The following is a 56,037-nucleotide window of genomic DNA, read 5'->3' on the forward strand; positions in this document are numbered from 1 at the left end:
GAGAAGCAGTGCCGCGACGATCGTCGTGCGGCGCAGGTGCGGACGGACGCGGGCGCGTTCCAGCGCGAGTCCCACAGTGACCGCGGCGAGCAGTGCCTGCACGATCGTGGAGGCGCTCGAGCCGGCTGCGACGACGGGAACCATCACGAACGGAACGACGAGCCACCACCGCGGCGACAACCGTCGGTCGAACCGGTCGGAAGCGGCGTCGACGGCTATGTAAGCGAGCAATGTCGCGATCGGTATGTCGTGTGCGTAGGCCTGCCACGGCGGGTTCGGTCCGTGCGCTATGAGGGATCCGGCGCCGACCGCGATGACGAGGAGACCGTAGGTCACCGTCGGCGTGCCCTGCCGACGACGTGCGAGCACGGCCAGGCCGGCGATCACGAAGGCCAGGCTGGTGGCGGCAGCCGCTGGCTGCCCGAGAAAGCCTGCGTCTCGATAGAGCTCGCAGACGTTCGCCAGCATCATGGCTCGAGGCTATCCGTTACCGGTCCGCATCGGACATACACAACGGCAGCCGTCTCGACCTGGCTGTCGGGCCGAACGGTGCCGGGGTGGCCGGCGCCGGTTGCTCATCTCTTGGTTCGTCGACTGCCACCGTGCCAGTCCTGCTCCACTCCCACCTCGTCGGGAGCCACGCCGAGGCCGGGCAGCTGCGGCAGTTCGCGCAGGCTACGTTTGAGTTCGGCGAAGCCGGGGAAGCTCGCCAGCCCGACGACGTGGTCCCACAGGCGGAGGGCGTCCTCTTCGCCGGGTAGCCGGCTGATCACCGGCCCGAAGAAGGCCACGCCGTTCGGCGGCTGGAAGTGGATGATCGGCGTGCCGACGTCTCTGCCGGTCAGGCGCAGTGCCTCGTCGGTCTCCGCCTGGATGAGCGCATCGAGCGAGGGGTCGTCCAGCGCGTCCGCCACCTGCACGGGTAGGCCCGCCCGGGCCAGGATCGGCTCGAGGAAAGCCCGCGTTCCTTGCTGTTCCGGTCCGGCGGTGTTGTCGGCGTCCGGCGTGGTCTCGAATATCCACGCACCGAGCGCCCGGTACAGCGGATCCACCGCCTCGCGCCCGTGCTCGGCCCGCACTCGCGCCGCGACCCGGAGCAGCCGCAGCCCACTCGTGTGACCGGCTTCGTACTCGGGCGGGAAGTGAACGTCGTAGTCGACGTGCGCGTTGATCAGACGCAGCGAAATGAACCGCCAGTCGACTCGGAATTCGCGCTGGGCCGCCACCAGGCGCACCCACTTGCTGGTCATCCAGGCGAACGGGCACACCGGGTCGAAGTAGAAGTGGATATCTGCATCACTCATGCCTCGTCAGGCTACGGAGTGCTCGGGCGGTCGCCGGCACAGACACCCCTCTCGTCTGAGACGTCGTCGATCAGAGAAGATTCGGATCGCGGGGTCGACAGGCTGATCGCCTACGGCTTCACAAGTCCCGTTCGGTAGGCGATGACGACCAGTTGCGCGCGGTCGCGAGCACCGAGTTTCACCATGGCATGGCTGACGTGGGTGCGGGCGGTGGCCGGGCTGAGGCAGAGTTCGGCGCCGATCTCGTTGTTGCTCATGCCCATACCTACCAGCGTCAGGACCTCGCGTTCCCGGTCGGTGAGGACCTCGAGCCGATGATCGGCGGCCTTGTCGGCTGTGCGCTGGGTGGTGAACTGGGCGATGAGGCGGCGCGTGATGCGCGGTGCGAGCAGAGCTTCTCCGGCGGCGACCACGCGGATGCCGTGCAGGAGCTCGGCCGGGCCTGCGTCTTTGAGCAGGAAGCCACTGGCGCCGGCCTGGAGGCCTTCGAAGACGTAGGCGTCGGTGTCGTAGGTGGTCAGGATGAGGATGCGTACGTGTTGGAGCCCGTTGGTGGTGGCGATCTGCCGGGTGGCCTCGATGCCGTCCATCTTCGGCATACGGATATCCATGAGCACGACATCCGGGCGCAGGGCCCGGGCTTGCTCCACGGCTTCGGCGCCGGTTGCGGCTTCCCCGACCACCGTGATGCCGTCCTCGACCTCGAGGAGGATCTTGAAGCCGGACCGCACCAGATGCTCGTCGTCCACGAGTAGGACCTTGATCGGAGTGTCGCGGCCGGATGCGCCTGTCACCGGGTTCATACCTTCACCGTTGCGGCCGGGGCCAAGGGCAGCCGGGCGGTGACGGCAAAGCCGCCGCCCGGGAGCGGGCCGGCGTCGAAGTCGCCGCCCAAGAGTCGGCAACGCTCGCGCATCCCTACGATCCCGTGGCCGCGTGTGTCCGTGCCGGCGAACTCGGCGTCCGCACGGTCGGCGCCTCTGGCTGCTTTGTCGGTGTCCCCATCTACGCGCGGGCCGTCGTCTGTCACGCGGACTTCCACGGCGTCGGGGCCGTAGTTCAGGGCGACCGCGACCCTGGTCGGTCCGACATGGCGAATCACATTGGTGATCGACTCCTGCAGGATCCGGTACACGGCGCTGCCTACCGCGCTGGGTACGGGCGGTGGGGGTGATGTCGTCTCCAACTCGACGTCGAGCCCGGCTTCGCGTGCCCTGGCGGTGAGTTCGTCGACCTGCCCGAGCCCTGGGGGTGGGAGGCGGCCGTCGTTGTCGTCGCGAAGGACTCCGAGGATGGCCCGCATCTCCTGCAGTGCCCGGGAACTGGTCCGCTCGATGGCCTCGAGCGCCTGGCGTGCTTGTTCCGGTCGCTTGTCCAGCACGTGTGCGGTGACGCCGGCTTGGACGTTGATGATGGCGATGGCGTGCGCGACGGTGTCGTGGACCTCGCGCGCGATCCGGAGCCGTTCCTCGTCGACCCGGGCGCGTGCTTCGTCCTCACGAGAGCGTTCGGCCAATTCGGCGCGCTCGAGTGCTTCTTCCGCGATGACTCTCCTCGAGCGGACGCTCTCCCCGAGGGCGGCACTCATGCCCGCGGCGCCTATCCGGAAGTACACCCAGCCGACGGCGGCTGGGGGTTCGATGTCGGTCGCGGCGATCAGCCAGACCGCGGCCAGTGCTGCGATGCCCACAACGGCCATCACCAGCGAGCGACGTCCGTCGCCGCGGGCGGTGAGGGTGTAGAGGGCCACGAACAGGCCCAGCCATCCGGGGCCGTCCGGGAAGTCGAGGGTGTAGTACACCATGCTGGCGAGCGCGGTCACGGCGAACACTGCGACTGGCCAGCGGCGGCGCAGGACCAGGACCGCGCCACCGGCGATCAACAGCAGGTAGCCGAGGTTCCCGAGGTCGGACAGGGGGCGCAGCACTGCTTCGGGCTCCCCGCTGTTGCGGACGACGGTGCCCTGGACCTGCATGACAGTGATGAATACCGCCAGCAGCACATCCTGCGCCCAGGCGGGCGGGCGGAACAACGTGACGCGATCCGGCATGGCGCGATCATATGGTTCCGGGTGGGGAAAACAACTCCCGCGAACTGCGCGGCCGCCTACGTCGAGAAGCGTGGTTGCGCGCGAGCCACATACGTCGAACTTCGTATCCGCTGTCGCCCGCTGCCCGAGGACACCCCGTTGCCGAGACGCGACGATCGTATGCGTCCGCTCAACGACGGAGGCCTCCATGAGCGCGGCCGGAACCCGTCGTTCGACCGAAAGGATCCGCAATGCCTGTCCTCGATTTGCTTGCCGCACCGTCGATCACGCACGTCTCCGTTGTCGCTGCCGGTTACGAGCTCGGCGTCGGGCGAACCGTGCCCACCGCGGCAGCCGTGCTGGGGCTGATCAGCGCCGTCGCCGGTGGGCTGGCCCTGGCCCGATCCCGCCGCACCGGCACCGGACGAGCTCGGACGATCGTGGCCCTGGTGCTGGGACCGATCAGCGTCATCGCCGGCGGGGTGCACGGGGTCAACTCCGCCGGTGGACTCGGCACCGGCAACGGGCTCGCCGGCGCCGTCCTCGCCGTGGCGCTCGGGCTGATCGGCACGGTCCTCGGTGGGCTGGCTCTGGCCCGCTCTCGTCGCACCAGCCGATCCGGTCACGATTCCAGGCCGGTGCCCGCGTCGTGACCCCCGCCCACTCCGTGCACCGCCACCGAGTGCTGCGCGGGGCCTGGCGCCGGCTCGGCCCGGCGCAGCTGTCCGCCGCCACGGCCGCCGCCGGGCCCGGCGTTCCCCTGGTCGCAGACGGTGGCACGTGACGAATCGAGCGCGCTCGGGCCTGCGCCCACCTGGGCGCCCGCTGCTGACGCGGTGGGCCTTGTCGAGCCGGCGCGGCCCGCGTCGAGGTGGCTGCGGTGACGAGCAGGACGAGCCCTGCCGGTGACGGGCAGTGTGGGCTCGCGGTGCGGTGACGTCGAGCACCGCGAGCTGGCGGCCGGGTGCGTTCTCGGTCGTGAGCGGCGGGCCAGGTGGTGCGATGGTTACCCTCGACTGATGGCGGCATTCCCGGAGTCCACGGTAGGCACGAACTCGGCGGTGGCGCGCCTCGAGAGCACCTTTGCCGACGAGTTGGCCGCCCTGGCGGTGCCGTGGCAGGGCGCTCATGCCCCCGACCCGACGTTGCTGGTGCTCAACGAGCAGCTCGCGGTGTCGCTGCGATGGGACGTGGAGGTGCTGCGGAGCGAGGTCGGGATCGGGGTGCTGTCCGGATCGACGGCGCCGGCTGGGGCCACGCCGGTCGCGATGGCGTATGCGGGACATCAGTTCGGCGGGTACGCACCCCTGCTCGGGGACGGCCGGGCGTTGCTGCTCGGCGAAGTGGTGGGCAGTGACGGTCGGCGAGTGGATCTGCACCTGAAGGGCTCGGGGCCCACGCCGTTTTCTCGGGGCGGTGACGGCTTCGCGGTCCTCGGCCCGATGCTGCGCGAATACCTGGTCAGCGAGGCCATGTATGCCCTCGGTATTCCCACGACGCGTGCGCTGGCGGTGGTCGCGACGGGCCGCCGCGTTCGCCGAGGCGGCGCCGAGCCCGGTGCCGTGCTCGCCCGGGTCGCGGCCAGTCACCTGCGGGTGGGCACCTTCGAATTCGCGGCCCGACAGGAGGGAGTCCTGCAGCGGCTCGCCGACTACGCGATCACCCGCCACTACCCGGAGTTGACCGAGCTGCCGGCGACGGGTGAGGGCAGTCGCTACCTGGCATTCTTCGAGGCGGTGGTCGAGGCGCAGGCAGCACTGGTGGCGCAGTGGATGCTCACCGGGTTCGTGCACGGGGTGATGAACACCGACAACACGACCATTTCGGGGGAGACCATCGACTTCGGTCCGTGCGCCTTCCTCGATGCGTTCGATCCGGCGGCGGTGTTCAGTTCGATCGATCACGGCGGCCGTTATGCGTTCGGCAACCAGCCCGCTGTCCTGAAGTGGAATCTGGCGCGCTTGGCGGAAACGCTGCTGCCGCTGCTCGATTCGACGCCGGATGACGCGATTGCCGCGGTGTCGGCAGTCCTCGATACCTTCGACGCGCGTTACGAGGGCCACTACGCCGCCGGGATGGCGGCCAAGCTCGGGGTGGCCGGCCCGCTCCTCGATCGAGCGCTGGTCGACGACCTGCTGAGGTTGATGGCCGAACACGGCGCCGACTGGACGGGCAGCTTCCGGGCACTCGCGGACGAACTCCGTGGGCATTCGGCGCCGCTGCACGCCCTCGTCCCGCGCGAGCACATCGGGCCGTGGGTGGATCGCTGGCGCGGCGCCCTGAGCACACAGGGGCGTGGGACAGCGCAGACCGCGGACGCGATGGACGGCGTGAACCCGCTGTACATCCCGCGCAATCATCAGCTCGATGCGGCTCTGCGTGCCGCGGCCGACGGTGAGCTCGCTGCTTTCGAGAAGCTGCTCGAGGTCGTCACGCATCCGTTCGACCGCCGTGACGAGTGGTCCGACTACACCACACCCGCCCCCTCGTCGTTCAGTGCAACCTTCCGAACCTTCTGCGGCACATAACGCCCGAATACCCGCCGCTGGGCACTGCTGTGTTCGTGTCGGGGACTCCCTCGCCGGTGCTGCGCCGCCGGGAACGACGTCGGCAGACCTGGCGGAGGCACCCCCGAGGACACGGACCCAGCTGGTGCGGGGCGGGTTCAGCCGTCCCGCCCGGCGCCGCGGTCGGGGGCGCTCATGTCCCCGGTGCCGGGTATGCCTTGGGCCCGCGCGTAGCGCAGGTACACGGTGCCCGTCGGGCCGGCGACCGGCGGTGCGAGGAGGGTGAGGTTGGTGGGCACCGCGCCGGCGGCGAACACCTTCTTCCCGACGCCGAGCACGATCGGGTGCACCCACAGGTCGAGCCGGTCGAAGAGTTTCTCGCGCAGCAGGGTCTGGACCAGGTTCAGGCTCCCGACGACCTTGACGTGCTCGTGCCGGTCCCGGATTTCGCGCACCGCGCCGGCCAGATCCGGGCCGAGTTGCGTGGATCCGGCCCAGGAGAGGTCGGGCCGGCCGCGGGAGGCCACGTACTTGGGGACGCTGTTGAAGAGCGTGGCGATCTCGTGGTCCTCGCCGCCGTCCTGGTACGGCCAGTAGGCGGCGAAGATGTCGTAGGTCCGGCGGCCGAGCAGCAGGGCGTCGGTGCCTTCGTAGGCGGCCCCGATCTGCGCGCCGGTGACCTCGTCGAGCAGGGGTACCTGCCAGCCGCCGAACGGGAACCCTTCCGGGTCTTCGTCGGGGCCGCCGGGTGCCTGTCCGACGAGGTCGAGGGTGGTGAACAGTTCGATGTCGATCAGGCCCATGGCTCGGCTCCCGGTGAAGTGATGTGTCTCGGTTGCAAAGGTAGACCTGCGGGCGTCGGCGGACTCATCGCTGTGACGGCATCGAACTTCGTCCTCCTCGACCGGCCTCGCGGTGCATCGGTCGCCACCGGTTCTGCGGTGGGCGTCCGTGCGTTACCCGGCAGTCCGGGCTCGGCGGGCGGTGCACATCTCCTCACTCGCCTCGATCGGGGTGGGGTCGCGCAGGTCGTGCCGGAGAACGGCCGCCCATGCGGTCGGCGGCGTCGCGCGGGCACCGTTGGGGGCAGTGCCCCAGGGGTATGGTTTCCCGACCGGGTGGTGTCGGAGAAGGGCGCTGGACAGTTTCAGCTCTTGACGTGACCGAGCAGTGTGCGAGTGATGATGTGGTGAGCTTCGGTGAGGATCGACCCGACCGCTGTCTCGCAGCTGCCGATGCCGTGGATCAGGCTTGGACTTGGCCGGCCCACCAGAGGCCGCCTTCTGCGGTGCCTCGGCGAACGTGCCGCTGCGCTGCTCGCCACCCGATGGATGGCAGTCGACAGGATCACCCTGTGCCCCAAGAGAATCGGTTCTATCATCTCGGGCCTGGTAGCCGGTCTGGTGGTCGATGGGGGTGGGGTCGTGGAAACGGTCGCGCGCCCGGGAGGCAGTGCCCGTGACGAAGTGTTTCGACCGGATTGTAAAAGGCTCTGTTGCGCAACGATTTTCGTGTGACAGCGCATGGTGCTGTAGCTGTTGGAACAACTCCGGTGCTCGAGTCCATTCGTCGATCCCTGTGTCGGCTGAGTGCGCCGACGCACGCTCCGTCGGTGGCGCGTCGCCGAATGAAGGCGCTCAGACTTCGACGGCGGTGCCGCAGATGCCGCATTCCTCCAGCTGCCGGCGCCTCCATCGCGCGACCGGAACGAAGAACAACGTGAACTGGCTGAATTCCCGGATCCGTGCCCACTGTGTGGTGTTGTGGCAGCGCGGGCACGTTCGGGTCTGCCCGGAGCCGAGGTGTTGCCGCTTGGTGCCGTATCCGAATAGAAGGAACACCACGCCAGCATAGAGCGATGCTCAGTAGACGGTCGTCAGGTGGCAACGGTCTCGAGGGAGACCACGCGATGCCCACAGCCGACGATATCGATCGGCACCGGTTGCCCGAAGACCGACTCGCCAGCCAACCCCGCCTGCCGGCGATCTGCTGTCGCCTCTTCCGCCGGCATACAGAAGCCGTGAGCCGGGTAGCCTCACGAGGACGAACATCGAGTGGAGGAAGGGCTATGACGACTGACTTCTCCGTCGGCGACCATGTCCGGTGGAACTCCGAAGCCGGATACGTCGAGGGCGTCATCATCAGGAAGCACACGAAGGACGTGGAGTTCAAGGGGCGCACACGGCGTTGCAGTGAGGGTGACCCTCAATACGAGATCAAGAGCGACAAGACCGAGCACATCGCGATGCACAAAGGCGATGCGCTGACGAAGCTTTAGGGGGCCGGAATCCCGATGGTCACTCGAGACGAGACGAGCATCATCGACGCGGTCCGGGAGGCAGTCGCTGCCATCCCTCCGGGCTCGGTTGCCTCCTATGGCGATATCGGCAAGAGAATCGGGGCGGGTCCACGGCAGGTGGGCCGAGCGATGAGCCTGCTGGACGACAACGTTCCCTGGTGGCGAGTCGTCTACGCCGACGGAACAACCGCCTCGTGTCACGGCGGTCGTGCACCGGCACTCCTGCTCGAAGAGGGCACCCCCGTGGCCGGGAAGCGGGTTGACATGCAACGCGCTCGGCAAGGATGGATGGACTGACGATCCCTGACGGTGGGTCAGCTCGAGGAGCACCGGGTGCGGCACGTCTATCGGGTGTCGGCGACGGCGCCGGTGCTCGATTCGCTCGAACAACTCGCCGCTCCGCGGCGCGGCGACGTCAGTCCGGCACGGTGATCCGGCCGTCGAGCACCGCCTGCTCGATGCTTGCGCGCAGTTGCGGGCAGCCGTCTCGCAGGGCGCCCGGGGTCGCGTCGTCCCGGAAGTTCGGGCACACCGACGCGGGGTTCTCGCACCACTGCACGCTCGTGTGGTCGAAGCTGTTCTTGCGCACCAGCACGCAGGTGCCGCACTCGCGGCACCGCACCTCGTGCAGGCCCGAATCCAGGTAGTTGATCTTGTCGATGGCGGTCTGCGCGCGGACCGCCTCGACCCGCGCGGGCTGGCCGGCGAAGTCCGGGGCCTTCGCCCACCGGCGCGCCCGGGTCGAGGGATCCATCGTCAGACCTCCGCTTCCTGCTTGCCCTGTTCCTGCTCGGCCTTCTGCCGCGCGAGGTTCTCGGCGACCTCCGCCTGCCACGCCTCGTTGGCCTTGGTGGTGTCCACCTCGTATTCGAAGCGCTGCGTCATCTTCTCGGTGACGTTGGCGACGTCGACGTAGAACTGCTCGTACCAGCGTCGCAGCTGATAGACCGGGCCGTCCTCCTCGCACAGCAGCGGGTTGTCGATCTTGGTCTTGTTCTTCCAGATCTCGACGTCCTGCAGGAAGCCCTCGCCGATGCCCTCGGTGAACTTCGCGGCGAGCTTGGCCGACATCTCGTCGGACATCCCGGTCGGCTTCTTGACGATGATGCCGTACTGCAGCACGAACGAGTCGTGGGTCACGGGGTAGTGGCAGTTGATCAGCACCGACTCGACCTCGTAGCCGCCGTAGCTGTTGGTCATCGGATTGATCATGTAGGAGGGACCGTAGTACGCCGCGAACGACTTCAGCAGCGACTCCATGCCGTACTGGGTGGACATGCCCTTGTCGGGCCGGCCGCGGGTGTTGAGGTACTGCGCGGCGACGTGCCCTTCGAAGACGTTCTTGAAGTAGGTCGGGAACGCGTAGTGGATGTAGTAGAAGTGCGCCATATCCACGACGTTGTCGATGATCTCCCGGCAGTTGGCGCCCTCGATGAGGATCGAGTTCCACGTCCAGTCGGTCCACTCGCCCGACCCGTACTGCTCGATGTCGGGGATCGTGACCTCCGGCGGCGGGGGGTTGCCCTCGGGGTCGTTCCATACGAACAGCTGCCCGTTCTTTTCCATCGTCAGCCAGGAGCGGGTGCGGGCGAGCGGCGGCACGCGACGGGCGTAGGGAATGCCGGTGCACTTGCCGTTGCCGCCCCACCGCCAGTCGTGGAAGGGGCAGGCGACGGAGTCGCCCTTGATCTCACCCTGCGACAGGTCGCCGCCCATGTGCCGGCAGTAGGCGTCGAGGACCTTCGGGTCGCCCTGGCTGTCGGCCCAGACCACGAGCTTCGTGCCGAAGGCCTCGACGGCGTGCGGCTTGCCGTCCTTGAACGTCCTGGCGAGCCCGAGGCAGTGCCAACCCCGCGCGAAACGCGTGCGGACCTCTCCGACGTCGATCTCGCGAATCTGTGCCATTGTCCCCTCACTTCCCTTCGGTTCATCTAGTAGAACACGTTATAGAATATTGCGGCGATCCGGAAGCGATCCGGGACTTTCGTCCCACAGAAAAGACGCCGACGTGCGGTGATTCCGCGGTCTCGACATGAATGGGAACGTGTTCTAGTCTCGAAGCAAGCGATCATTTCCGGAACAGACGGGAGCGTCCAGTGGGCGACCACGAGAGCCACGAGGTACTGCAGCGGATCGACGCGCTGCTGCCCGCCCTGCGGGAACGTGCACAGGAGACCGAGGATCTTCGCCGCATCCCCGACGACTCGATCAAGGCGCTGCAGGAGACGGGGTTCTTCCGGCTGCTCCAGCCGAAGCAGTGGGGCGGCTACGAGGCCGACCCGGTGCTGTTCTACACGGCTGTCCGCAACATCGCGAGCGCGTGCGGCTCCACCGGATGGGTGTCCGGGATCATCGGTGTCCACAACTGGCACCTGGCCCTGTTCTCGCAGCAGGCCCAGGAGGACGTATGGGCCGAGGACACCGACGTGCGCATCTCCTCCTCCTACGCCCCGATGGGCGCCGGCGAGGTCGTGGACGGCGGCTACCGGGTCAACGGCGCGTGGGCCTGGTCCTCCGGGTGCGACCATGCCACGTGGGTCGTCGTCGGTGGCCCAGTCCTCAAGGACGGCCGCCCCGTCGATTTCGGCAGCTTCCTGATCCCGCGCGCGGACTACGGGATCGACGACGTCTGGAACGTGGTCGGCCTGCGCGGCACCGGGTCGAACACGATCGTGGTCGAGGACGTGTTCGTGCCCCGGCACCGCTTCCTCAGCTTCAAGGCGATGAGCAACCTCACCGCCCCCGGCCTCGAGCGCAACACCGCGACGGTCTACAAGATGCCTTGGGGCACAATCCATCCCACCACGATCTCCACGCCGATCGTCGGCATGGCCTACGGCGCCTACCAGGCCCACGTCGAGCATCAGGGCAAGCGCGTGCGCGCCGCCTACGCGGGGGAGAAGTCCAAGGACGATCCGTTCTCGAAGGTGCGGATCGCCGAGGCCTCGAGCGACATCGACGCCGCGTGGCGCCAGCTGTCCGGAAACGTCGCCGACGAGTACGCGCACCTCGTCGCCGGCGAGGAGGTCCCGATGGAACTGCGGCTGCGCGCCCGTCGCGACCAGGTCCGCGCCACCGGCCGCGCCATCGCGTCCATCGACCTGCTGTTCGAGAACTCCGGTGCCACCGCCCTCGCCAACGGCACGCCGATCCAACGGTTCTGGCGCGACGCCCACGCCGGGCGTGTCCATGCCGCCAACGACGCCGAGCGCGCCTATGTGATGTTCGGCGCCGGCGAGTTCGGACTGCCGATCACCGACACGATGGTGTAGGGAGACCGAATTGACTGCGACGGAAGAGATCACCTACGAGTCGACGTCCCGGTTCGCTCAGGTGCGCCACGACCTGCGGCTGCACTACCACGAGGCGGGGGTCGGACACGACACCACGATCGTGTTGCTGCACGGCGGCGGTCCGGGCGCCTCCGGCTGGTCCAACTTCGCCCGCAACATCCCCGTGCTGGCCGAGCGCTTCCACGTCATCTGTGTCGACCAGCCCGGTTACGGCAAGTCCGACAAGCCCACCGAGCATCCGCAGTACTTCGTGCACAGCGCCACCGCGCTGAAGGACCTGCTCGACCACCTCGGCGTCGACGGGCGCGTGCACCTGCTCGGCAACTCGCTCGGCGGCGGTGCCGCGGTGCGGTTCGCACTGGACTTCCCGGACCGGGCCGGACGGCTCGTGTTGATGGGGCCGGGGGGATTGAGCGTCAATCTCTTCGCGCCCGACCCTACCGAGGGCGTGAAGCACCTCGGCCGGTTCGCGGCGCCGCCGGAGGGCCCGACCAGGGAGAAGCTCGAGGCGTTCCTCCGGGTGATGGTGTACGACCAGTCGCTGATCACCGAGGAGCTGGTCGAGGAACGCTTCGCCGCCGCGAGCACCCCCGAGTCGCTCGCCGCTGCGCGCGCGATGGGAAAGTCGTTCTCCGGACCGGACTTCGAGCTGGGGATGCTCTGGCGCGACGCGTACAAGCTGCGGCAGCGGGTGCTGTTGATCTGGGGCCGGGAGGACCGGGTCAATCCGCTCGACGGGGCACTCGTCGCGCTCAAGCTCATCCCCCGCGCCCAGCTGCACGTCTTCGGCGGCTGCGGGCACTGGGCCCAGCTCGAGAAGTTCGACGAGTTCAACCGCCTGACAATCGATTTCCTGACCGACCGGAGCGGTCGGGGCGAGCGAAGCGACGGGAGTGTCTGACATGGGTATCCGATCCCTCGCGTATCTGCGCATCGGCGCCACCGACATGGACGCCTGGCGCGAGTACGGGCTGAAGGTGCTCGGCATGGTGGAGGGCAAGGGTGTCCACCCGGACGCCCTGTACCTGCGGATGGACGACTTCCCGGCCCGGCTGATCATCGAGCCGCACGAGAGCGACCGGCTGCTGGTCGCGGGCTGGGAGACGGCGAACGCCGCTGAGCTGCAGGAGGTGCGCGACAACCTCGCGGCCGCCGGGGTCCCGTTCAAGGAGGGCACGGCCGAGCAGCTCGCCGACCGTCGTGTGGACGAGCTGATCGTGTTCCAGGACCCGTCCGGCAACACCCTCGAGGCGTTCCATGGGGTGGCGCTCGAGCACCGCCGCGTGGTCAGCCCGTACGGGCATCGGTTCGTCACCGGCGAGCAGGGACTCGGGCACGTCGTCCTGTCCACCCGCGACGACGAGGAGGCCCTGCACTTCTACCGCGACGTCCTCGGCTTCCGGCTGCGGGACTCGATGCGCATGCCGCCACAGATGGTGGGCCGCCCGGCCGACGGGAAACCGGCCTGGCTCCGCTTCTTTGGGTGCAACCCACGGCACCACAGCCTGGCGTTCCTGCCGATGCCCACGCCGAGTGGCATCGTGCACCTGATGATCGAGGTGGAGAACGCCGACGACGTCGGGCTGTGCCTGGACCGGGCGCTGCGCCGGAAGGTGAAGATGTCGGCGACGCTGGGCCGGCACGTCAACGACCTCATGCTCTCGTTCTACATGAAGACCCCGGGTGGCTTCGACGTCGAATTCGGCTGCGAGGGAAGGCAGGTCAAGGACGAGGAGTGGATCGCCCGGGAGTCCACAGCGGTCAGCCTGTGGGGTCACGACTTCAGCGTGGGGATGCAGCCGTGACCACCGCCGACGACGGTGGGATCGACCCCCGGGTCTTCCGGAACGTGCTGGGCCAGTTCTGCACGGGGGTCACGATCATCACCACCGTCGACGCGGGCGAGCCGGTGGGATTCGCCTGCCAGTCGTTCGCGGCGCTGTCGCTGGACCCGCCGCTGGTGTTGTTCTGCCCGACGAGGACGTCGCGGTCGTGGACCGCGATCGAACGATCCGGGCGCTTCTGCGTCAACGTGCTCGCGGAGGAGCAGCAGGACACGTGCGCCCGGTTCGGGTCCCGGGAGCCGGACAAGTTCGCCGGCGTCGAGTGGCGCCCGTCGCCGCTCGGCTCGCCCGTCCTGACCGGATCCCTGGCGCACATCGACTGCACCGTCGAGACCGTGCACGACGGCGGCGACCACTGGGTGGTGTTCGGACGGGTGTCCTCGCTCAGCGAGGTGCGCGACGAGAAGGAGCGGCCGCTGTTGTTCTATCGCGGCCAGTACACCGGCATCGAGCCGGACAAGACCGTGCCGGCCCCCTGGCGCGACGACCTCGAGGCGTTTCTCACCAGTACCTCGGAGGACACCTGGCTCTAGGGGGCCGGCACGGCCGGCCGGACGGTTACTCGCCGGGCTGGGGCACCTGGATGCTGTCGGGCAGCTGGTCGCGGGCCCGGTCGAGTTGCTGTTCGAGCTGCTCGACCATGCGGTCGTTGTTGAGCACCGTCACCACACCCGCCACGTAGGCGATCGACAGCACGAGCGAGACGATGCTGAGCACGATGCCCGCGATGGCGACGCCGCGCCCGGTCACGCCCAGTCGACGTGCCGCGCGAAGACCCACGATGCCGAGCACGAGCCCGACGACGGACAGCACCAGACCCACGGGGGAGAGGACGAGCGAGAGCACGCACACCAGGGCGGCGGTGCCGACGGCGAGTGCGAGGGCGGCGGCCACACTCGTCTTGGCCGGCTTCGTCGTCACCCGCTCCTCGAAGGGCGCGGCGGCGGTGGTGCGGTCCGTCACCCGGTCGTCCGTGACCACGCGCTCGCGGCCGGGAACGGGGTCGCGGCCGGGAACGGGGTCGCGGCCGGCGGCACTGGCACCGGCAGGCTCGCGTTCGATCATCGTCGGTCCTCCTGGTCGGGGTGCTGGCCGGGGGCGCCCTCGTCGACGTAGTACTCGGTGGTCACGACCCGCTTGTGGAGTCGCGGGCCGGGCGAGGGGGCGCCGTGTTGCGTTGTGTCACCGGTGCCACCGGGATGCGACGGTGTGGCCGACGGCGGAGCCGAGGTGGACACACCCGGCGCGCCTCCCTGCGGCGTCCGATGGGTCTCCGGTGTCCGGTCGGTGTCGCGCAGCCGATCGGCGTCGGGTGTCCGGTCGGTGTCCGGCGTCCGGTCGGTGTCGCGCAGCCGATCGGCGTCGGGTGTCCGGTCGACGTCCGGTGCGCGACCGGTGTCGGTGTCGGTATCCGCCCTGTCGTAGTAGCGGTAGAGCTGCGTCTCCTCCTCGGGGGTGAGACGGCCGTCCTCGTCGATGTTCGGGGCGCCGGTCACCGTGTCCTTGTCGAACGGCAGACGGATGTCCTTGCCGTCCAGCTCGGCGACGTCGATCGGCACGAAATGCCGACGGGTGCCGAACAGGCCGGTGACGACGGTGATCCAAGCAGGGTTCCCGGTGCGGTTGTCGAGGTAGACCTCGCCGACCTTGCCGAGCTTGTCGCCGCCGGGTCCGTAGACGGTGGCGCCGACAAGTGCATCGATGTCGCTGTTGTTGATCATGGTGACCTCACCGATCGATTGTGTCTTCGACTCGGTGGGTGCCCGCTGCGACGGGCGCCGAAACCCGAAGGCCGGATCAGATCGGTTCGGCGTCTCCGAAGGTCATCTGCAGACGGGGGATCGACGAGGTGAGCAGCGCGCGCCGGGGCAGCCCCAGCGCGCGCAGTTCGCCGGCGATGGGGTGGGTTCCGAGGCGCAGGGTGGCACCGCCGACGCGGCTGCGCACGCCGGCGGGATTCATCGCCCATCCGGTGCGCCGGGTGATCCCGTCCAGATGGGAGTAGGCCGTGACGGAGGCGGCGGCACCACGCCCGGGAACCGCGAGGCCCGGGCGCACCGACAGTTCCGCGATCAGCTGCCCGTCCCGGCTCACGGACGCGCGCTTGACGGCGCCGGCGTGGTCGGCGTCGAAGTCGGCGAGGATCTTGGGGAACCCCCAGATTCCCCGTCCTGCCGCCAGGGTGAACTCGCCGTCGACGGGCAGTTGATGGATCAGGGCGCCGGCGCCGCCGCGGGCGAGTTCCCGCAGATCCTGCAGCACGGTACCGCCGCGCCGGCGATGGTCACGAACGAGGAAGCACACGCCGAACTCGTTGTAGGGTCCGAGATCTCCGTCGACGTAGTCCACGAACACCAGGATGCAGATACCGCGCCCCGGGCGGTGGTGCAGCAGTTCGAGTCCCGTGTGATCGATCAGGGCCCGAGCCGGGGCGGCGGGCACCGAGTACATCGCCATGAATGCCGTCGCGGTCCGAATCCGCACCGGCATCTCGATCGGGGTGCCCGAGATCATGTGTGTCGTCACGTCCTGCCCCTCTGCGCGAACCGATCGCGAACCCGCGACCGGCCGGGTCCTGAATGAGAACGTGTTCTACTATTTGTGCTGCGTCCTGGAAGCGCAAGGTGATCGGCGAATACGCCCGGAAACGGGCAGCCGCGTGCCGAGGGGCGCGGCTGCCCGTGCGGGGATCGTCCGTCAGTCCGGCGCGCCGATGTTCATCTCGTCCGGGTGCATGCCGACGCGCGTGCCGTCGTCGAGGGTCGCGATCTCGCTTAGGTCGAGGTCGTCGAGTTCGAAGTCGAACACGTCGAAGTTCTGCGCGATCCGCGCGTCGTGGACCGACTTCGGAATCACGATCAGGCCGTTCTGCAGGTGCCAGCGGATCAGCACCTGGGCCGCGGACTTGCTGTGCCGGTCCGCGATGCGCGTGATGATCGGATCGATCAGCAGCGTGTTCGGCTTGGAATCGCGCCCCCACCCGGAATTGCTGGTACCGCCCAGCGGGCTCCACGATTCGACGGCGATACCGTGGTCGGCCGCGAAGGCGCGGATCTCCTGCTGGGGCAGGTGCGGGTGCAGCTCCACCTGGTCCACGGCGGGCAGCATGCCGCCGCGATCGACGAGCAGCTGCAGGTGGTGCGGCTCGAAGTTGCACACGCCGATCGCCTTTGCCCGGCCGGACCCGGCGATCTTCTCGAGTGCGTCCCAGGTGCGCAGCAACCGGTCGTTGTCCTGCAACGGCCAGTGGATCAGGTACAGGTCGACGTAGTCCGTGCCCAGGCGGCGGAGGCTCTCGTCGAACGCCTGCAGTGCCCGGTCGTAGCCCTGGTCGGCATTCCACAGCTTCGTGGTGAGGAAGACGTCCTCCCGCGGGACCGCGGAGGCCGCGATACCGCGCCCGACGCCCTCCTCGTTCCCGTACGCGGCGGCGGTGTCGATGTGCCGGTAGCCGGCCTCGTCGAGGGCGAAGCGCACGGCGTGTTCGGTCTGCTCGTTGGTGGCCTGCCAGACTCCCAGGCCGAGCTGCGGGATGGTGGTTCCGGAATTCAGCGTGATCACGGGAGTGCTCATCGTCCCAGGCTAACGACTGCCGGATCGCCCCGCGGCCCGAGCGAATGTACCCCTCACTCGATCAGGCCGACGCGATGGTTCATTCGCTCGGGCACGCGGGCGTCACATTCCGATCGCGGCCAGGAACTCGCGCGGCTGCCCGAACAGCTGGGCGGTGCCGTGGGCGCGCTTGAAGTACAGCTGCGCGTCGTGTTCCCACGTGATGGCGATGCCCCCGTGCAACTGGATCGTCTCCGCGGCCACCTGCTCGAACGCCTCCGAGCAGTACACCTTCGCCGCATACGCGTCCTGCGTATCCTGCGACAGCGCCGCCGCGTACGACATCGAGCGCGCGGTCTCCACCAGCGCGTACATGTCGGCCATGCGGTGCTTGAGCGCCTGGAAGGACCCGATGACGCGGCCGAACTGCTTGCGGTTCTTTGTGTACTCCACGGTCAGATCCAGCGCGGCCTGTGCCGCACCGACCTGCTCGGCCGACAGCGCGATCAGCGCGACGGTGCGCAACCGGTCCACGAGATCCGCCGGGCACGCGAGCGGCCGTCCGGTCACCCCGTCGAACCGCACCTGCGCGAGGCTGCGGGTCGGGTCCATCGTCGGCACCCGGCGCCGGGTCACGCCGGTCGCGTCCGGATCCACCTCGAACAGGGCGACGGCGTCCCCGTCGCGCGCGAGCACCAGCAGGGTGCTCGCGACGTCTCCGCCGAGCACGTAGTGCGCGGTGCCGTCGAGTCGGTCGCCGGTCGCGGTCACCCCCGGCGACGACCAGCCCGCCCCCGAGGCCCAGCACACGGCCGCGATCTCCCCGGCGGCGATGCCCGGCAGCAGCCGCGCGCATGCTTCGGTGTCGCCGGACAGCAGCAGCGCCTGCGCCGCGAGCACCGCCGAGCCGAGCATCGGTGACGGCGTCAGCGTCCGGCCGAGTTCCTCGAGCACGACGTGGGTCTCGGCGAGCGAGGCGCCCACCCCGTCGTAGTCCTCGGGCACGGCGAGCGCCGCCACCCCGATCTGCTCGACCATCCGCTCCCACAGGCCGGCGTCGTAGCCCTCGGGCGCGGTGATCGCCTTGCGCACCGCCGACGAGTCGGAGTGCTTGGCGAGCAGGTTGCGCACCGACTCGCGCAGCGCGGCGCGGTCCTCGGTTTCGAACGTCACGACGCCTCCAGCGCGTCGACGATCCGCGCCCGGTGCACGTCGGGCGTGCCCCATGCGGTGACGAGGGCGCGGACCTTCGTCAGCCACAGCGACAGATCGTGTTCCCGGGTGTAGCCGATGGCGCCGTGCACCTGCAGCGCGGTCCGGGCCGCACGGTAGGCGGCGTCGCCGCATGCGACCTTGGCGGCAGAGACGTCCCGCGACGCCTGCGGCAGCCCGTCGCGCACCGACAGCGCCGCGCCGTGCAGCAGCGGCCGGGCCATCTCCAGCGCGACGGCCACCTCGGCGAGGTGGTGCTTGACGGCCTGGAAGGAGCCGATGGCCCGGCCGAACTGCCGGCGCTGCTGCGCGTACTCGGTGGTGCGCTCGAGCAGCGTCCGGCCGAGCCCCTGCAGCTGCGCCGCGGTGGCGAGCGCGCCGAGGTCGAACGCGGCGCCGAAGTCGGCTTCACCCAACGACTCTCCCGCCGAGACGGGGAACAGCCGGCGGGCCGGGTCGACGGACTCGCGCGGCTGCCCGGGGGTGCCGACGGACACGGCTGAGCCGTCGACGTGCAGCACCAGGTCGGCGATGTCGGCGTCAACCGCGAACGGCACGTCCGGAGCGGCGGCGACTGTCGCGAGCGCGCCGGAGGTCAGGGCCGGCAACCGGTCCGGCGCCGCGGCCGCGAGCAGCACCGGGGCGACGGCGACGGTGTCGACGACCGGGCCCGGCACGGCGTGGCGGCCGAGTTGTTCGACGGCGACGACGAGGTCGACCGCGTCGGCACCCACGCCGTCGTGGTCCTCGCCGACGAGCAGGCCGCCGAGCCCGATCTCGGCGAGACGCTGCCACACCTTCAGACCGGGGCCGGTGTCGCCGGCGCTCCACGCGCGGATCACGGCCGGCATGTCGGACTTGGCGAGCAGCGCATCGATACTGGACGCGAAGTCCTCGTGGGAGGAGTCGAGCGCGAATCTCATCGGTCGCCCTTCGGGAGGCCGAGCAGGCGCTCGGCGATGACGTTCTTCTGGATTTCGTTGGTGCCGGCGTAGATCGGGCCGGACAGCGAGAACAGGTAGCCGTCCGTCCAGCCGTCGACCAGCTCGGCGGCGGCGCCCTGCAGATCGAGCGCCGTCTCGTGGGCGGCGATGTCCCACTCCGACCAGAACACCTTGTTGATGGACGACTCCGCGCCGAGCTGCCCGCCGTCCTGCAATCGCGTGACCGTGCCCCAGGTGGACAACTCGTAGGCGCGCGCGCCGATCCAGGTGTCGGCGACGCGGTTGCGCAGGGCCGCGTCGCCGTGCAGATCCGACGACTTGTACAGCTGCAGCAGCCGGTCGGCGGTGGCGAGGAACCGCCCGGGGGAGCGCAGCGACAGGCCGCGCTCGTTGGAGGCGGTGCTCATCGCGACCCGCCAGCCCTCGTTCACGCCGCCGATGACCCCGGACGCGCCGGGGTCGGCGGGGTCGTCGGGCACGAACACGTCCTCGAGGAAGATCTCGGCGAAGCCGGGCTCGCCGTCGAGCTGGTCGATGGGCCGGACGGTGACGCCCTCCGCGCGCAGGTCGAACATGAAGTACGTGATGCCCTTGTGCCGCTGCGCTTCCGGGTCGGAGCGGAACAGGCCGAAGCCCATGTCCGCGAAGGACGCCCGGGAGCTCCACGTCTTCTGCCCGTTGAGCAGCCAGCCGCCGTCGACGCGGGTGGCCGTCGAGCGCAGCGACGCGAGGTCGCTGCCGGACTCGGGTTCGGACCAGGCCTGTGCCCAGATGTCGTCGGCGCGCGCCATGCGGGGCATGATGCGGGCGAGCTGGTCGGGGTGGGCGTGCTCGAACAGGGTGGGGGCGAGCAGGAAGATGCCGTTCTGGCTGACGCGTCCGGGTGCCCCGGCGCGGTAGTACTCCTCCTCGAACACCACCCACTGCAGCAGCGAGGCGTCGCGGCCGCCGAGTTCCTCGGGCCAGGACACCACGGACAGCCGGGCGTCGGCGAGGGTGCGTTCCCACCGCCGGTGCTCTTCGAAGCCCTCCGCGGTGTCCATCGACTTCAGTGGGGTCTGCGGGACGTGCTCGGCGAGGAACGCGCGGACCTCGTCGCGGAAGGCGAGGGTTGCGTCGTCGAACTCGAGATCCACTACTTCGCTCCGTCCTGGGCCGTGGGGCCCGCGTTGCTCGCGGGGGAGGGGCGGGCGCTCGCCGCCATCGACTTGGCGTTCATGCCGCCGAGGGAGTCGGTGCCGACCTCGGCGTTGTGGGCGTGGGCGAAGTGGTGCAGGCCGAACACCGAGTCCATGCCGTTCCGCATGCCCATCTGGTCCTCGCACTGGTTGACGGCGCGCTTGGTCAGGGCCAGGCCGAACCGTGGCATTTCGGCGATACGCGCGGCCAGGGCGAGGGTCTCCTCCTCGAGCTTCTCGCGCGGCACGACGCGGTTGACCATGCCGACCTCGTATGCGCGCTGGGCGCCGAAGCGGTCGCCGGTGTAGAGGATCTCCTTGGCGAAGCGGGTGCCGAGGACCCACGGGTGGGCGAAGTACTCCACTCCGGGAATGCCCATGCGCACCACGGGATCGGAGAAGAACGCATCCTCCGACGCGACGATCAGGTCGCACACCCAGGCGAGCATGAGGCCGCCGGCGATGCACGCGCCCTGCACCATCGCGATCGTCGGCTTGGGGATCTCCCGCCAGCGGCGGCACATGCTCAGGTACACCTCCATCTCGCGGGCGTAGCGCTGGTCGCCGCCGGGCTTGTCGACGTGGTCCCACCACATGACGGCCTTGTTGTCGTAGTGCACGTGGTGATCACGCCCGGGGGTCCCCAGGTCGTGGCCGGCGGAGAAGTGCTTGCCGTTGCCGGCGAGCACGATCACCTTCACCTCGTCGTCCTCGACGGCCCGTTCGAACGCGGCGTCGAGGGCGTAGGTCATCACCGAGTTCTGCGCGTTGCGGTAGTCCGGCCGGTTGAGGGTGACGATCGCGACGCCGTCGCGCACCTCGTAGGTGACGACGTCGGGTTCGTAGGGGACGGTCATGACTTCTCCTCACGCAGAATGTTTTTCAGAACCTTGCCGGACGGGTTGCGGGGCAGGTGCCCGGTGAAGCGGACCGAGCGGGGCACCTTGAAGTTGGCCAGCTTCTCCTTGCAGAACGCGATCACGGCCTCCTCGGTCAGGCCGCTGCCCTCGAGGGCGACGACGTACGCGCGGCCGACCTCGCCCATGCGCTCGTCGGGCACACCGATGACCGCGACCTCGTGCACGCCGGGCAGACGCATCAGCGCCGCCTCGATCTCGGCGGGATAGACGTTGAACCCGCCGCTGATGTACATGTCCTTGAGCCGGTCGGTGATGTCGAGGTAGCCGCGTTCGTCGAGGGTGCCCACGTCGCCGGTGTGCAGCCAGCCGTCGGCGTCGATCGTCTTGGCGGTGGCCTCCGGGTCGTCGAGGTAGCCGAGCATCACGTTGGGGCCCCGCAGCAGGATCTCGCCCTTGTCGCCGATGCGGACCTCGAAGTCGGCGGTGGCGCGGCCGGAGGAGGTGGAGACGGTGACGGGATCGTCGTCGGTGCGGCACATCGTCGCGACCACGGCCTCGGTCTGCCCGTACGCGGTGAGCACCGCGTCGAAGCTCAGTTCGTTCTGCATGCGTTCGACGAGCGCGACGGGCACGGGTGCGGCCCCGGTGACCGCGATCCGCAGGGACGACATGTCGAATTCGTCGCGGCGGGGGTGGTCGAGGATGCTCTGGTAGATCGTCGGCGCCCCGGGCAGCACGCTGATCCGCCGGTCGGCGACGGTGGCCATCACCTTCTCGACGTCGAACACCGCCATCGGCACGACGGTGCTGCCCGCGAGCAGCGCCGCGACGAAACCGGCCTTGTATCCGAAGCTGTGGAAGAACGGGTTGATGACGAGATAGTTGTCGTCCGGCGTGAGTTCGGCGCAGTCCGCCCACGCCCGGGCGACCCCGATCAGCTGCCGGTGGGCGCTGAGCACACCCTTGCTGCGCCCGGTGGTGCCGGAGGTGAACAGGATGTCGGAGACGTCGTCGGGGGAGACGGCCCGCGCGCGGGCGTCGGCTTCGGCGCGCGCGTCCTCCGTCGCCGAGGCCAGGAACTCGTCCCAGTCCACCACGCCGTCGGCGGGGGCATCGGTCCCACCCAGCGGGACCCGCACGACGGTGGGAAGGTGCAGTTCCGGCGCCGCGGCGCGCAGGGCCGCGTACCGGTCGGTGCCGAGGAAGTCCCCGGCAACGACGAGGGCGCCGGCGTCGATCCGGTCGAGGATGTCGTGCGCCTCGTCGCCGGTGTATCGGGTGTTGACGGGGACGACGATGCCGCCGGCCCAGTGGATCCCGAGCGCGGCGACGATCCAGTGGTGCGTGTTGGGCGACCAGATCGCGACGCGTGCGCCGGGCCCGACGCCGTGGGCGACGAGGGCGGCGGCGAATTCGCGGACGTGGTCGCGCAGTTGTGCGAACGTCGGTTGCACGTCGCCGTCGACGATCGCGGTCCGGTCGGCGTGCGCCGATGCGGCGCGTTCGAGGGCCGCCGGTGTGGTTCTCGGTTGTGCGGTCACGGAGCTCCCTACCTAGCAAGTGCTTGGTAGGTTATCGTACAGACGTGCATCAGAGCGAGAGACTGGACGACACGGGTTTCGACAACGCCGCGTTCGCCGCCACCGTCCGGCAGTGGCTGGAGGACAATCTGACCGGCGAATTCGCCGAGCTGAAGGGCAAGGGTGGCCCGGGCAGCGAGCACGAGTACTTCGAGCAGCGCCTGGCCTGGGACCGGCATCTCGCCGCCGCCGGATGGACCTGCATCGGCTGGCCGGCCGAGTACGGCGGACGCGGCGCCACCCTCGAACAGCAGGTGATCTTCCACGAGGAGTACGCGAAGGCGAACGCGCCGGCCCGCGTGAATCACCTCGGCGAGGAACTGCTCGGGCCCACCCTCGTCGCCTTCGGTACCGAGGACCAGAAGCGCCGCTTCCTGCCCGGCATCCGGAACGTCACCGAACTGTGGGCCCAGGGCTACTCCGAGCCCGGCGCCGGTTCCGACCTGGCCAACGTCGCCACCACCGCCCGGCTCGAGGACGGCAAGTGGATCATCAACGGCCAGAAGGTGTGGACGTCCCTCGCGCACGTCGCACAGTGGGCGTTCGTGGTCTGCCGCACCGAACCCGGCTCTTCCCGGCACCATGGCCTGAGTTTCCTGCTCGTGCCGCTCGATCAACCGGGCGTCACGGTCCGGCCCATCCAGCAGCTCACCGGCACCTCCGAGTTCAACGAGGTCTTCTTCGACGACGCCGTCACCGACGCCGACCTCGTCGTCGGCGCCCCCGGCGACGGGTGGAAGGTCGCGATGGGACTGCTCACCTTCGAGCGCGGCGTCTCCACCCTGGGCCAGCAGATCGGCTTCGCCCGTGAGCTGCAGGGCGTCGCCGACCTCGCCGCATCCAACGGTGCCGCCGAGGATCCGCACATTCGCGAGCGGATCGCGCGCGCCCGCATCGGCCTGCGCGTGATGCGCGCCCACGCCGTGCGCACCCTCGGCGAGGCCGACCCCGGCCAGGCGTCGGTGGCAAAGCTGCTGTGGGCCAACTGGCACCGCGACCTCGGCAAGCTCGCGATGGACGTGCAGGGCCCGGCCTCGCTCGTCGGGCCGGAGCACGACCATGCCGGCAACCCGTCGGTGCTCTCGGATCCCGAGCATCTCGAGCTCGCCGAGTGGCAACGGCTGTTCCTGTTCACCCGCGCCGACACCATCTACGGCGGATCCAACGAGGTCCAGCGCAACATCATCGCCGAGCGCGTGCTCGGCCTTCCCCGAGAGGCCCGTCCGTGACCACTTCCCCCCTCGCCACGCCGCCCGTCGAGACCCCGGGCCACGGCCTGCTCGCCGGCAAGAAGGTCGTCGTCACCGCCGCCGCCGGCACCGGCATCGGTTTCGCGACCGCCCGTCGCGCCCTGCTCGAGGGCGGCGACGTGCTCGTCTCGGACTTCCACGAGCGTCGGCTCGGGGAGACGGTCGACAAGCTCGCCGCCGAGTTCCCGTCGCAGCAGGTCGACGCCCTCGTGTGCGACGTCTCCTCCACCGAGCAGGTCGACGCGCTGATCACCGGCGCCGCCGACCGGCTCGGGCGCATCGACGTGCTGGTCAACAACGCCGGCCTCGGCGGTGAGACCCCGGTGGTCGACATGACCGACGAACAGTGGGACCGCGTCCTCGACATCACCCTCACCAGCACCTTCCGCGCCACCCGCGCCGCGCTGCGCTACTTCCGGTCGGCCGGCCACGGCGGCGTCCTCGTCAACAACGCCTCGGTGCTCGGCTGGCGCGCGCAGCACTCGCAGGCGCACTACGCGGCCGCCAAGGCCGGCGTGATGGCGCTGACCCGCTGCTCGGCGATCGAGGCCGCCGAGTACGGGGTCCGGATCAACGCCGTCGCCCCGTCGATCGCGCGGCACGCCTTCCTCGCGAAGGTCACCAGCGAGGACCTGCTCGACCGGCTCGCCGCCGACGAGGCGTACGGGCGGGCCGCGGAGGTCTGGGAGATCGCCGCGACCATCGCCATGCTCGCCAGCGACTACACCACGTACCTGACCGGCGAGGTCGTCTCGATCTCCTCGCAGAGGGCCTGACCCGTGCGCGGTTCCGGTAGCCGCCGCCACCGGAACCGCGCACGGCAGCCTGAAAGGATGCCTCCATGACTCCTCCCAGAGACGATGCTGCCAAGTCCGGGCGTCGCGCCGAGTTGCTCGATATCGCCGCTCAGCTGTTCGCCTCGCGCGGGGTGCGTGCCACCACCGTGCGCGACATCGCCGACGCCGCGGGCATCCTGTCGGGCAGTCTCTATCATCACTTCGACTCCAAGGAGTCGATGGTCGACGAGATCCTGCGGGGATTCCTCGACGACCTGTTCGGCCGCTACCGCGAGATCGTCGCCTCGGGGGCGGACTCCCGCGCCACCCTCGAGGCGCTCATCACCGCGTCGTACGAATCGATCGACAAGTCGCACGCCGCGGTCGCGATCTACCAGGACGAGGCCAAGCGGCTCGTGGAGAACGAGCGGTTCTCCTACATCTCCGACCTCAACACCGAATTCCGCAACCTGTGGGTGGGGGTGATCGAGCGCGGCATCGCCGACGGCACGTTCCGGCCGGACGTCGACGTCGAACTCGTCTTCCGGTTCCTGCGCGACACCGTGTGGGTGGCCGTGCGCTGGTACCGGCCCGGCGGCACCCTCACCGCCGACAAGGTGGCGCAGCAGTACCTGTCCATCGTGCTCGACGGACTTGCCAACCCCTGAACCGACCTTCCCCGGAACCGACTAGGAGTCCCTCATGACCGAGGCATACATCGTCGACGCGGTACGCACCCCGATCGGCAAGAAGAACGGCGGCCTGTCCGCCGTCCACCCGGCCGACCTGGGCGCGCACGTGATCAAGGCGATCGTCGACCGCACCGGCATCGACCCGAGCGACGTCGACGACGTCGTCTTCGGCTGCGTCGACGCCATCGGTGGCCAGGCCGGCAACATCGCCCGCACCGCGTGGCTCGCCGCCGGCTACCCGCAGCACGTTCCCGGCGTCACCGTCGACCGGCAGTGCGGGTCGAGCCAGCAGGCCCTGCACTTCGGTGCGCAGGCCATCCTGTCCGGCACCGCCGACCTCATCGTCGCCGGCGGCGTGCAGAACATGTCGCAGATCCCGATCTCCGCGGCCATGATCGTCGGGCAGCAGTACGGCTTCGACACCCCGTTCGGCGGTTCGACCGGCTGGACCGAGCGCTACGGCGACCAGGAGGTCTCGCAGTTCCGCGGCGCCGAGATGATCGCCGACAAGTGGGATCTCAGCCGCGAGGACCTCGAGCGCTGGGCGTTGCAGAGCCATGAGCGGGCCAAGGCGGCCATCGCCGAGGGCCGGTTCGAGGGCGAGATCGTCCCGCTCGGCGACGCCACCGTCGACGAGGGACCCCGCGAGACGAGCCTCGAGAAGATGGCGTCACTCGCGACGCTCGTCGAGGGCGGCCGGCTCACCGCCGCCGTCGCCAGCCAGATCTCCGACGGTGCCTCGGCGGTGCTGCTCGCCTCCGACGAGGCCGTGCGCAAGTACGGCCTGAAGCCCCGCGCCCGGATCTACCACCTCAGTGCCCGCGGCGACGACCCGATCTTCATGCTCAGCGCGCCCATCCCGGCGACGCAGCATGCGTTGGAGAAGACCGGCCTGAGCATCGACGACATCGACCTGATCGAGATCAACGAGGCCTTCGCCCCCGTCGTGCTGGCCTGGATCAAGGAGATCGGCGCCGACCCGGCCAAGGTCAACGTCAACGGCGGCGCCATCGCGCTGGGCCACCCGCTCGGCGCCACCGGCACCAAGCTGATGGCGACTCTGCTGAACGAGCTCGAGCGCCGCGAGGGTCGCTACGGCCTGCTGACGATCTGCGAGGGCGGCGGCACCGCCAACGTGACGATCATCGAGCGGGTGTAGACAGGCGGCTGCGCCGCCGGTGTGTCCCTTGGGCTGTCAGGGCAGCCCAAGAGACACACCGGCGCGTCAGCGCAGGGTCGGATCGGTGACCCGGTCGCTGCTGCCGGCGGTGCGGAACGCGTGGTCGGCGAGGTCGGCGAGCGGATCGGCGGGCAGGACGTGGACGATCTGCTCGTGGACGATGCCCCCGTCCGGGCACCAGACGAGCACGCGCCGCGGTCCGGGTGCGACGCCGTGGGCGACCATCGAACCGGACGGTTCGACGGGCAGGCTGCGGGTGTGGCCGTCCGCATCGGGATCGACACGGCAGCTCTCCGGATGGACGGGCACACCGTGCACCGTCACCTTCACCCGCTCCCGGCCCGCGACGACGTCGGCGGTGGGCCCCGCCTGCGCCGTCGCCGGGACGGCCAGGGCCGCAACGATCGTGGACAGCGCCGCCGCCGTGACGCCTGCGGAACCGAATCTCATGGTTTCTCCCTCCCGTGCGGGCCTCTCCCACCCGCCCGGCTCAGCCTACGACACGGGTGGGCGCCGGCTCAGGACCGCAAGGACACCCGGGCGTGTAGTCCCTCCGGCATGAGGGTGAGCCGTTCGGCCACCTTCAGCCGATAGGCGGGGTCCATCGCCAGGTCGTAGCGGCGCAACAGGGTTCCCAGCACGAGCGTGGCCTCGTGCAGCGCGAACTGCCTTCCTATGCAAGCGCGTTCGCCGGTGCCGAACGGTTTGTACACGTGCGCGGGCCGGGCCCGGACCCGTTCGGGCAGGAAGCGGTCGGGGTCGAACTCGTCGGCGTCGTCGCCCCAGACCGCCGGGTCGCGGTGCACCGCGGGCAGCAGCACGAGCACCCAGTCGCCGGCACGCATCCGGTATCGGCCGGCGAGGGTGGTGTCCACCCTCGCCTCCCGCGCGTACGCGGGCGCGGTCGGCCACAGGCGCAGCGCCTCGTCGAGCACCCGGCGGACGTAGCGCAGCTTGGCGATCTGCTCGAATGCGGGCTCGCCGTCGCCCCAGATCTCCTCGACCTCCGCCCGCGCCCGCGCGTAGGCCTGTGGGTCGCGCATCAGGTAGTAGAGAGCGAACGACAATGCGCCCGAAGTTGTTTCGTGACCGGCGACGAGGAAGGTGAGCACCTGGTTGCGGATGTTGATCTCGTCGAGCTTGTTGGGATCGTCCTCCCGTGCCGCCCGCAGCATCAGCTCGAGCAGGTCGTCGGGGGCGGGGCCGGGGGCGTCGCGCCTGCTGTGGATCACCGCGTCGACGACGTCGCGCATGTGCGCCCGGTCGAGGTCGTACTGCCGCTTGGCGGCGGGGAAGAGGAAGCGCCCGACGACCGGCACGGTGCGCAGCATGCTGCGCTGCGAGAACGAGAGTCCGCCGACCATCGCCTCGACGAACGGGTGCCGCGCCGCACGCTCGAACGGCTCGAACGAGTAGCTGAAGCCGCTGCGGCCGATGGTCTCCAGCGTCAGCTTCGTCATGTCCGCGGCGATGTCCACGTCGCCGCCGCTGCGCGCCGTACGGTCCCAGTGTGCGACGAGCTGGGCGGTGACGTCGAGCATCGTGGCGTGGTACCGGCGCATCGCCTGCTGGGTGAACGCAGGCATCAGCAGCTCGTGCGCGCGGCGCCAGTTCGGTTCCTCGTTGAAGGCGGTGAACAGCCCGTCGCCGCCGATCGCGCGCAGGGCCTCCACACCCGGCGCGAGGTGCTTGGCGAAGCGTTTCTCGTCGGACAGCTCGGCCGTGAGCTCGCCGGAGCAGACGAACACGAAGCGGCGGCCGAAGGCCGTGCGCTCGAACACCGGGCCGAGGGCCTTGTGGATTGCCATCGAGTTCTGCACCGGGGTCTCGAGCGACATGCCCAGGACGTCGCCGACGAGGGGGAGACGTTTCGGCGGGCGCGGAATTTCTGTGTCGAACACCCGTGACGTGGCCATGGCCATGCTCCGACCCCCAGTTATTGAATCCGTGTACAGTAATCACGCTACGCCGGGACGGACGGGTGTCAAGAACTAGATTGAGTCCGTGGCCCGATCCCGCCGACGACTCGATCCCGAGCAGCGCCGCGCGCAGCTGCTCGACATCGGCGCGCGCCTGTTCGCCGAGCGCGCCTACGAGGACGTGTGGATCGAGGAGGTCGCCGAACTCGCCGGGGTCTCGCGCGGCCTGATGTACCACTACTTTCCGACCAAACGAGACTTCATGGCGGCGGTCGTCCAGCGCGAGTCCGACCGGCTGCTCGCCGTCACCGAACCGGATCCGCAGCTCACCGTCGCCGAGCGGATCATCGCGGGCCTCGACGCCTACCTCGACTACGTCGCGTCGCACCGGCAGGGCGTCGCGGCGGTCAACCGGGCCGCGGACTCCGCCGACGCCGGTATCCGCGCGATCGTCGACTCCGAACTCGGCGTTCAGCAGGAACGCATCCTCGACGCGCTCGCCCCGCCCGACGACGAACGCGAACTCGTCGCGGTGGCCGTGCAGGGATGGATCGCCCTCGTGCGCAGCGTGTGCGTCGACTGGCACGATCACCCCACGGTCACCGGGACGCAGCTGCGGGAGCTGTGCCTGAATGCGCTGCGCGGCATGCTCGGCGGTCGCCTCGGCTGAGGACCCGGGTTACCCTCGGTCCATGTGCCGGAACATCACGGAGCTGCGCGGGCTCGAGCCGGCAGCGACCGCCGAGGAGATCGAGGCCGCCGCCCGCCAGTACGTGCGCAAGGTCAGCGGCGTCCACAAACTGTCCGACGCCACCCGCGAACCGTTCGAGGAGGCCGTCGCCGAGGTCACGGCCGTCACCATGCGACTGCTCGACCGGCTCCCGCCGCGCCGGCAGCCGCCGCCGACGGTGCCGCCGCTGCGCCGGCCGGAGGTGCAGGCACGGATCGCGGCGCGCGGCTGAACGACGTCGCACCCCGAGTCCCGCGGCGGCCGTCAGCCGGGCGCGTGTGCCGCTCCCGCGGCGCGGGCGTGCACCCAGGCGACCACCTGGGTGCGGGATCCGACGCCCAGTTTGTCCAGGATGTGTTCGACGTGCCCGTCGACCGTCCGGTGCGAGATCACGAGCTGATCCGCGATCTCCCGGTTGCTGAGGCCCCGGGCGACGAGTTCGGCCACCTCCTCTTCCCTGCGGGTCAACGGGGAGGCGGTGGGTGACGCGGTCGCCGATCCGCCCGCGGGCGTCCCGAGAGCCGTGTCGACAGCCTGCTCGATGGCCGGGTGTGCCGGCGGTGTCGACAGGCGCGCATACTTCTTCGCTCCCAGCGACTGTCGGACCCGCTGTTCCCAGTGCGCCGAATCACCCGTGATATGGGGACCGAAGGCGGCGACGGACGTGCCGAGTCGCTGCCACACCGCCCTGGCCGCGCCGAAGAGCGTGGCGGACCGCTCGGTGTGACCGACGGCTTCCGCCGCCCAGGCGAGAAGTTCGATCGACAGGGCGGTGCAGATCTTGTCCTTGAAGTCGCGCTGGATGTGCAGTGCCTGTTCCGCGGCGTCGACGGCGTCGTCGATCCGGCCGAGGTGGAAGTAGGCCAGGCTCGAAACCCACAGGGCGTACGCCTTGTTCCACTGCTCGCCGTGCTCGTCCGCCACGTGGATCACGTGTGCACACGTGGCGAGTGCGTCGTCGAGCCGGCCGTCGTAGGTCTGGGCCATGGCCAGCTGGAACAAGGCGGTGAGGGTTGCTGCGCGATCGCCTCGGGTGCGATGAACGGCGATCGCCGCGTCGTAGAGATCGATCGCGTCGGTGGTTCGTCCGCAGAACAAGGCGTGCAGGGCAGCCCAGTGGTCGTGGTGCGCCTGCAACTCGGCATCTTCCAGTTCGGCTGCGATGGATCCGCATTCGGCAAGATGAAGTGCGGCTCCCTCCCGGTCCCCCTGGATCAGGGCCGTCCACGCGGTCACCCACAGGACGTGGCCCCGGTCGCGAGTGGACCGGGGCAGTCGTTGCAGAAGCCGCTCGAGCCTGGTGCGGCCGTGGGAGAGGTTGCCTCCCGCGATCCAGTGATACCGAAGCGCCACGGCGAGGGCGGCCGCGGCCGACAGGTCGCTGTCGTCCCGTAGCGACCAGTCGAGCGCGGCCATGAAGTTCGGATGGTCGATCCGCCACCGCGACAACAGTTCCGATTGTCTCGGCCCGTACCAGTCCGCCGCGTGACGTTGCGCCCGCTCGAGGTAGTGGTCTCGGTGCCGCCGGTACAGATCGTTCCGTCGTCCACCGGCGTCGAGCAGCTCGTGCCCGTACTCGCGCACGGTCATCAACTGCGAGTAGCGGAAGGCCTCTGCGGAACGATCGACCGTGACAAGCGATTTCGACACCAAACCGTCGAGCAGATCCATCACCTGTTCCGGGGGAAGGTCTTCGTCCCCGCAGATCGACTCGGCGGCTTCGAGATCGAAGCTGCCGGGAAAGACCGACAGCCGCGCCCACAGCGTGCGCTCCGGTGCGGAGCACAGTTCGTAGCTCCAGTCGATCAGCGCCCGGAGCGTCTGCTGCCGGGGCACGGCCGCGCGGTTGCCGCCGGTGAGCAGGGCGAAGCGCCGGTCGAGCCGTTCGACGAGCTGGGCGGGGGACAGGGTCCGCAACCGGGTTGCGGCGAGTTCGATGGCCAGGGGGATGCCGTCGAGCTGGATGCACAGCTGGGCGACGGCGTCGGCGTTGGCGTCGGTCATCCGGAATTCGGCGACCACACTCTGGGTGCGCTCGACGAGAAGCGTGACCGATTCGAACAGGGCCAGGTCGGCGGCGCGGTTGCCGGTCGATTCCGTCGGGGTGCTCAGCGGCGGCAGCACGTAGGTGAATTCGCCGCCGACGCCGAGCGGCTCCCGGCTCGTCGCCAGAACGCGCACCTCGGGTGCGCCGGTGAGGACCGTGGTGACGAACGCGGCCGCCGCGTCGAGCAGGTGCTCACAGTTGTCGACCACGATCAGCATGTGGCGGTCCCGCAGGTGATCGAGGATCTTGTCCCGCACGGGACGGGTGGACTGGTCGGTGACGCCGAGCGCCGCGGCCGCAGCCGACGGGAGCGCCTCGGGATCGCGGACCACGGCGAGGTCGATCCAGCAGAAGGCGTCGCGGAAGGCGCGGGCGGAGCGGAGGGCGATCTCCTCCGCCAGCCGAGTCTTGCCGACCCCGCCCGGACCGAGCAACGACAGGAGCCGGGCCTGTTGCAGGCGGGCCCGAGCCTCGTCGATCTCCCGGCGACGGCCGACGAAACTGGTCAGCGAGGGCGTCAGCCCTTTGGTGCGGGGCAGGGGGGACTCCATCTTCACGCTTCCCAGAGATAGTGGTCAGAACATACCCGAATGCGGTGTGACGCCCAACACAGGTATCGAAAGGGGTGATTTCCCCCGCGTGGGGGTGAGGTGACGCGGGTCATTGTCGTGGTCAGGCATCGAAGCGCCCCGGACGGGGCCGAACCCCATTGATCGTGAGGAGCCCGCACCATGACCGAAACCGATTTCTCCGCTCCCGACGTCGACGTCGTCGTCGTGGGAGCCGGCTTCGCCGGCCTGTACGCCCTGCACAAGCTGCGCGACACGATGAACCTGGCGGTGCGGGTGTTCGAGGCCGGCGCCGACGTGGGCGGCACCTGGTACTGGAACCGCTACCCGGGCGCTCGCTGCGACATCGAGAGCATCCACTACTCGTACTCCTTCGACGAAGAGCTGCAGCAGGAGTGGCGGTGGAGCGAGAAGTTCGCCGGCCAGCCGGAGATCCTGCGGTACCTCGAGCACGTCGCCGACCGCTTCGACCTACGCAGGGGGATCACCTTCGACACCCGGGTGATCGGGGTGCACTGGGACGACGAGAACTCGATGTGGACGGTGCACACCGATGACGGCCGCAGCGTGCGCAGCCGGTACTTCATCTCCGGCGCCGGCAACCTCTCGGTCCCCAAGACTCCCGAGTTCGGCGGCATCGAGAACTTCCGCGGCGAGGTCCTGCTCACCGGCAACTGGCCGCACGAGGGCGTGGACTTCGCAGGCAAGCGTGTCGCGGTCATCGGCGCCGGTGCGAGCGGCATCCAGGCGATCCCCCTGATCGCCGAGGAGGCGGCGGAGCTGATCGTCTTCCAGCGCACCCCCAACTTCGCCACCCCGCTGGGCAACGGGCCGCTCGACCCGGAGGTGGAGACCGAGGCCAAGCAGAACTACCGGAGTCTGCGCGACGCAGCCCGCAACCACTTCCTCGGCGTCCCGTTCGACCAGGTCCAGCCCTCGGCTTTGGCCGTCGACGCGCAGGAGCGCCGCCGGGTGTTCGACGAGCGCTGGAACGCCGGCGGGTTCCGGCTGTTCATCGACAGCTTCCAGGACATCCTGTTCGACAAGAAGGCCAACGACACCATCGCCGAGTACATCCGCGAACGCATCCGCGAGCGGGTGCAGGACCCGGCCAAGGCCGACAAGCTCGCACCCGAGGGCTACGCCTACGGCACCAAGCGTCCCCCGCTCGAGACGAACTACTACGAGGCCTACAACCGCGAGAGCGTGCACATCGTCGATGTGAAGGACACTCCGATCGACGAGATCACCGCCACCGGGGTCCGGGTGGGGGAGCGCACGTACGAGGTGGACACCGTCGTGCTGGCCACCGGCTTCGACGCCATGACCGGGCCGCTGCTGGCGATGGACATCCGCGGCCGCGGCGGACAGACGCTGGCCGAGAAATGGGCCCACGGGCCGCGGACATACCTCGGCATCATGATCCACGGGTTCCCGAACCTGTTCACCATCACCGGGCCGCAGTCGCCGTCGGTGCTCTACAACATGCCGCTGGCCATCGAGGACCACGTCGACTTCGCCACCGACGCGATCGACTATCTGCGCGCACACGACCTCGACGTGATCGAGCCGACCGCGCAGGCCGAGACCGACTGGCTGCACCTGACCAACGAGATCGCCGGGCAAACCCTCCTGCCGCAGACGAACTCCTGGTACATGGGCGCCAACATCCCCGGCAAGCCGAGGGCCTGCATGGTCTACCTCGGCGGTGCCCCGACCTACCGGCAGACCTGCGCCGAGGTCGTCGCCGGCGGCTACACCGGCTTCGACACGACGAGTTCGCGCGCGGTGGTCGCGACCGCCGTCTCCTGACCCCACCGTCCATTCCCCGGAAGGAAATGCCATGGCACTCGACCACCACGTCGAGCAACTGCTCGCGGGACTGCAGGCGCAAGGACTGAAATCGTTCGAGAACATGTCCGTCGACGAAGCCCGCGCGGTCGTGTCGACGTTCACCGGCTTGCAGGCCCCGTCCGAACCGGTCGCCCGGATCGAAGACCTCCACTATGTCAGCGACACCACCGAGCTTCCGCTCCGGATCCACCTTCCCGAAGGGACCGGTCCGCGCCCGGTGGTGCTCTACTTCCACGGCGGTGGGTTCGTCGCCGGTGATCTCGAGGTGGTCGACGAACCCGCCCGGGCACTCGCGAACGAGACGGGAACGGTCGTCGTGACCGCCGCCTACCGCCGGGCGCCCGAACATCGGTTTCCGGCGGCCGCCGACGACGCCTGGGCCGCGCTGAACTGGGTCGCCGCGCACATCGCCGAGCACGGCGGGGACCCGGGCAACATAGTGGTGATGGGCGACAGCGCCGGGGGGAATCTGGCGGCCGTCACCGCGCTGCGCTCGCGAGACCAGGGAGGGCCGGCCCTTCGCGGACAGGTGCTGATCTACCCGGTGATCGACCCGAACGCTCAGCTGCCGTCCCGAATCGACTACGCCGACGGCTACCTCATCACCGCCGCGGCCCTGGACTGGTTCTGGGAGCAGTACCTGTCCGCACCGGAGGACGCCGACAACCCGTATGCCGTCCCCACCCGGGCGGACCGCGTGGACGGACTCCCGCCGGCCCTCATCCTCACGACGGAGAACGAGGTCACCCGCGACGAGGCCGAACAGTACGGCGCTCGGCTGCGCGCCGAGGGCGTGGACGTCCGTACCGTCCGATTCGACGGGCTGGTGCACGGCGTGTACTGGATGTCCGGCGCGGTTCCCCGCAGCCGCGAGTTGCGCGCCGCCGTCGCCGATTTCGTCAAGAGCGTCGTCGCCCCCACGTCGGCGGCCTGACGGTCTACCGCCCGGCGGACGTGATGTCGTCCGCCGGGCGCGATGGACGTGCGAACCGGTCGGCTGCCCCGGTGACCGTGTCGGTGCCGGATGTCAGGATGCCGGCATGGACGAACGACCGGTGTTGGTTCTCGGTTCCACGGGCACCGTCGGGCGACGGGTCACCCGGCAGTTGCGCGAACGCGGGCACGCGGTCCGTGCCGGCTCCCGCTCGGGCGACGTGCCGTTCGACTGGTTCGATCCGCACACCTGGAAACCCGCGGTGTCCGGTGCCGGAGCGGTGTTCGTCATGGCGCCCGACGGCGTGCCGGTCGCGGACGGATTCGTCGATATGGCTGTCGCCGAGGGGGTTTCGCGGTTCGTCCTGCTGTCGAGCAAGGCGGTCGACGTGATGGGCGATGAGCGGCTGCTGGCCGCCGAGCGTGCCGTCACGTCGTCCGGCGCGGAGTGGACCGTGGTGCGCCCCGACTGGTTCGACCAGAACTTCGACGAGGGTTTCCTGCGCGCTGCCGTGCTCGCGGGCGAGATCGTCCTGCCCCTGGGTGACATGCGTCAGGCGTTCAACGACGCCGGGGACATCGCCGCCGTCGCCGTCGCCGCGCTCACCGGGGACGGCCACGCCGGCCGGACCTACGAGCTGAGCGGGCCGGACGCGCTGTCGTTCGGCGAGGCCGCGGCCGTGATCGCCTGCGCATCGGGGCGCAAGGTCCGTTACCGCGGTGAGCCGGACGCCTACCTCGAGACGATGACCGGCCTCGGCCTGGACCGGGCGCAGGTGCTCGCCGAGATCGAGGCATTCGAGGCCCTGCGGGCGACCGGCGACGCGACCCCGAACGACGTTGTCGCCGAGGTGGCGGGCCGGCCGCCCGTGTCCTTCGAGACCTACGTGCGCGCCGCGGCGGAACGCGGGGCCTGGGCCTGACCGCGCAGCGCGGCCACTGCGTCGATCCGCTCCACGGCCTCGGCGACGATCCGGTCGATCAGCTCCCGGCAGCTCGGCAGGTCGTCGAGCATGCCGACGACCTGCCCGGAGGCCAGCACACCGGCGTCGGTGTTGCCCTCCACGAGCCCGGCCTTGAGCAGCATGGGGGTGTTGGCCGCCATGATGATCTGCTGCCACGTGCGGTCGCTCGCCCGCTTCATCGCGATGCCGTCCTTGACGAGCGTCGACCACTTCATCCCGGTCATGGCCTTGAACTTCGCCGCGTTCCTCGCGGCGGCGACCAGGCCTTTCGCGTAGCTGCCGCGCTCGAGGCTGTCGACGAGGTCGGTGTTGAGCACACGGTGCGGCATGCCGTCGACCTTGAGGGAGACCGTGGTGTCCTGCAGGCCCCGCCTCAGGTACTCCTGCTTCACCGAGTCGGGCACGGCGCTGTCGCTGGTGAGCAGGAACCGGGTGCCCATGGCGACGCCGGCCGCCCCGTAGGCGAGCGCCGCGGCGAGCCCGCGCCCGTCGAAGAATCCGCCGGCCGCGACGACCGGGATGTCGACGCCGTCGAGCACGCTCGGCAGCAGCAGCGTCGTGGCCACCGGCCCGGTGTGCCCACCGCCCTCGCCGCCTTGCACGATCACCGCGTCGGCCCCCCACGAGGCGACCTTCACCGCGTGCTTCGCGGCGCCGATGGACGGGATCACCACGATGCCGTGGTCCTTGAGCTTGGCGATCAGTTCCTTCCTGGGCGCGAGGGCGAAGGACGCGACCTTGACGTTCTCACGGATGAGCAGGTCGATGCGCTGGGCGGCGTCCGACGCGTCGGCCCGGATGTTCACGCCGAAGGGCTTGTCCGTCGCCGCCTTCGTCTTCGCGACGGCGGCCTCGAGTTCCTCGTACGTCATCGTCGCCGAGGCCAGGATGCCGAGACCGCCCGCGTTGGAGGTCGCCGCGGTCAGGCGCGGGCCGGACACCCAGCCCATCCCCGTCTGGACGATCGGGTGCTCGATGCCGACGAGGTCGGTCAGTGCCGTCGTCAGGCGCGGGCTCATACCGCCACCTCTCGATCCCGCAGGCCGCGCGGATCGAGGACCTCGCGGATCAGGCGCAGCTCCTCGGCGGTGGGCTCGCGGGTCACGCCCGCCTCGTCGAGGCCGGCCACCTCGAAGGAGGTGTTCTCCGCGACCTGCTCCGCCGTGACCCCCGGGTGCAGGGCCAGTGCCCGCATCGTGTGGCCGGGACCGCCGAAGTCGAACGACCCGAGATTGGTGACCACCCGGTGCAGGTGCAGGTACTTGAAGGCCGGGTTGGCCGGGTCCACCCTGTCGTAGCCGACGCCCGAGACGATGTCGACCTTGTCGCAGAACGCGCGCGTGTTGTGCTTGCCGACCCAGTAGCTCGTCGGGTGGTTGATGGTGTTGCCGGGGGCGCCCCGCACGCCGAACATCTGCCGGGTGGGGTGCTGCAGCGGGCCGAACGCGGAGAGATTCTGGTTGCCGTGCCGGTCGATCTGGTTGGCGCCCATCACCACGTGGCGGCGGCCGGAGGCGACGACGTCGAACACCTTGCGGAACGGCATCCAGCCCTCGATCGGGCCCTTCGCTCCGAGTGCGGGAGTGTCCGCGAGGATCAGCGCCTCCCCGTCGGTGATGAGCAGGTCCGGTTCGGTGGTCAGCCGGGCGAGGCGGGCGCCGATCAGCGGCAGCGTCGCCATCGGGCTGGCCATGATTTCGCCTGCCCCGGCGAAGATCTCGGCGCATGCGATGGCGCAGTACTCGGCCCGGGTCACCGTGCCCGTCGTCGCCGGGGTGGTCGTGTCGGTCATGCCTGCTCCTCGGTGAAAGTCTTGACGGCGGCTCGGTAGTCGTCCTCGCTGCCGGAGAGGAACCGGTCGACGAACGCCTGCCAGGTCTGCGGGTCCTTCGCGGCCTCGGCGTAGTGGCGCTGGAATTTCTCGTCGCGGCCGTAGCTGTCGCCGGCGAGGGTGAAGTGGGCGCCGTCCGGTGCCTCCACGACCCCGTCGACCATCAGGCGGTTGAGGATGATCGACTGCAGCGGAACGGACTTGACGAGTTCCTCGGTCTCGACGATGCGCTCGACCGAGACGTACCGCTTCTCCGCCGCCAGGCAGTACAGGTCGTCGAAGTAGGGGTCGACGCCGGTGTAGGCGGCGTTGCCGTGCGCGTCGCCGATGTTCAGATGTACCAGGGCGGCATCGAGATTCAGTGCCGGCATCGCGATCAGTGTCTCGGGCGTGCCGGACGCGTCGGGGTACGGGGAGGTGACGGTCCGCAATTCACCCTCCCAGAAGTCCGGGACGGCGGAACCGAGTCCCGCCCGGATCGGCAGGAACGGCAACCGGGCGGCGGCCGCCTCGAGGCCGCACTTGACCATGCCCTCGTCCATCTCCCGCGCGACGATCTCCCCGTTCGTGCGCGCCTTGGCGAACCACGGGTCGTAGAAGGGGGCCGAGTCGAGGGAGACGAACCCGTAGTACGCCTTCTTCACCTTCCCGGCCGAGCACAGCAGCCCCAGGTCCGGGCCGCCGTAGGTCACGACGGTCAGGTCCTTCACGTCCGAGCGCAGGATCGCGCGGACGAGCGCCATCGGCTTGCGCCGCGACCCCCAGCCGCCGATGCCGATCGTCATGCCGCTGCGCAGCTCGCCGACCACGTCGTCGAGCGACATCCTCTTGTCACGCATGGTGTTTCTCGTCTCCTGGTCAGTGGTTGGCGCGCGGTTTGCCGGTGGCGACGAACTCGTCGCGGTGCTCGTCCGCGATGCCGGCGAGGTTGAGTTCGAAGGTGAAGCCCTGCTCGAAGCGGTAGCTTTCCTTCACGTTCACCGGGTCGATGCCGTTGATGGCTTCCTTGGCGCACCGGATGACGCGGGTGTCCTTCGCCGCGATCTTCTCGGCGATCTCGCGGGCGGTGGCGTCGAGGTCGGCGCGCGGGACGACCTTGTACACCGAGCCGAAGTGCTCGAGCTGCTGGGCCGTGACGTTCTGCGCCGTGTAGTAGAGGGTGCGCATCATGTGCTGCGGCACCAGCCGGGCCAGGTGCGTGGCGGCGCCGAGAGCGCCGCGATCCACCTCGGGCAGGCCGAAGACGGCGTCGTCGGAGGCGACGATGACGTCGGCGTTGCCGACCAGGCCGATGCCGCCGCCGACGCAGAAGCCGTTCACGGCGACCACGACGGGGACGGCGCAGTCGTAGACGGCGCCGAAGGCGGCGGCGCAGCCCCGGTTGGCGGCGATGAGGGCGCCGTGGCCGTCGGTGGCCTGCATCTCCTTGATGTCGACGCCGGCATTGAAGCCGCGGCCCTCCGCGCGCAGGATCACCACGTGCGTGGCCGGATCCTTGCCCGCGGTGAGGACCGCGTCGGCCAGTTCGAACCAGCCCTGGGAGGGGATGGCGTTCACAGGCGGGTAGTCGACGGTGACCGTGGTGATGCCCGCGCCGTCGGTGGTCGAGGTGATGCCCATGGCAGGTTCCTAACGTCTGTACCGAACCAAGCGATTGCTTGGTAAGTTAGCACATGCGGGGCGCAGACCCCAGGGAGCGGAATCGTGGAGGCGGGGCGAGTATGTCGCCCGGATTCCCCGACAACGACATCTATTCGAGGAGAAGACAAGTGAGTGGACTGGTCAACGGGCGCGTCGTGATCGTCACCGGCGCGGGGCGCGGCATCGGGCGGGCCCACGCGCTGGCCTTCGCGGCCGAGGGCGCGAAGGTCGTGGTCAACGACATCGGGGCCGGCGCGGACGGTTCCGCGACGGGGGAGAGCCCCGCCGAGCAGGTCGTCGCGGAGATCCGGGCGGCGGGCGGCGAGGCCGTCGTCAACGGCGACGACGTCGCCGACTGGGCCGGCGCACAGAACCTGGTGCAGACGGCCCTGGACGCCTTCGGGCGGCTCGACGTCCTGGTCAACAATGCGGGATTCCTGCGGGACCGCATGCTCGCCAACATGAGCGAGGAGGAGTGGGACGCCGTGATCCGGGTGCACCTCAAGGGTCACTTCGCCCCGATGCGGCACGCGATGGCGTACTGGCGCGGGGAGGCAAAGGCCGGCAACCCGGTGGACGCGCGGATCGTCAACACCAGCTCGGGCGCCGGCCTGATGGGCAGCATCGGCCAGGGCAACTATGCCGCGGCGAAGGCCGGGATCGCGGCCCTCACGATCCAGGCGGCCGCCGAGTTCGCCCGGTACGGCGTCACCGTCAACGCGATCGCGCCGGCCGCCCGGACCCGCATGACCGTGGGCGCGGGGGGCGCGATGGCCGAGTCGATGGCCGCCCCGGAACAGGGCTTCGACGCGATGGCCCCGGAAAACGTCTCACCGCTGGTGGTGTGGCTCGGCAGCGCCGAGTCGAAGGACGTCACGGGCCGGGTCTTCGAGGTGGAGGGCGGCAGGGTTTCCGTCGCCGACGGCTGGCGGCACGGTGAGGCGATCGACAAGGGCGAGCGCTGGGATCCGAAGGAACTCGGCCCGGTGGTGGAGAAGCTGATCGCGCGCAGCGAGCCCCCCACCCCCGTCTACGGGGCGTAGGCAGCGAAGCTGCCGGTGCGTCCTTTGGGCGGTGGGAACGACCCGAAGGACGCACCGGCGGCGCAGCCGCCTACGCGGGCGAGCGGACGATGATGGTGGTGCCGGGGAAGTACGCGGCCAGCTCGGTGCGGGCGTGTTTGAGGGTCGCGGTGCCGTAGCCCTGCTTGCGCAGCTCCGGGTGGACCCAGATCGCGACGTCGACCTCATGGCCCTGCAGCTCGCCGAACGCGAAGCCGACCGGCTTGGGTTCGGTGCCGGACAGGTCCTCGGCGACCAGCCACACCGCGGACTCGTCGTCGATGCGCGACAGGCCGGCGGCGCGCTCCTGTTCCACCCGCGCTGCACCCGCGTCGCCGAGCTGCTCCTCGCACCGGACGCGGAACAGCTCGCGGTCCGGCTCGCTGTCGCTGAACTGACGCAGCCGGAAATGGGCGCCGGTGGCGTAGGGACGCTCGGCGGGCGTCCACTTGAGCACCGCGTCGAGGTCGTCGAGCTCCTCCCGGATCTTCTTGCGCTCCGCCTTGGTCAGCCGCCGGAACGGAAGGTTGAGCACCGCTTCGGCGCAGAACTCGTCCGTGTCGAGCAGCCGCGCGACGGTCGCGACGGCCTCGGCCCTGTCGTTGCTCTCGACGATGGCATCGAGGACCTCGTGCCGGCGTTCGAGCGCGCGCAGCAGTGCCGCCGCGATCTCCCGCTTGTCGAGTACCTGATCGTGGTTCGCGGTTGTCATCGGGTGACATCCCTTCTCGAGAGCAGCTCGACCGGGCACCCCACTGGTTCGTGCCCGGTCGTGCCGGCTCCCGCGAGGGTCACTCGCACACCACCACCGGGATGACCCGATCCGTCCAGGACTGATAATTGTCGAAATCCGCGTACATTGCCACCAGCCGCGGCCAGTAGTGCGACCGCTCGTCGGGCGTCGCCGCCCGTGCCGTCATCTGCCGCACCCGGGACTTCACCTGCACGGTCACCCGCGGATCGGCCTGGATGTTGCGGAACCACAGCGGGTGCTCGGGCAGGCCGCCCTGGGACGCGACGAGCACCACCCGCTCGTCGTCCTCGAGGAACAGCAGCGGAACGGTCCGCGGCCGTCCCGTCTTCCGGCCCGTGGTGGTCAGCAGGCAGACGGGGATGCCCCACGGAAAGGCGCTGCCCACCCGCCACTTTCCCCCGATCCGGCCGCCGGTGGCCTGATAGGCCGCCACGTTGGCGCGCGACATCCACTTGATGATCGGCACGGTCCACTTCGAGTCGAGACCCTTCGGCGCGGCGGGCCCGTTCATGTCAGATCCGCTCGATGATCGTGCCGGTGGCCAGCGCGCCGCCCGCGCACATGGTGATCAGCGCGGTGGCGCCGTCGCGCCGCTCGAGCTCGTGCAGCGCGGTGGTGATCAGCCGCGAGCCGGTCGAGCCGACGGGGTGGCCGAGCGCGATCGCGCCGCCGTTCACGTTGACCTTGTCCATGTCGGGCTCGTGCACCCGCGCCCACGACAGCAGCACCGACGCGAATGCCTCGTTGACCTCGAACAGATCCAGGTCGCGGATCGTCATGCCGGACTTCTCGAGGACGCGGCTCGTCGCCTGCACCGGGCCGTCGAGATGGAACTCGGGCTCGGCGCCGACGAGGGCCTGCGAGACGATCCGGGCCCGCGGCTTCAGGCCGAGCGCCGCGGCGCGGTCGGAGTCCATGAGCAGCACCGCAGCAGCGCCGTCGGAGATCTGCGACGAGGTGCCGGCGGTGTGGATGCCGCCGTCGAGGACCGGCTTCAGCTTCGCGAGCGATTCCGTGGTCGTCTCGCGCAGGCCCTGGTCGCGGGCGACGGTCTGCTTCTCGCCGGTGAGGGTGCCCTCCTTGTCGACGACGGGCGCGACGACGGGCAGCACCTCGCGGTCGAAGCGGCCCTCGTCCCACGCCTGCTTGGCCAGCGCCTGCGACCGGACGCCGAGCGCGTCGACGTCCTCGCGGGTGATGCCGCGACGGCGGGCGATGCGCTCGGCCGCCTCGAACTGGTTGGGCAGGTCGATGTTCCACGACTCGGGCCGCCGCGGGCCGGCGAGTTCGCCGACGTTCGCGCCGAGCGGCACCTGCGACATCGCCTCGATGCCGCAGGCGATGCCGACGTCGATGGCGCCGGTGGCGATGAGTCCGGCGATCAGGTGGTTGGCCTGCTGGGCCGACCCGCACTGGCAGTCGACCGTGGTGGCGCCGACCTGCCACGGCAGGCCGGCGTGCAGCCACGCGGTGCGGGTGATGTTGTTGGACTGCGCGCCGGCCTGGGTGACACACCCGCCGATCACCTGCTCGACGAGGGCGGGATCGAGGCCCGCGCGCTCGATCAGTCCGCTCTGTGCGGCCCCGAGAAGCTCGGCCGCATGCAGGCCGGCGAGCCAGCCGCCGCGCTTGCCGATCGGGGTGCGTGCCGCCTCGACGATGACTGGTGTGCCCACGGTGGGCTCCTTTCTGGTCCTTGTCCTCGCAAAGTAGAACAGGTTTCCGGGGCAGACAAGGCGGGGTCCGAATGATCGGGACTTGGCGATTCCTTGGCCTGCGGGCCGCCCTGTGCTTGAATGCTTTTAGAACGTGTTCCACATCACGACACGGTGCACTCGTCAGGGCAGGAGAGAATTCAGTGGCGCAGCCCAACATCCCCGAAGACATCGACTTCACCGATCCGGATCTCTACGCCGAGCGGATGCCGTTCGAGGAGTTCGCCGAGCTGCGTAGGACGGCCCCCGTCTGGTGGAACAAGAAATCCCCGGACGTCGGCGGATTCCACGACGAGGGATTCTGGGTCGTGTCCCGGCACGAGGAGGTCCGTGAGGTCTCCCGCCGGAGCGACGTGTTCTCCAACTGGGAGAACACCGCGATCCCGCGGTTCAACGACGACATCCCGCGCGAGGCCATCGAACTGCAGCGCCACGTCCTGCTCAACAAGGACGCGCCCGAGCACACCAAGCTGCGCAAGCTCGTCGCCCGCGGTTTCACCCCGCGCGCGATCAACGGCCTTCGCGACGAGCTGAACGCCCGCGCGAAGAAGATCGTCGAGGAGGCCTGCCGGGCCGGCGGGGGCGACTTCGTCACTCAGGTCGCCGCGGAGCTGCCGCTGCAGGCCATCGCCGAACTCATCGGCGTCCCGCAGGAGGACCGCGACAAGATCTTCGAGTGGTCGAATCAGATGACCGGCTACGACGACCCGGACAACACCGCCGACCCGGCGGCCGCGTCGATGGAGGTCCTCGGCTACGCGTACCAGATGGCCGCCGCCCGCAAGGAGTGCCCGGCCGACGACATCGTCACCACCCTGATCGAGGCCGACATCGACGGTGACGAGCTCTCGCCCGAGGAATTCGGCTTCTTCTTCATCGTGCTCGCCGTCGCCGGCAACGAGACCACCCGCAACGCGATCACGCACGGGATGGCGGCGTTCCTCGACAACCCGGAGCAGTGGGAGATCTTCAAGCGGGACCGGCCGAAGACCGCGGCCGACGAGATCATCCGCTGGGCCACGCCGGTCACGTCGTTCCAGCGCACCGCGCTCGAGGACACCGAGCTCGGCGGCCGGACGATCCGCAAGGGCGACCGCGTCGTGATGCTGTACGCGTCGGCGAACAACGACGAAGAGGTGTTCGAGAACCCCCGCACCTTCGATGTCCTGCGAGATCCCAACCCGCACCTCGCCTTCGGCGGTACCGGTGCGCACTACTGCCTCGGCGCGAACCTGGCGCGGATGGAGATCGACCTCGTGTTCAACGCGATCGCCGACTACATGCCCGACATCACCAAGGTCGCCGATCCGAAGCGGCTGCGCTCCGGCTGGCTCAACGGCATCAAGGAGTTCCGGGTGGACTACAAGACGCAGGGCGGCTGCCCGGTCGAGCACTGACCCGGGTGGGGCGGCGCCGAGAGATCGGGAATCCCCCGGTGCCGCCGCGCTTTCCGTGTGAGCGGGGCTGCGGGAGCCGGCGGCATGGGTGCACCCCGCCGAAATTGGGGGTGAGGGCGGGGTGCTCGCCCACAGTATTCGGCCGCCGAGGCGCCCCCGGCTTTCGGTCCTACTGGCCGGGACCTGTTTGCGCGACCGCCGCCGTGCCGGGTCCGGCCTGCGCGGGCCGAACAGCGGGACTCGGCGCCGAGCCCCGAGAGAACCTGCGCAGCAGGGGCCGTGCCTGTTGTTCCACCCAGTGAGACGTCTCCTCCCGCGCGCCGCGGTTGCGGAAATAGTGTCACGTGCTCCTGGAACGGAATCGGCGAAAGGCATCGAACATGGTGGAATGGGCGGAAGAATGCGACGTCCTCGTCGTCGGATCGGGCGCCGGCGGCTGCTGTGGCGCCTACACCGCTGCCCGCGAGGGACTGTCCGTCGTCCTGGTCGAGGCCTCCGAGTACTTCGGCGGCACCACCGCATATTCCGGCGGCGGCGGGGTCTGGTTCCCCACCAATGCGGTGCTGCGACGTGCCGGTGACGACGACACCATCGACGACGCCCTGACCTACTATCACGCGGTCGTCGGCGACCGCACCCCCCGCGACCTGCAGGACGCCTATGTGCGCGGCGGTGCTCCCCTGATCGACTATCTCGAGGCCGACGAGGACATCGAGTTCACGGCCTACCCCTGGCCGGACTACTTCGGCAAGGCTCCCAAGGCCAGCGCGAAGGGCCGTCACATCGCGCCGACGCCGCGGCCGATATCGGACGATCCCGAACTCAACGAGTCCGTCCGCGGGCCGCTGGGTCGCGAGCGCAACGGGGATCCGTTGCCGGACATCCTGATCGGCGGGCGCGCCCTCATCGGCCGGTTCCTGATCGCCATGCGCAAGTACCCGAACGTGCAGTTGCATCGGAACACTCCGCTCGAGGAACTCGTCGTCGAGGACGGCGCCGTGGTCGGCGCGATCGTCTCCCACGGCGACCAGCGGCGGGCGGTGCGGGCCCGCAAGGGCGTAGTGCTCGCCGCCGGCGGATTCGACCACAACGACGAGATGCGCGCGCAGTACGGCGTTCCCGGCGCGGCCCGCGATTCGATGGGGCCGTGGTCCAACCTCGGCAAGGCCCACCAGGCGGCCATCGCGATCGGTGCCGACGTCGACCTGATGAGCGAGGCGTGGTGGTCGCCGGGGCTGACCCACCCCGACGGGCGCTCGGCCTTCGCGCTGTGCTTCACCGGCGGCATCTTCGTCGACCAGGACGGCAACCGCTTCACCAACGAGTACGCGCCCTACGACCGGCTCGGCCGCGACATCATCGCCCGGATGGACAAGGGCGAGATGACGCTGCCGTTCTGGATGATCTACGACGACCGGGGCGGCGTCGTGCCGCCGATCGCGGCGACGAACGTGCCGCTCGTGGCGACCGAGAAGTACGAGGCGGCGGGACTGTGGAAGACCGCCGACACGCTCGCCGAACTCGCCGACCTGATCGGGGTGCCGGCCGAGGCGCTCGAGGCGACCGTCGCGCGGTTCAACCGCCTCGCCGCCACCGGCGTCGACGAGGACTTCGGCCGCGGGGACGAGCCCTACGACGTGGCGTTCACCGGCGGCGGTTCGGCGCTGGTCCCGATCGAGAAGGGCCCGTTCCACGCCGCGCAGTTCGGCATCTCGGACCTCGGCACCAAGGGCGGCTTGCGCACCGACACGGTCGGCCGCGTGCTCGACGGCGCCGGGACGCCCATCGCCGGGCTGTACGCGGCGGGCAACACGATGGCCGCCCCGAGCGGCACCGTCTATCCCGGCGGTGGCAACCCGATCGGCACCAGCGCGTTGTTCGCCCACCTGGCGGTCCGGCACATGGCCGGAGCATAGGAACGCCGCGACTCGTCCGGTCCCGCTCAGTGGGTCCTGCGTCACACTCGGAGCACTTCGTCCGTACGGTTCACATCGACGAACCGTAGGAGTTTTCATGAGTACATCGTTGGCACCCGAACGGTCCCCCTCGACCCGTGCCGAACGCCGTTACCAGCGGACCCGGCCCGTGGGGGCGGTGGTGGCGATCCTCATCGCCGTCGAGGTCATCAGCGCATTCGAGACGTCGATGATGTACGCGGCCCTGCCGACGTTCGCTCGCGTCTTCGAAGCCGACGCATCCGCGGTCGGATGGAGCGTGACGGCGTTTCTGCTGGTGGCGGCCGCCTCGGCGGCGGTGTGCGGCCGGCTCGGCGACATGTACGGCCGCGAACGGGTGCTGATGGTGGTGCTGGCCTGTGCCGCGACGGGATCCGTCGTCAGCATGGCGTTCGGGACCCTCGAGGCCATCATCGCCGGCCGGGCGATCCAGGGTGTGGCCGGAGCGATCCTGCCGCTGTGCATCGGCCTGGCCCGCGAACACCTGCCGGCCGAGCGCGTCCCCATGGCGGTCGCGCTGATCTCCGGGTCGGCCGTCGCGGCCGGCGCGGCCTCCCTGCTGGTCGCCGGCGTCCTCATCGACCTGGGCGACTGGCGGTACATCTTCGTCGTCGCCGCCGGCTACGCGCTCGTCTGTCTCTTCCTGGTCGAGGCCGTGCTGCCGTGGCGGCGCCGCACCGCTCGGCGGCAACCGATCGACGTCGTCGGCGCGGTCGGCCTGGCGGTGTCGGTGGCGTCCGTCCTGTTCGGTCTGACCCAGAGCCGCTCCTGGGGCTGGAGCGACGCCCGCGTGCTGGGTCCGATCGTCCTCGGCGCCGCGGTGTTCGCCTGCTGGGTGTGGTGGGAACTGGGCCGGACGTCTCCGATCGTGAACCTGCGCCTGCTCGCCGAGCGCAACGTCGCCCTGACGATGCTCGCCGGGGTCGCACTCGGCGTCGGACCGATCGGCGTCGGGACGATGATCATCCCGATCATCATGCAGAGCCCGGCCACCGCGCCGTTCGGCCTGGGGCTCTCGCCGACCTACGCCGGAACGCTGTCGTTCGTCGGCGCGATGATCGGCATGGCATTCACCCCGGTCGCGGGCAGGATCGCCGCCGCCGTGGGGGCGCGGACGTCGTTGCTCCTAGGCAGCGTGATGTTCCTCGTCGCGTGTGCCGGGTTCTTCTTCTTCCGCGCATCGGTGATCGGCATGACGCTGCTGGTCGTGGCCGTGTCGGTGGCGACGGCGTTCGCGTACACGGCGCTGCCGAACCTGCTCGTCGAGTCCGTCCCGGAGCACAACACCAGCGAGATGGCCGGCAGCCAGACGGTGCTGCGCACCGCGGCGTCGGCGGTGGGCACCTCGCTCGCCTCGCTCCTGCTCGCGTCCCTGGTGCTGCCCGGGACGGCGACGCCGACAGTGGCCGCGCTCGGGGCCGTCTGCGCGATGCTGGTCCTCTCCTGCGCCGTGACGATCGGGCTGGGTTCGGCGATCAGGTATCGGCGGGCGTGATTCCCGGCCCGTCCAGCAGCGTCAGATCGTCGGGGACGTCGATGTCCCCGGGATCGGCGAGGCGCGTGCAGTCCAGCCGTCGCACCCGGTCGCGGTTGCGGGTGAGGAATCGCCGGGCTCCCTCGTCGCCGACGGCCTCGCGGGCCGCCGCCTCGGCGTCGCGGCGGTCGAACACCACGGGATGCCCGGGGCGGTCCCCGAACACCGGCAGGGTGATCGTGCCCGGGCGGTGCGCGAGGAGTACGGTGCGGACGAGTTCGGCGGTGATGCCGGGGAAGTCGACGACCGTCAGCGCGATCACGTCGTGGCCGGTCGTGGCATCCACCCCGCACCGCAGCGACGTCGACATCCCCTCGGCCCAGCGCGGATTGACGACGGAGCGGACGCCGGGCGGACACGCGGCGACGACGTCGTCGGCGTAGGCGCCGGCGACCACCGTGACCTCGTCGCAGCCCCCGGCGGTGAGCGCGGCCACCACGGTGTGCAGCAGGGGGCGGCCGCGGTGGGGGAGCAGCGCTTTCGCGCGCCCGCCCAGCCGCGTGCCGCCCCCTGCCGCGAGGACGATCCCAGCGACGGTCATGGCCGGACCCTAGGGCGTGTTTCATAAGCGGTCGGGCCGGAGCCACTGATTGATGGCGGCGATTCGGACGGTGGCGGTATAGCGGACCGCAAGTTTGTCGAATCTGGTTGCCACCGCGCGGTTCTGCTCGAGCTTGTTGATACCGCACTCGACAGCATGACGCTGCTTGTAGTGCTCGGTGTCGAACTCCGGCGGACGTCCACCGGACGACCCCTTCCGCGTCCGGTGGGCAGCCTGATCGGACTTGACCGGAATGGTCGCGCGGATACCGCGTTTACGCAGGTAGGCGCGATTTCCGGTGCTGCTGTATGCCTTGTCGGCCAGCACACGATCCGGCCGGGTACGCGGCCGACCGCGGCCGGTCCGCGGCACACCGATCCCGTCGAGAACCGCGGTGAACTGCGGACTGTCCCCCCTCTGACCGGCGGTGACCACGCTCGACAACGGTTTGCGGCCCTGCTCGCAGGCCAGATGGGTCTTGGTGGGCCACCCACCACGCGACCGTCCCCACGCGTGATCATCCGGCTCGGTCTCCACCCCGCCGGGTGGCTCGATCTGCTGATCGCCGTCCCCGCGGGCCCCGGCCGCATGCTGGTGGGCCCGCGCGATGGTCGAGTCGACGCCGACGTCCCACACGATCGCGCCGGCAGCGTCGGCGAGTGCCTGCAACGCCGTCAGGATCTGTGCCCACACTCCGCCGCGTTGCCGGCGTCGGAACAGCTCGTACACCGTCTGCCACGGTCCGTACCGGGCCGGGACGTCCCGCCAGGGGGTACCCGTGCGGGTCCGCCACCGGATGCCGTCGATGGGCTGGCGTTTCGTCCGTTTCGGCGGGCGGCCCGCCTTCTTCCCCCGGGGCAGCAGCGGAGCCAACCGCGCCCACTGCGCGTCGGTCAGGTCTGCTCGCCCCGGCACCGCTACGCTGGGCACGAGGTCTTCGGTATTCAAGGTCTTGTTTGGTCGCTAAACCCAGATACCGGAGACCCCGCTCATTCAGTCGCAACGACACACCTACCGTGTCCGAACTCCCTCACAGTAAGCACTTTTGAAACACGCCCTAGCACATGAAGGGCGAGAGGCGCGTCATCCAATCGAACCATATCCCTGTCCCTCCTGCATCCTCTTAATGCGGCGGTGTTCCCGACAACCCCCAGTAGGTGGGTAAGTCCTCGCATTATGCCAGGATCGGTATGTCATATTGAGCAGGTGCAAAGCTCATTGGTGCGACAGTGCCTTCAGGCTCTCGATGATGACGAGATCGAAGAGATCCTCGCCTCAAGTTCGCGCTTGCGTGAGACCGTCCGCGCGGCGGCCAAGCAGCGGCGGGGAGCCAAGGTCAACGCCTCTATCTTTCGGCGATGGCTCTGCATCCCCAGCCAGTCCGATCCACTTCTCCGCTCGCTCCCTGGCTTATACGGACACGAGTACACGAAGGCCGCAGAGAACGGCTCTCCCTCCACCAAGACAGTCGGGGTGAGAGCACTCCTGGCCCTTGAGTCGGATCTCACCTTCACCGAATTCCGCAGGATACTGGCCGACCTCCGCGCAAGATTGCCGCAGGGCGCTGACGCTACAGATCCGGCCCCGGCGCCGGATGCGACCTCGGCGCTACGCGATCGCTCGACGACGGATGCGGACGGGATCGACCTCGCGGAACTGCCTGACGGGCTGCAATCGTCGGATGTCGAAACCACCCTCGGGAATCTTCGCAATCGGTCGGTTCAGCTGGCTAACCTCTTGACCGAGTGCGCAGACGGCGTCCTGCTCGGCAGTGCTGTTCCTGACGGTGTTTTCGCTGCAATCGAGGACTGGACCGCCGAACTGACCGACGCATGGACACAGATCGGACTCCTGCCACCACCAGCGGCCGGTGGATTCGAAGCGCTGGAGAACGTGCGAGACAAGCTCGCTGCGGCAGAATCCGCTGTTGAAGCGGCAAAGGCTGCGCGTGCCGAGAAGATGGCGACGTTGACGAGGCTGCGAGAGAACGCTGCCTCACTTGCCGACCTGGCCGACATGGGTGAGACGTTCAAAGCAGCCTACGAAGAGGCGCGTACCAAGATTGCCGAACTCGAGAACGAGCTTGACTCGGCCACCTCCACCCCTCAGGTCATGGAAGGCCCCCACACATCCGACCACCCCAAAATCGACGCCGAGTCCGTAACCGTCGCCGATTCCGTGGAAGACATCGAGGAAGCGGAACCGGGAGCCCCGGAGTCGGAGGCCACGGAGCCGGAAGTCGAGCCTGACCGTCCAGAGGTCTCGGTTCCCGACGCCGAATCCGCAGATCACGAGTACCGGACGGACGATACGGACTCCGAGGTCGGCCTGGACGATGCAGAAGCCCCAGAGCACCCGCCTACGGCGGCGCAACCCTCCGCACTCGCCTTCGAGTCAACGCGGTCGAGTACCTCTTCCGAGACGGACGATTCGGCTTCGCTGGACGGGGATGAGCCTGCGTCTGTCGCGTCGATCGTCGCTTCGGATACTCGGGCAGACTCCCCACTCGAGGGGGCAGAAGCAGCGGAAACAGGTTCGAAGACCGCTTTCGACGGCGACCTTGCCGAACATGTCCGGGCCGGGAGGTTTGCTGCAGCGTGGCTGATCGCGAAGGTCGCCGGTGAGTCGGAGGTGGACGTCGACGCCTACAGGCAGGCAGCAGTGGCGTTCCATGCCCCGACGGGAGGAAGCAACGCGTCCAGCGTGCTCACGCGAATAGCTTCCCTACCCGATGGCGCTGTGTTCGGTTCTCCTCAGACCGCACGAGTTGCTCTTGCGGCGACGCTGCGTGCGTCGCTCGCAGCCGGTTGGAGCCCCAGATCCGAGGTGGAGGAGATCGCTCGGCAGGCCAACCTCGACGAGGAATGGCGGGAGCTTCTCGAAGAGATCGTTGCAGCCAGCGACCGGAACTATCAGCACGTCCAGGACGGTGGCCGGAAGCTCGAACCGTCGGTCGACGACGTTCGCGACCGTGCAGTCCGGATCCGCGATCAGATAACTCCCATCAAGTTCACGCGGGCCAACAAGGTCCAATGGTTCCTCCTGCGCGAGCGGGAACCACTCGGAGAAGCGCTCGCGCTGGTAGCGAGCCCGAAGACGGACGACGACCGTCGAGAAGCGCTCGCTCGCGCCTTGTCAGCGCTGGAACAGCCCGACGAGCTCATCGAGTACGCAGACAAGAAAGTGAGTTCCCCGCAACAACGGCGAACCTCGATCGTTGCACACGCTCGGGTGTCGTTGTACAAGACGATCGAAAGCGTCGCCGACTGCGTCGCGGACGCCTTGGCCGCTGCGGCTTCGGTCGAGTTGAACAACAGGGACGGCGGCGACGACGAACCACGTCACCGACTGATGTCTGCAGCCGCAAAGGTAACCGTCGGCCATATCGTGGGTGGTCCCGGGAACGCTGCGCTTGTACGTCTCCGAGAGTGGATACTCTCGCCGGATGCTCCCACGGAGATGGGGGAGGACGAAATGCTCCGGAGCGAACTGCTCCATGTGACCAGCCTTCCCCGCGACGAACGAGGACTTCCGATCGTCGAGGACGAAATCGACAGCTCGAGAGTGCTTGAGCAGCTCCGTGTCCCCGGTACGGCGAACGAGATCTTCGACGATTACGTTGCTCGCGGGGATCTGCTGCAGGCCAACGAGGTTGTGAACAGAGCCCCGGAACTTCTCGACCTTGTCACGAACGAACGAAAGCGATGGATAACGAGGCTGCGTCGTGAGGTCGCGGCAGTTCGTTCGGAAGTGGGCCGAACCTATGCGGACGATTTCACTCAGACCGGTCTCGTCGATGCAGAAGCGCGTCTCGTGACACCGTCCACCTATGAGGAAGACCGCTTCGACCTCCAGATTATGGAGCTCGCGAAGCTTCGTGACGACCTGGCCGAGTACCGCGCTCGGAAGGCATACGAGTTGCGTGAACGAGTGACCAAGGAAGTCTCTATCGAAGCCGATCGGCAGGCGGTACTTGAGCTGATCCAGAGCGAGGATTTCGCGGGCGCCCATGAGCTTCTGGCTCTCGCCCGTAGCGGTCCCCTCCCGACGATCGAAGACTCCGACGACAGTGCCGGCGCCACCGTCTTCGATGCCTTCATGCGAGCACTGGGGGTACTCAAAAATCATGAAGGCGATCTGAGCAATATCCGCCAGATCGCAGCAGTGATCGAAAGCGCCGATCCCAGCACGTCCGTGATCGCGGACAGTGACCGTGGGCGGCTCGATCAGTGGGACGCGCTGATGTCGCTTCGCACACACAGGAATCGACGTCACGCAGCCATGGCTTCGATCCTGCGAGGAATCGGCCTCGACGTTCGCGGCGAGGTGTCCAAGCAGAAGACCTCCGGCAAGCATTTCGACCTGTACCGAGCCACCGCAACGCCTGTGGACAAGTCCCTGGTTCCGGGCCTCGGGTCCCAAGCGCCGCACTATATGGTCGCTGCCACCGGAGAACGCCCTCTACTGCGCCAAACCTTGTCCAGCGCCTTTCCGACGTACAACGGGCCGAACATTCTGCTGTTCGATGGAGTCCTGAGTTTCGAGGAGCGGCTTCTCTGCCTCAAGGTCTGCCGCGAGCAGAGGATCACAGCGATCGTCGTTGACCATGCCGTCGCTGCATGGATTGCCACCTACCATCCACGGTCGTTTCGTGCGGTGCAGCAGGTGACATTGCCGTTCACATGCTTCCCCCATTACACGGTCGTCGCAGGCAACGTTCCGGACGAAGTGTTCGTAGGCCGCGCCGAGGAGCAAACGCAGCTCATGGATCCGGCGGGGAGTATTTTCGTCTACGGTGGTCGACAGCTCGGTAAGTCGGCTCTGCTGAGAAAGATCGAACGCGACTTCAATCTCGTGGACGATCAGCATGCGATCTACATCGATCTGAACGCTCACGGCATCGGTACATGGAGCGAATCGGCCAAGCTGTGGCAAGTTCTCTACAACGAGCTGGCCCGGCTTGGAAGCTTCGGATTGAAGCAGAATCCATCCGTCCGCACATCCAAACCCGTCATCGATGCGGTCAAGAAGTGGCTGGCGGACAAGAGTACTCGTCGCCTGCTGCTGCTCCTAGACGAAGCGGATGCTTTCCTCGAGAAGGAGTCGAGTGGTGGACCCGAAGGCAACGCCAAAAAGCGATTCGAGAACGTCGCTCCCCTGAAGGGGCTTTGGGAGGACACCGATCGGCGCTTCAAGCCGGTGTTCGCCGGCCTTCACAAGGTGCAGCGACTGCAGAACGTGGCCAACACTCCTCTCGCCCACGGCGGACAGGACGTACTGATCGGCCCGCTGGCTGCGAAGCCTGCCCGAGACCTTGTGGTGAAGCCTCTCGAGGCTCTCGGCTACAAGTTCGAGAACCCTGATGCGGTATGGCGTCTTCTCGCCATCACCAACATGCAGCCGGGTCTGATTCAGGTGGTGTGCAGCGACCTAGTGGCGCATCTGCAGTCTCGACCGCTTCGAAAGAACGAGCCCATGGTCGTGATCACAGATGAGGATATCGATGCGATCACCCAGAATCCGGAAACCCGTGACAAGATCGCACAGAAGCTGCGGCTCACGATCGAACTCGAAGACCGGTATCGCGTCATCGCCCTCACCGTCGCGATCATGTGCATGGACGACCAGTTCCGGGCACGGTACTCGCCCAGTGAGATCCGAGAGCACTGCGAGCTGTACTGGCATGAGGGATTCAAGGATCTGAACAGCACGGAGTTCTCCGTATATCTCGACGAACTCGCCGGTCTTGGTGTTCTCAGCAAGGATCGTAGCTCGAAGTACTCCATGCGTTCCCCCAACACCGTGATGATGTTGGGAACCCGACGCGAACTCGAGGCTATCCTTGAGGAGGAATCCTTCCAGTTGGAAGATGCCTACAATCCTCGCTGGACACGGCGGCAGGTCCAGATCGACGGCGAGGACTTCCGCAGTCCGCTGTCGGAGTACGATCTCAGCGAGTTGGTGCCTGTCAGTACGAAATATGAAGCCCGGAACTATGTCGTCCTGGGGAGCGATGCGCTCGGGATCCGCAAAGTTGCTGGTGTTCTCAAGAGTCTTGAAAGCGATCGGAATCTTGACATCTCGATCGTGAAGTCCGAATCAACCGGATCGCTGAGTATGCTACGCGAGTTCAAGTTCTCGGGACCTGGAACGAGCCGCCCGCGCATCCTCGTGTTCGATGCGAGTGAGGCCACCCCAGCGGAAGCGGCGGACATCGCACTCGCGGTGAGGAGCCTCCGGAAGCGTGGATCCGGACATCTCATCCTTCTGCTCGGCCCCGGAGGAATCGATGCCGCGCGTAGCTTCACACGAGGACAATCCGTGGTTCGCACGGATGTCATCGAGCTGAAAAAGTGGTCCGGGGACGGAATTCGGTCCTGGCGCGACAATCCGTTCACATCACCCGAACTTCAGAGCAATCTCCTGGCGCACTCCGGCGGATGGCCCGACCTGGTCGAGCGCGCGGTCCACGAGGTGGATCGCGGACGTAGTCACAGCGACGAGTGGGCAAGACTCGCAGCGTTCCCTCGAAGCAGGGACGAGGCTGAACAATTCCTCGCCGAGACCGGAATCAACCAGGATCAGCGTAGCCTGCTCGCGGAGTGGGCGTCGTTCGAATCCACCGATTTCGAACCGGTCATCGACATCGCAGACGTTCTCGGCCGCAATCTCGATTCGCTTCGTGACACCGTGGCCGTCCTCGTCACGCTCGGTGCCGTGAACGAGCGAAACGGCGACTACATGGTCGATCCGGTCGTCATGCGTGCCTTGAGGAAGGCGGAATGACCTCCGGCCCCACTTCAGAGGAGTACCTGCGGCTCCCAGGGCCGCTTCGGTTCATTGCCGACGTGGCTTCGCACCTTCGCGCGGGACTGTCGGTGATCGTGGTGTTCCCCGACGCGGCCGTCGACACAGGTCTCGCTGATCATGTGTTGGAGGAGATCGCGAAGGAGAATGCGCGAAGTGAATTCTGCACGCAATCCTGCGATACGTTTCCCACTCGGGTGATCGATACGTTCGGCGCAGACCCTGTGCGATACGCGTCGTTCGACGAGTGGGAATCGATCATCCAGTGGGAGGCTTGGCACGACTCGTGGGTGGTGCTTTCGAGCTGGGACCATACCGACATTCCTGAGATCCTGGAGCGCTGGCCGGCGCAGGTACACGCGTCAGGGCTTTCCCAGAACGAACGGCCGAAGTTACTCGTCGGAGGGCGGCTGAGTGAGGTTCCGAGGCATGTACTGACACGTCTGGACTCAAGCTTGACCGCCGTCCATTGGTGGTGGGGCGTCCTCGACCGATTGGATACGGAGACTCGACTGGTGGCTCTCGCAGGTAGGACCATCGATCCGGTCGACACCGCTGTCATCGTCGAAGTGTCCGGGTGGGATCTCGCCTGTGTCGACTTCCTGATCGAGTTCTGGGACCGTTCCACTTCAGGTCTTGCACATGCAGTTCGTGAATACCAAGCACACGCACCCGGCGTCGACATCGATAGCCGTTCGAACCAGGACCGCCGACCGTCCGCCCTCCCACCAGCAGATCGAGAAGAAGCGTGGCAGAAAGGCCTTTTGGATAGGTGGGGGCACTCACTCCGGCGAAGCCCGCGCGTGCTCGACGACAAGTCGATCGACCAACGCATCTGGATGGCACACAACCGTGCCCTGATCTCGCACGTCGACGAGGAGCGGGCGCACTACGAGGAGATTATCCGTCGAGAAGCGCGACAACAGGTCTTCGACGAACTCGACCGGCGTGACGATAACATCATCGAGATCGGCTCACTGACATGGCTCGTGGCTTCGGGTCGCGTAAGGGTCAGTCGCGACGACCGCGAGCGACTGTGCACCTTCCGCGACCTTCGCAACGATCTTGCCCACAGGGTGCCGATCAATGACGAGCTTCTTATGAAAGTCGCCGGATATCTAGGGTTCGAGCGAAATCCGAGATGATTTTCCTCGCCACCGGTTTCCTGAGGTGGATGTAATCGGTCGTAACGTTTTTCCGCTCATCCAATGAGAGCTACCGACCAAATGCCGAGTGTGGCAGGGTCGGTGGAGGTAGCGGCTGCCGGGACAACACCTCTTTAGT

Annotated in this window: 54 protein-coding genes and 1 pseudogene (2 of these 55 cut by a window edge); 25 read left to right on the forward strand and 30 right to left on the reverse strand. The window is 68.7% G+C overall.

The features are described from left to right. The 4 genes from KZJ41_RS03915 to KZJ41_RS03930 all read right to left on the reverse strand — a co-directional run. Positions 1–471, reverse strand: partial view of a hypothetical protein gene (locus tag KZJ41_RS03915; RefSeq protein WP_161996828.1) — the 5' portion only. It extends 219 nt beyond the left edge of the window; the window shows 471 of its 690 coding nt (coding positions 1–471); its start codon is at positions 469–471; its stop codon lies beyond the left edge, outside the window. A 104-nt stretch (positions 472–575) separates the two neighbouring features. After that, entirely contained in the window at positions 576–1,304 is a 729-nt protein-coding gene (locus KZJ41_RS03920) for a hypothetical protein (protein WP_043797534.1), read from the reverse strand. 110 nt (positions 1,305–1,414) lie between these two features. Further along, positions 1,415–2,107: a response regulator transcription factor gene (locus KZJ41_RS03925; protein WP_251550217.1), complete on the reverse strand. Its 693-nt coding sequence runs from the start codon at positions 2,105–2,107 to the stop codon at positions 1,415–1,417. Beyond that, positions 2,104–3,354, reverse strand: coding sequence for a sensor histidine kinase (locus KZJ41_RS03930; protein WP_251550218.1), 1,251 nt, complete (start codon positions 3,352–3,354; stop codon positions 2,104–2,106). Before KZJ41_RS03930 ends, KZJ41_RS03925 begins: the two co-directional genes overlap by 4 nt. A 230-nt stretch (positions 3,355–3,584) precedes the next feature. Between KZJ41_RS03930 and KZJ41_RS03935 the strand changes: the two genes are divergently transcribed. The 3 genes from KZJ41_RS03935 to KZJ41_RS03940 all read left to right on the forward strand — a co-directional run bounded on the left by KZJ41_RS03935 (position 3,585) and on the right by KZJ41_RS03940 (position 5,861). Then, complete coding sequence (locus KZJ41_RS03935; RefSeq protein WP_050034562.1) at positions 3,585–3,986, forward strand: DUF6223 family protein; 402 nt, start codon at positions 3,585–3,587, stop codon at positions 3,984–3,986. Next, positions 3,983–4,117, forward strand: coding sequence for a hypothetical protein (locus tag KZJ41_RS28415; RefSeq protein ID WP_256997137.1), 135 nt, complete (start codon positions 3,983–3,985; stop codon positions 4,115–4,117). Before KZJ41_RS03935 ends, KZJ41_RS28415 begins: the two co-directional genes overlap by 4 nt. Before the next feature lie 235 nt (positions 4,118–4,352). Then, positions 4,353–5,861, forward strand: coding sequence for a YdiU family protein (locus tag KZJ41_RS03940; RefSeq protein ID WP_168579057.1), 1,509 nt, complete (start codon positions 4,353–4,355; stop codon positions 5,859–5,861). A gap of 137 nt (positions 5,862–5,998) precedes the next feature. On the opposite strand, the gene KZJ41_RS03945 is transcribed toward KZJ41_RS03940, so the two are convergent. Together KZJ41_RS03945 and KZJ41_RS03955 are read right to left on the reverse strand one after the other, a co-directional pair. Next, positions 5,999–6,643, reverse strand: a complete 645-nt coding sequence (locus KZJ41_RS03945; RefSeq protein ID WP_251550221.1) for a dihydrofolate reductase family protein — start codon at positions 6,641–6,643, stop codon at positions 5,999–6,001. Positions 6,644–7,477: 834 nt separating this feature from the next. Beyond that, entirely contained in the window at positions 7,478–7,681 is a 204-nt protein-coding gene (locus tag KZJ41_RS03955; RefSeq protein ID WP_081636979.1) for a zinc-ribbon domain-containing protein, read from the reverse strand. Positions 7,682–7,908: 227 nt separating this feature from the next. On the opposite strand from KZJ41_RS03955, the gene KZJ41_RS03960 reads away from it, so the two are divergent. Genes KZJ41_RS03960 through KZJ41_RS28420 form a run of 3 tightly spaced genes read left to right on the forward strand, consistent with a single transcriptional unit; the run spans position 7,909 to position 8,571 of the window. Next, positions 7,909–8,118 carry a DUF2945 domain-containing protein gene (locus tag KZJ41_RS03960; protein WP_251550226.1) on the forward strand — a complete coding sequence of 70 codons (210 nt, stop codon included), beginning with the start codon at positions 7,909–7,911 and terminating at the stop codon, positions 8,116–8,118. Positions 8,119–8,133: 15 nt separating this feature from the next. Continuing rightward, complete coding sequence (locus KZJ41_RS03965) at positions 8,134–8,436, forward strand: MGMT family protein (RefSeq protein ID WP_006937742.1); 303 nt, start codon at positions 8,134–8,136, stop codon at positions 8,434–8,436. 12 nt (positions 8,437–8,448) lie between these two features. Beyond that, positions 8,449–8,571 (forward strand): hypothetical protein, encoded by a 123-nt coding sequence (locus KZJ41_RS28420; RefSeq protein ID WP_006937749.1) that lies wholly within the window; start codon positions 8,449–8,451, stop codon positions 8,569–8,571. Here KZJ41_RS28420 and KZJ41_RS03970 read toward each other — a convergent pair. Next, positions 8,555–8,893, reverse strand: a complete 339-nt coding sequence (locus tag KZJ41_RS03970) for a hypothetical protein (protein ID WP_006937751.1) — start codon at positions 8,891–8,893, stop codon at positions 8,555–8,557. The genes KZJ41_RS28420 and KZJ41_RS03970 overlap by 17 nt on opposite strands. A gap of 2 nt (positions 8,894–8,895) precedes the next feature. Continuing rightward, complete coding sequence (locus KZJ41_RS03975) at positions 8,896–10,044, reverse strand: Rieske 2Fe-2S domain-containing protein (protein ID WP_065923063.1); 1,149 nt, start codon at positions 10,042–10,044, stop codon at positions 8,896–8,898. A gap of 191 nt (positions 10,045–10,235) precedes the next feature. Between KZJ41_RS03975 and hsaA the strand changes: the two genes are divergently transcribed. The 4 genes from hsaA to hsaB are packed head-to-tail and all read left to right on the forward strand — an operon-like array spanning position 10,236 to position 13,809. Further along, positions 10,236–11,411, forward strand: coding sequence for a 3-hydroxy-9,10-secoandrosta-1,3,5(10)-triene-9,17-dione monooxygenase oxygenase subunit (gene hsaA / locus KZJ41_RS03980; protein ID WP_251550228.1), 1,176 nt, complete (start codon positions 10,236–10,238; stop codon positions 11,409–11,411). A gap of 10 nt (positions 11,412–11,421) precedes the next feature. Next, positions 11,422–12,333 carry a 4,5:9,10-diseco-3-hydroxy-5,9,17-trioxoandrosta-1(10),2-diene-4-oate hydrolase gene (gene hsaD, locus KZJ41_RS03985; protein ID WP_006937757.1) on the forward strand — a complete coding sequence of 304 codons (912 nt, stop codon included), beginning with the start codon at positions 11,422–11,424 and terminating at the stop codon, positions 12,331–12,333. 1 nt (position 12,334) lies between these two features. Then, the gene (gene hsaC / locus KZJ41_RS03990) at positions 12,335–13,237 is read left to right on the forward strand and encodes an iron-dependent extradiol dioxygenase HsaC (RefSeq protein ID WP_006937760.1); all 903 of its coding nucleotides are present in this window, start codon (positions 12,335–12,337) and stop codon (positions 13,235–13,237) included. Further along, positions 13,234–13,809 (forward strand): 3-hydroxy-9,10-secoandrosta-1,3,5(10)-triene-9,17-dione monooxygenase reductase subunit, encoded by a 576-nt coding sequence (hsaB, locus tag KZJ41_RS03995; RefSeq protein ID WP_065923061.1) that lies wholly within the window; start codon positions 13,234–13,236, stop codon positions 13,807–13,809. The genes hsaC and hsaB overlap by 4 nt, the downstream gene beginning before the upstream one ends. Positions 13,810–13,834: 25 nt before the next feature. Here the strand turns inward: hsaB and KZJ41_RS04000 are convergent, their stop codons facing one another. From KZJ41_RS04000 to fadD3, 9 genes are all read right to left on the reverse strand, one after another. Then, positions 13,835–14,341: a DUF4190 domain-containing protein gene (locus KZJ41_RS04000; protein WP_065923060.1), complete on the reverse strand. Its 507-nt coding sequence runs from the start codon at positions 14,339–14,341 to the stop codon at positions 13,835–13,837. Continuing rightward, positions 14,338–14,997, reverse strand: a complete 660-nt coding sequence (locus KZJ41_RS04005) for a PRC-barrel domain-containing protein (RefSeq protein WP_065923059.1) — start codon at positions 14,995–14,997, stop codon at positions 14,338–14,340. The genes KZJ41_RS04000 and KZJ41_RS04005 overlap by 4 nt, the downstream gene beginning before the upstream one ends. A 76-nt stretch (positions 14,998–15,073) precedes the next feature. Next, the gene (locus KZJ41_RS04010; RefSeq protein WP_043797523.1) at positions 15,074–15,790 is read right to left on the reverse strand and encodes an acetoacetate decarboxylase family protein; all 717 of its coding nucleotides are present in this window, start codon (positions 15,788–15,790) and stop codon (positions 15,074–15,076) included. A 183-nt stretch (positions 15,791–15,973) separates the two neighbouring features. Then, positions 15,974–16,849, reverse strand: coding sequence for an aldo/keto reductase (locus tag KZJ41_RS04015; RefSeq protein ID WP_029540948.1), 876 nt, complete (start codon positions 16,847–16,849; stop codon positions 15,974–15,976). Positions 16,850–16,951: 102 nt separating this feature from the next. After that, positions 16,952–18,001, reverse strand: a complete 1,050-nt coding sequence (locus KZJ41_RS04020) for an acyl-CoA dehydrogenase family protein (RefSeq protein ID WP_050034568.1) — start codon at positions 17,999–18,001, stop codon at positions 16,952–16,954. After that, the gene (locus tag KZJ41_RS04025) at positions 17,998–18,963 is read right to left on the reverse strand and encodes an acyl-CoA dehydrogenase family protein (RefSeq protein WP_006937774.1); all 966 of its coding nucleotides are present in this window, start codon (positions 18,961–18,963) and stop codon (positions 17,998–18,000) included. Before KZJ41_RS04025 ends, KZJ41_RS04020 begins: the two co-directional genes overlap by 4 nt. Beyond that, entirely contained in the window at positions 18,960–20,120 is a 1,161-nt protein-coding gene (locus KZJ41_RS04030; RefSeq protein ID WP_006937775.1) for an acyl-CoA dehydrogenase family protein, read from the reverse strand. The genes KZJ41_RS04025 and KZJ41_RS04030 overlap by 4 nt, the downstream gene beginning before the upstream one ends. Beyond that, entirely contained in the window at positions 20,120–21,019 is a 900-nt protein-coding gene (locus KZJ41_RS04035; protein ID WP_006937776.1) for an enoyl-CoA hydratase, read from the reverse strand. The genes KZJ41_RS04030 and KZJ41_RS04035 overlap by 1 nt, the downstream gene beginning before the upstream one ends. Further along, positions 21,016–22,563 carry a 3-[(3aS,4S,7aS)-7a-methyl-1,5-dioxo-octahydro-1H-inden-4-yl]propanoyl:CoA ligase gene (gene fadD3 / locus KZJ41_RS04040; protein WP_065923057.1) on the reverse strand — a complete coding sequence of 516 codons (1,548 nt, stop codon included), beginning with the start codon at positions 22,561–22,563 and terminating at the stop codon, positions 21,016–21,018. The genes KZJ41_RS04035 and fadD3 overlap by 4 nt, the downstream gene beginning before the upstream one ends. A gap of 44 nt (positions 22,564–22,607) precedes the next feature. On the opposite strand from fadD3, the gene KZJ41_RS04045 reads away from it, so the two are divergent. From KZJ41_RS04045 to KZJ41_RS04060, 4 genes are all read left to right on the forward strand, one after another. Next, positions 22,608–23,831: an acyl-CoA dehydrogenase family protein gene (locus KZJ41_RS04045; RefSeq protein ID WP_006937778.1), complete on the forward strand. Its 1,224-nt coding sequence runs from the start codon at positions 22,608–22,610 to the stop codon at positions 23,829–23,831. Continuing rightward, positions 23,828–24,628: an SDR family oxidoreductase gene (locus KZJ41_RS04050; protein ID WP_006937781.1), complete on the forward strand. Its 801-nt coding sequence runs from the start codon at positions 23,828–23,830 to the stop codon at positions 24,626–24,628. Before KZJ41_RS04045 ends, KZJ41_RS04050 begins: the two co-directional genes overlap by 4 nt. 65 nt (positions 24,629–24,693) lie before the next feature. Beyond that, the gene (locus KZJ41_RS04055; RefSeq protein WP_006937783.1) at positions 24,694–25,296 is read left to right on the forward strand and encodes a TetR/AcrR family transcriptional regulator; all 603 of its coding nucleotides are present in this window, start codon (positions 24,694–24,696) and stop codon (positions 25,294–25,296) included. 34 nt (positions 25,297–25,330) lie between these two features. Further along, a complete protein-coding gene (locus tag KZJ41_RS04060; RefSeq protein WP_065923056.1) occupies positions 25,331–26,479 on the forward strand; it encodes an acetyl-CoA C-acetyltransferase in 1,149 nt (382 codons plus the stop codon). 66 nt (positions 26,480–26,545) lie between these two features. On the opposite strand, the gene KZJ41_RS04065 is transcribed toward KZJ41_RS04060, so the two are convergent. Beyond that, positions 26,546–26,950, reverse strand: a complete 405-nt coding sequence (locus tag KZJ41_RS04065) for a hypothetical protein (protein ID WP_065923055.1) — start codon at positions 26,948–26,950, stop codon at positions 26,546–26,548. 68 nt (positions 26,951–27,018) lie between these two features. Then, positions 27,019–28,416: a cytochrome P450 gene (locus tag KZJ41_RS04070; protein WP_006937788.1), complete on the reverse strand. Its 1,398-nt coding sequence runs from the start codon at positions 28,414–28,416 to the stop codon at positions 27,019–27,021. 88 nt (positions 28,417–28,504) lie between these two features. On the opposite strand from KZJ41_RS04070, the gene KZJ41_RS04075 reads away from it, so the two are divergent. After that, complete coding sequence (locus tag KZJ41_RS04075; RefSeq protein ID WP_065923054.1) at positions 28,505–29,089, forward strand: TetR/AcrR family transcriptional regulator; 585 nt, start codon at positions 28,505–28,507, stop codon at positions 29,087–29,089. Positions 29,090–29,111: 22 nt separating this feature from the next. Beyond that, the gene (locus tag KZJ41_RS04080; protein WP_006937792.1) at positions 29,112–29,381 is read left to right on the forward strand and encodes a DUF2277 family protein; all 270 of its coding nucleotides are present in this window, start codon (positions 29,112–29,114) and stop codon (positions 29,379–29,381) included. A 32-nt stretch (positions 29,382–29,413) separates the two neighbouring features. Here KZJ41_RS04080 and KZJ41_RS04085 read toward each other — a convergent pair whose 3' ends face one another. Next, entirely contained in the window at positions 29,414–31,747 is a 2,334-nt protein-coding gene (locus tag KZJ41_RS04085; RefSeq protein WP_198163319.1) for a LuxR C-terminal-related transcriptional regulator, read from the reverse strand. A gap of 180 nt (positions 31,748–31,927) precedes the next feature. Here KZJ41_RS04085 and KZJ41_RS04090 point away from each other — a divergent pair, with 180 nt between their 5' ends. The 3 genes from KZJ41_RS04090 (at position 31,928) to KZJ41_RS04100 (ending at position 35,475) form a co-directional block, all read left to right on the forward strand. Then, positions 31,928–33,577: an NAD(P)/FAD-dependent oxidoreductase gene (locus KZJ41_RS04090; protein ID WP_006937797.1), complete on the forward strand. Its 1,650-nt coding sequence runs from the start codon at positions 31,928–31,930 to the stop codon at positions 33,575–33,577. A gap of 31 nt (positions 33,578–33,608) precedes the next feature. Beyond that, entirely contained in the window at positions 33,609–34,553 is a 945-nt protein-coding gene (locus KZJ41_RS04095; protein ID WP_029540987.1) for an alpha/beta hydrolase, read from the forward strand. Between the two features lie 106 nt (positions 34,554–34,659). Continuing rightward, positions 34,660–35,475 carry an NAD(P)H-binding protein gene (locus tag KZJ41_RS04100; protein WP_065923053.1) on the forward strand — a complete coding sequence of 272 codons (816 nt, stop codon included), beginning with the start codon at positions 34,660–34,662 and terminating at the stop codon, positions 35,473–35,475. Here KZJ41_RS04100 and KZJ41_RS04105 read toward each other — a convergent pair. The 4 genes from KZJ41_RS04105 to echA20 are packed head-to-tail and all read right to left on the reverse strand — an operon-like array spanning position 35,436 to position 38,968. After that, positions 35,436–36,536 (reverse strand): nitronate monooxygenase family protein, encoded by a 1,101-nt coding sequence (locus KZJ41_RS04105; RefSeq protein ID WP_251550230.1) that lies wholly within the window; start codon positions 36,534–36,536, stop codon positions 35,436–35,438. The genes KZJ41_RS04100 and KZJ41_RS04105 overlap by 40 nt on opposite strands. Continuing rightward, positions 36,533–37,309, reverse strand: coding sequence for a cholesterol ring-cleaving hydrolase subunit IpdB (ipdB, locus tag KZJ41_RS04110; protein WP_006937804.1), 777 nt, complete (start codon positions 37,307–37,309; stop codon positions 36,533–36,535). Before ipdB ends, KZJ41_RS04105 begins: the two co-directional genes overlap by 4 nt. Beyond that, positions 37,306–38,187: a cholesterol ring-cleaving hydrolase subunit IpdA gene (gene ipdA / locus KZJ41_RS04115; protein ID WP_185713882.1), complete on the reverse strand. Its 882-nt coding sequence runs from the start codon at positions 38,185–38,187 to the stop codon at positions 37,306–37,308. Before ipdA ends, ipdB begins: the two co-directional genes overlap by 4 nt. Positions 38,188–38,206: 19 nt before the next feature. After that, positions 38,207–38,968 (reverse strand): (7aS)-7a-methyl-1,5-dioxo-2,3,5,6,7,7a-hexahydro-1H-indene-carboxyl-CoA hydrolase, encoded by a 762-nt coding sequence (gene echA20, locus KZJ41_RS04120; protein WP_065923051.1) that lies wholly within the window; start codon positions 38,966–38,968, stop codon positions 38,207–38,209. A 149-nt stretch (positions 38,969–39,117) separates the two neighbouring features. Between echA20 and KZJ41_RS04125 the strand changes: the two genes are divergently transcribed. Beyond that, the gene (locus KZJ41_RS04125) at positions 39,118–40,032 is read left to right on the forward strand and encodes an SDR family oxidoreductase (RefSeq protein ID WP_065923050.1); all 915 of its coding nucleotides are present in this window, start codon (positions 39,118–39,120) and stop codon (positions 40,030–40,032) included. Positions 40,033–40,102: 70 nt separating this feature from the next. Here KZJ41_RS04125 and KZJ41_RS04130 read toward each other — a convergent pair whose 3' ends face one another. The 3 genes from KZJ41_RS04130 to KZJ41_RS04140 all read right to left on the reverse strand — a co-directional run bounded on the left by KZJ41_RS04130 (position 40,103) and on the right by KZJ41_RS04140 (position 42,480). Next, positions 40,103–40,762, reverse strand: a complete 660-nt coding sequence (locus KZJ41_RS04130) for a GNAT family N-acetyltransferase (RefSeq protein WP_029541002.1) — start codon at positions 40,760–40,762, stop codon at positions 40,103–40,105. Between the two features lie 79 nt (positions 40,763–40,841). Beyond that, the gene (locus KZJ41_RS04135) at positions 40,842–41,315 is read right to left on the reverse strand and encodes a nitroreductase family deazaflavin-dependent oxidoreductase (RefSeq protein ID WP_065923049.1); all 474 of its coding nucleotides are present in this window, start codon (positions 41,313–41,315) and stop codon (positions 40,842–40,844) included. Between the two features lies 1 nt (position 41,316). Beyond that, positions 41,317–42,480 carry a steroid 3-ketoacyl-CoA thiolase gene (locus tag KZJ41_RS04140; RefSeq protein ID WP_050034578.1) on the reverse strand — a complete coding sequence of 388 codons (1,164 nt, stop codon included), beginning with the start codon at positions 42,478–42,480 and terminating at the stop codon, positions 41,317–41,319. A 182-nt stretch (positions 42,481–42,662) separates the two neighbouring features. Here KZJ41_RS04140 and KZJ41_RS04145 point away from each other — a divergent pair, with 182 nt between their 5' ends. The 3 genes from KZJ41_RS04145 (at position 42,663) to KZJ41_RS04155 (ending at position 47,366) form a co-directional block, all read left to right on the forward strand. Next, positions 42,663–43,916: a cytochrome P450 gene (locus tag KZJ41_RS04145; RefSeq protein WP_029541008.1), complete on the forward strand. Its 1,254-nt coding sequence runs from the start codon at positions 42,663–42,665 to the stop codon at positions 43,914–43,916. 344 nt (positions 43,917–44,260) lie between these two features. Further along, positions 44,261–45,832, forward strand: coding sequence for an FAD-binding protein (locus KZJ41_RS04150; protein WP_157127594.1), 1,572 nt, complete (start codon positions 44,261–44,263; stop codon positions 45,830–45,832). Between the two features lie 97 nt (positions 45,833–45,929). Then, positions 45,930–47,366 (forward strand): MFS transporter, encoded by a 1,437-nt coding sequence (locus KZJ41_RS04155; protein ID WP_232334118.1) that lies wholly within the window; start codon positions 45,930–45,932, stop codon positions 47,364–47,366. On the opposite strand, the gene KZJ41_RS04160 is transcribed toward KZJ41_RS04155, so the two are convergent. Together KZJ41_RS04160 and KZJ41_RS04165 are read right to left on the reverse strand one after the other, a co-directional pair. After that, positions 47,347–47,946, reverse strand: a complete 600-nt coding sequence (locus KZJ41_RS04160) for an NTP transferase domain-containing protein (RefSeq protein ID WP_065923046.1) — start codon at positions 47,944–47,946, stop codon at positions 47,347–47,349. The genes KZJ41_RS04155 and KZJ41_RS04160 overlap by 20 nt on opposite strands. Before the next feature lie 21 nt (positions 47,947–47,967). Then, positions 47,968–48,876, reverse strand: a complete 909-nt coding sequence (locus KZJ41_RS04165) for an IS5 family transposase (RefSeq protein ID WP_065923045.1) — start codon at positions 48,874–48,876, stop codon at positions 47,968–47,970. A 357-nt stretch (positions 48,877–49,233) separates the two neighbouring features. Between KZJ41_RS04165 and KZJ41_RS04170 the strand changes: the two genes are divergently transcribed. Together KZJ41_RS04170 and KZJ41_RS04175 are read left to right on the forward strand one after the other, a co-directional pair. Next, complete coding sequence (locus tag KZJ41_RS04170) at positions 49,234–54,732, forward strand: hypothetical protein (RefSeq protein WP_157127593.1); 5,499 nt, start codon at positions 49,234–49,236, stop codon at positions 54,730–54,732. Next, positions 54,729–55,898, forward strand: coding sequence for a hypothetical protein (locus KZJ41_RS04175; protein WP_065923043.1), 1,170 nt, complete (start codon positions 54,729–54,731; stop codon positions 55,896–55,898). Before KZJ41_RS04170 ends, KZJ41_RS04175 begins: the two co-directional genes overlap by 4 nt. A 134-nt stretch (positions 55,899–56,032) precedes the next feature. Here the strand turns inward: KZJ41_RS04175 and KZJ41_RS04180 are convergent. Continuing rightward, positions 56,033–56,037 (reverse strand): annotated as a pseudogene (locus KZJ41_RS04180) (IS630 family transposase); it runs 1,084 nt beyond the window's last position.

The organism is Rhodococcus sp. 11-3 (assembly GCF_023704055.1).
Taxonomy (GTDB): Bacteria; Actinomycetota; Actinomycetes; order Mycobacteriales; family Mycobacteriaceae; genus Rhodococcus; species Rhodococcus aetherivorans.

What these genes read in the sequence shown, in the direction of transcription:
- KZJ41_RS04100 (WP_065923053.1), top strand. Translation starts at nt 34,660, where the DNA reads ATGGACGAACGACCGGTGTTGGTTCTCGGTTCCACGGGCACCGTCGGG.
- KZJ41_RS04005 (WP_065923059.1), bottom strand. Translation starts at nt 14,997, where the DNA reads ATGATCAACAACAGCGACATCGATGCACTTGTCGGCGCCACCGTCTAC.
- ipdA (WP_185713882.1), bottom strand. Translation starts at nt 38,187, where the DNA reads ATGCGTGACAAGAGGATGTCGCTCGACGACGTGGTCGGCGAGCTGCGC.
- KZJ41_RS04080 (WP_006937792.1), top strand. Translation starts at nt 29,112, where the DNA reads ATGTGCCGGAACATCACGGAGCTGCGCGGGCTCGAGCCGGCAGCGACC.
- KZJ41_RS03975 (WP_065923063.1), bottom strand. Translation starts at nt 10,044, where the DNA reads ATGGCACAGATTCGCGAGATCGACGTCGGAGAGGTCCGCACGCGTTTC.
- KZJ41_RS03960 (WP_251550226.1), top strand. Translation starts at nt 7,909, where the DNA reads ATGACGACTGACTTCTCCGTCGGCGACCATGTCCGGTGGAACTCCGAA.
- KZJ41_RS03965 (WP_006937742.1), top strand. Translation starts at nt 8,134, where the DNA reads ATGGTCACTCGAGACGAGACGAGCATCATCGACGCGGTCCGGGAGGCA.
- KZJ41_RS04095 (WP_029540987.1), top strand. Translation starts at nt 33,609, where the DNA reads ATGGCACTCGACCACCACGTCGAGCAACTGCTCGCGGGACTGCAGGCG.
- KZJ41_RS04015 (WP_029540948.1), bottom strand. Translation starts at nt 16,849, where the DNA reads ATGAGCACTCCCGTGATCACGCTGAATTCCGGAACCACCATCCCGCAG.
- KZJ41_RS04035 (WP_006937776.1), bottom strand. Translation starts at nt 21,019, where the DNA reads ATGACCGTCCCCTACGAACCCGACGTCGTCACCTACGAGGTGCGCGAC.
- KZJ41_RS03930 (WP_251550218.1), bottom strand. Translation starts at nt 3,354, where the DNA reads ATGCCGGATCGCGTCACGTTGTTCCGCCCGCCCGCCTGGGCGCAGGAT.
- KZJ41_RS03970 (WP_006937751.1), bottom strand. Translation starts at nt 8,893, where the DNA reads ATGGATCCCTCGACCCGGGCGCGCCGGTGGGCGAAGGCCCCGGACTTC.
- KZJ41_RS04010 (WP_043797523.1), bottom strand. Translation starts at nt 15,790, where the DNA reads ATGATCTCGGGCACCCCGATCGAGATGCCGGTGCGGATTCGGACCGCG.
- KZJ41_RS04090 (WP_006937797.1), top strand. Translation starts at nt 31,928, where the DNA reads ATGACCGAAACCGATTTCTCCGCTCCCGACGTCGACGTCGTCGTCGTG.
- KZJ41_RS04105 (WP_251550230.1), bottom strand. Translation starts at nt 36,536, where the DNA reads ATGAGCCCGCGCCTGACGACGGCACTGACCGACCTCGTCGGCATCGAG.
- hsaC (WP_006937760.1), top strand. Translation starts at nt 12,335, where the DNA reads ATGGGTATCCGATCCCTCGCGTATCTGCGCATCGGCGCCACCGACATG.
- KZJ41_RS04135 (WP_065923049.1), bottom strand. Translation starts at nt 41,315, where the DNA reads ATGAACGGGCCCGCCGCGCCGAAGGGTCTCGACTCGAAGTGGACCGTG.
- KZJ41_RS04060 (WP_065923056.1), top strand. Translation starts at nt 25,331, where the DNA reads ATGACCGAGGCATACATCGTCGACGCGGTACGCACCCCGATCGGCAAG.
- KZJ41_RS04130 (WP_029541002.1), bottom strand. Translation starts at nt 40,762, where the DNA reads ATGACAACCGCGAACCACGATCAGGTACTCGACAAGCGGGAGATCGCG.
- KZJ41_RS04025 (WP_006937774.1), bottom strand. Translation starts at nt 18,963, where the DNA reads ATGAGATTCGCGCTCGACTCCTCCCACGAGGACTTCGCGTCCAGTATC.
- KZJ41_RS04160 (WP_065923046.1), bottom strand. Translation starts at nt 47,946, where the DNA reads ATGACCGTCGCTGGGATCGTCCTCGCGGCAGGGGGCGGCACGCGGCTG.
- ipdB (WP_006937804.1), bottom strand. Translation starts at nt 37,309, where the DNA reads ATGACCGACACGACCACCCCGGCGACGACGGGCACGGTGACCCGGGCC.
- KZJ41_RS03945 (WP_251550221.1), bottom strand. Translation starts at nt 6,643, where the DNA reads ATGGGCCTGATCGACATCGAACTGTTCACCACCCTCGACCTCGTCGGA.
- KZJ41_RS03935 (WP_050034562.1), top strand. Translation starts at nt 3,585, where the DNA reads ATGCCTGTCCTCGATTTGCTTGCCGCACCGTCGATCACGCACGTCTCC.
- KZJ41_RS03940 (WP_168579057.1), top strand. Translation starts at nt 4,353, where the DNA reads ATGGCGGCATTCCCGGAGTCCACGGTAGGCACGAACTCGGCGGTGGCG.
- KZJ41_RS04055 (WP_006937783.1), top strand. Translation starts at nt 24,694, where the DNA reads ATGACTCCTCCCAGAGACGATGCTGCCAAGTCCGGGCGTCGCGCCGAG.
- KZJ41_RS04070 (WP_006937788.1), bottom strand. Translation starts at nt 28,416, where the DNA reads ATGGCCACGTCACGGGTGTTCGACACAGAAATTCCGCGCCCGCCGAAA.
- KZJ41_RS04000 (WP_065923060.1), bottom strand. Translation starts at nt 14,341, where the DNA reads ATGATCGAACGCGAGCCTGCCGGTGCCAGTGCCGCCGGCCGCGACCCC.
- KZJ41_RS04085 (WP_198163319.1), bottom strand. Translation starts at nt 31,747, where the DNA reads ATGGAGTCCCCCCTGCCCCGCACCAAAGGGCTGACGCCCTCGCTGACC.
- KZJ41_RS04175 (WP_065923043.1), top strand. Translation starts at nt 54,729, where the DNA reads ATGACCTCCGGCCCCACTTCAGAGGAGTACCTGCGGCTCCCAGGGCCG.
- KZJ41_RS03920 (WP_043797534.1), bottom strand. Translation starts at nt 1,304, where the DNA reads ATGAGTGATGCAGATATCCACTTCTACTTCGACCCGGTGTGCCCGTTC.
- echA20 (WP_065923051.1), bottom strand. Translation starts at nt 38,968, where the DNA reads ATGGGCATCACCTCGACCACCGACGGCGCGGGCATCACCACGGTCACC.
- KZJ41_RS03925 (WP_251550217.1), bottom strand. Translation starts at nt 2,107, where the DNA reads ATGAACCCGGTGACAGGCGCATCCGGCCGCGACACTCCGATCAAGGTC.
- KZJ41_RS04155 (WP_232334118.1), top strand. Translation starts at nt 45,930, where the DNA reads ATGAGTACATCGTTGGCACCCGAACGGTCCCCCTCGACCCGTGCCGAA.
- KZJ41_RS04065 (WP_065923055.1), bottom strand. Translation starts at nt 26,950, where the DNA reads ATGAGATTCGGTTCCGCAGGCGTCACGGCGGCGGCGCTGTCCACGATC.